Here is a 57,671-nt window from a genome sequence, read left to right on the forward strand (position 1 = left end):
GCGCGATTGCATCAATGACTTTCTGGCGGAGATCATAACTGTAAGGTTTAGCCATAGAGGAGAAAAGTTTAAGGGTCTTTCTCTATTCTATGTCCTAATCGCCCTGGCGATTGCTATATTACAGTTGAAACCAGATGATCATCTAGCTTGGGGTAATCGAGGGATAGCTTTACGTCAGTTAGGAAGGTTGGATGAAGCGATCGCATCCTATGACAAAGCTTTACAGTTGAAACCAGATGATCATCTAGCTTGGTATAACCGAGGGAATGCTTTAGGTAACTTAGGACGGTTCGATGAAGCGATCGCATCTTTTGACAAAGCTTTACAGTTGAAACCAGATGATCATCTAGCTTGGTATAACCGAGGGTGTGCTTTAGGTAACTTAGGAAGGTTCGATGAAGCGATCGCATCCTACGACAAAGCATTACAGTTGAAACCAGATGATCATCTAGCTTGGGGTAATCGAGGGATAGCTTTACGTCAGTTAGGAAGGTTGGATGAAGCGATCACATCCTATGACAAAGCATTACAGTTGAAACCAGATGATCATGAAGTTTGGAATAACCGAGGGATAGCTTTAGGTAACTTAGGAAGGTTGGATGAAGCGATCGCATCTTTTGACAAAGCATTACAGTTGAAACCAGATGATCATGAAGTTTGGAATAACCGAGGGATAGCTTTAGGTAACTTAGGAAGGTTCGATGAAGCGATCGCATCTTTTGACAAAGCATTACAGTTGAAACCAGATGATCATGAAGCTTGGGTTAACCGAGGGACAGCTTTAGGTAACTTAGGAAGGTTGGATGAAGCGATCGCATCTTTTGACAAAGCATTACAGTTGAAACCAGATGATCATCAAGCTTGGGTTAACCGAGGGGCAGCTTTAGCTAACTTAGAAAGGTTGGATGAAGCGATAGCATCTTTTGACAAAGCATTACAGTTGAAACCAGATGATCATGAAGCTTGGCATAACCGAGGGTTAGCAGCAAGTTCATCAACCGCAAGTGAAGGGGAAATATTACGGGTAGAAAGTCAATTTATAGATAGACTTCAATTTGAATTAACCGACGCTTCCAGACAGTTAATTAACTATTTTCAATCCCTAGAAATAGGAGATTTTCCTGATCTCATTGCCTTCTTAAAACAACCCAACTCAGACAAATTAATACAATTTCTCTATCAATCTCAACTACAATCAATTTCTCGGTTGAACCCTGAATTAAATATACGGGGATACGAAGGACAATTAATTAGTTATCGCTACCCCTTAAATAAACATATTTATCAAGACAGTCACCCGGAAGGATGGGGATATTTACATCATAAAATTGGGGTGGCGCAATATAAACACCAAGAATATGATAACGCTATTAATAGTTATAATTTTGCCTTAGAAACCTTAACCCTTGAACAGTTCCCGGAATTACGGTTAGAAGTGATTCAAGATTTAGTTAAAGTTTATTTAGCAGTGGGAGATAAAGACAAAGCCGATGATTATTTATTCCAAGGATTAAATTTACTCAATCAATTATTAGATAAGGTTCCCATTGAAGACGAAAACCAAAGATTAAGACTAGAAGCTAAATTTTTAACCTTTCGTCAACTCACCGTTAATGTTCTTTTAGAAAAAGGAGAAGTTATCGAAGCATTACGCAACGCAGAATTAGAGAAAAATCGGCGTTTAACTCATATTTTAGAAGGATATAAAACGGAAAATCAACTAGAAACAGAATCTAATATTTATCCCAGTTATGAACAAATACAAACGTTATTGAACCCTGAGAAAGCAATTATTTACTGGTTTAATAGTCCAATGGGAATAATTACTTTCATTATCAAACAAAACGAATTAATCCCATTAAACCCAACGCCAACATCAAACTCAAATCTTGAACAATGGATAAAAGAATGGGACAAAGATTATCAAGACTATAGAAGTAAAAAAGATAAAGAAATAGAAGATAAAAAAGAGCATCCTTGGCGAATTAATATAAGCGATAGTATAGAAAAATTAAAAGAAATATTAGGTATTTCTGAGATAGAAAAGGAATTAGAAGACATTGAAGAATTAATCTTAATTCCCCATCAAGACTTACATAGATTCCCCTTACATTATCTATTTAATAAAAAAAATTGGACAATATCTTATCTTCCCAGTTTACAAATAGCTTTAAATTTACAACAAAAACAACAACAATTAAACAATAATCAAAAAGAATCATTATTAAGCATAGAGAACCCCAGAAGAGATTTAGTATTTTCTGAAATAGAATCTGGCATAATTAACACATACTTTGCTACAATAAAATCATCCATAATCACTATTGAGGAATTTAAAAATGCTATTCCTAACCATAATCACCTTCATTTTACCGGTCACGGTTATTATCTTTTTGATGATCCCGAAAGATCAGCTTTAGAATTTGAAAATGAAAGTAAGCTAACTGCTTATGATATAAGTCATCTTAATTTTAATTCCTATGAATTAATAACCCTTTCTGCTTGCGAAACAGCCTTAAATGGAAAGCAAACCATTAACAGTGAATATGTAGGGTTAGTTAGTGCATTTCTCAAGAGTGGTGCAAACTGTGTTGTTAGTACCCTCTGGACTGTTGATGAAGCTTCTAGCGCATGGTTAATGATTTATTTTTATCAACAATATCGTGCAGGAATTGCCCCAAAAATTGCTCTAGAAAATGCACAAACTTGGTTGAAAAATGTGACTAATGAAGAATTAATTATCTGGCTAACTGAACTTTTAGAATATGGGAAAAGTAAACAAGTTAATAGAAATATTCTGGATTTAATTGAAGATGAAATTAACAGCAATAAAAAACAAAATCCCAATAGTCAACCTTATGAACAGCATTATTATTGGTTAGGATTTATTGCCCATCAATTATAAATTATGATAAAATAAAAATAGCTAATCCTACTTGTTAGGAGAAAACCATGAGTCAACCATCTAAACCACTAAAACCCAGTCAAAAAAGAAGCTTAGACGCTTTAAAAATTGCCATTCAGAATGTTGATGTTGAGCAACTTCCTGAAGATTTAAGAGAAAAAATCAAAAGAATTGAAATAGAATCATCAAGAAATAATTATCAATTTATTGATGAAATAATAGCATTAATACAAAATATTTCTGATTTTAATGCTGCTTACAAAAAAGCTAGACAGGAATTAGCAGACGAATATAACAGTCAAGAAAAAGATAAAATATCAAGTCCTTATCCTTCAAATTATTCAAGTTACAACACATCTAATTCTAGTGCAAAAACTAAGCAAAAAATTAATCCTAAAGAATTATTTATTTTGCAAGAATTAGAAAACTATCCATTGACACTAGAAGACCTAAAATATCGTTTAAATTTAAAGTCAGAGGAAGTTCATCAAGTTGTCAAAAAACTATGGAATGAAAGAAAAATAAATACCCTTTCTGGAAGCATTTGGTATAATCTTTTACCTATTACTAAAAGAGGAGAATTACCTGTTGAGAAGGATGACTCAGAAACCTATTTTACTGTAACATCCCTTGGTAGATTACAACTGAGTAAATCAATGAGAGATCGTTTATAAAACTAATGCAAGATAATTCTAATCATCTATCAACCCTGATTCCTTATATTATTTTAGGCATATTTCCAGGTATTATTAATGCTTATAATGCTTGGCAAAAATTCAAAAAAAAATCTCGCTTATACATTTTTTTTCAACCCTTAAGAACATTTCTATTTTGGGTTTGGTTATTTATTCATATTTTGGTTCCTGCGCTTATTTATTGGTGGCTATTTATCACAACTTGCGTCGAAAAACCTAATATTGATCTAAATTTTTTCTTTAAGGTACTAATTTATGGGATATGTTTTTCTTCATTATTTACCAACATAGAAAAAATGGCCTTAATACCTGTAAATCTAAGTATTTTAGTTGATTGGATCAATAACTTATTAGAAGATAATTTACGTTCAAAACAACGAGTAAAAACAGCAAATTTTTGGAGTGGTTTACAACAAGAACTAGAAAAGTTAAAACCAAGGAATTTATCAAAGGGACTTGATTACCTTGAAAATTATTATTTTGTACCACCTTTATACGAAAAAGAAGAATGTACAAAATTGCAAAATAGGTTATCAGAAATTCGACAAGAAAGAGATCGTAAAAGTAAATGTAAAAGATTAGTAAATCAATGTTTTAAAGGAATTATTCCTCGTCAAGATTTACCAGAAATTTTAAAAGAATTTAAACTTTCCCCTGAAGAAAATAAATATTTTTAACAGTCTTCATCTTGCAAATTAAGGTAAATATTTTTGAACAACACTCCAACAGCAAATGATCAGCATTATGTTAACCTGAGTTAGATATAAGGAAATTTATAGACAACCTTTCAAAATCAAGAGTCTTAAACCCTAATTATCTAATGGAAAACACTCCAACTCCGAACTCCGAACTCCGAACTCCGAACTCCGAACTCAGGTTGTTAAGTTTTGCTAAATTTGACAGTTAGGTGACGATATAACTGTATAGTAATAAATCGAAGTAGAGATCACAGCAGTCGTTTGATGGCTGAGGACAGAAGTAGTAATTTTTCTCTAAAGTCTAACGTCTGAGTATTAACAAGAGGTATTGATCATGAGTAATAACTTAGCCCAGAAGCTTCGAGAAGGAACAAGTCACTCCCACACCCTAGCAGAGAATACAGCGTTTACCAAGTGTTTTCTCAAGGGTATTGTAGAAAGAGAACCTTTCCGTAAACTTTTAGCTGACTTTTATTTCTTATATTCTGCTCTAGAAGAAGAATTAGAACGTCATAAAGATGATCCCATAATTAGTAAAATATATTTCCCCGAATTAAATCGCAAACAAAACTTAATACAAGACCTAGAATACTACTATGGAGAAAATTGGGCCGCCGATATTTTCCCTTCAGTTGCCGGTCAAACTTATGTAGCAAGAATTCGCGAAGTTTCTCAACTTGAACCTGCCTTATTAGTTGCCCATTCTTATGTACGTTATATGGGTGATTTATCCGGTGGTCAAAGCTTAAAAAATATTGCCCGTTCAGCCTTAAAATTACCTGAAAATCAAGGTACTCAATTCTATGAATTTGAGCAAATTTCTACCCCAGAAGCAAGACGAGAATTTAAAGGAAAATATCGTGATGGTTTAAACGCTTTACCCATCGATGAAACCATAGAACAAAAAATAATTGATGAAGCCAATAATGCCTTTACATTAAACCGTGATGTAGTCCACGAATTAGAAGCTGATGTTAAAGAAGCAATCGGCGATCATGTGTTTGAATTAATCACCCGTCAAGAAATTCCTGGGGCAACAGAACATCCTCATGGTCAGGGTCATCCCCAGAATTTAGTGATTGCAGAATAAAGCATCAAACCTATTTTATTCAAGGGAAAAAGTCAGCAAAATGAACAAAAAAGTTGCTGTTTTGATTAGACTGACTTTCCCCTTTTTTTGTGAGCTATCCTACATAATTTTTAAACCATTGAGAGGCTAATTAAGACCATGACCTTAGCAGCTAAAACTATTGAATTTGATCAAAATTTAATCAAAAAATACGACAAATCTTTACCAAGATATACCAGTTATCCTCCTGCAACAGAACTGAAAACAAAAGTAGGGGAACTAGAATTTCGGGCTGGAATTGCCGCAGGAAACCACAAAAAAACCCCTATTTCTCTCTATTGTCATATCCCTTTTTGTGAAAGTGCTTGTTACTTTTGCGGTTGTAATACTATTATTACAGGGAACAAAAAAGTTGCTCCTCCCTATTTAGAATATTTAATTAAAGATATAGAAAGAACCGCAGAACTTATTTCTGATAAACGTAGTGTTAATCAAATTCATTGGGGAGGAGGAACCCCAAACTACTTAAATCAATCCCAAATTGAGGAGTTATTTAATACCTTAGTTAAAAACTTTAATATTGACAAAAATGCCGAGATATCCATTGAAGTTAACCCCCGATATCTTGACCGCAATTTAGTATTTTTCTTGAGAAACTTAGGGTTTAATCGTATTAGTTTTGGTATTCAAGACTTTGACCCCAAAGTACAGAAAGTGATCAACCGTATTCAACCCGAAGAAATGTTATTTAATGTTATGGGTTGGATGAGAGAAGCTGAATTTGAAAGTGTCAACGTTGACCTTATTTATGGACTGCCTTATCAAAATAGACACACCTTTAAAAAGACAGTTGAAAAAACCATAGAATTAGATCCAGATCGCATTGCTGTGTTTAACTTTGCTTATATTCCTTGGATTAAACCAGCGCAAAAAAATCTCCCCGTTGATGAACTTCCCGATGCGTCAGAAAAATTAGCAATTTTGCAAATGACCATCGAAGAATTCAACAATAATGATTATGTATTCATCGGAATGGATCACTTTGCCAAAGCAAATGATGAATTAGCGATCGCCCAAGCAGCCGGTGATTTACACCGTAACTTCCAAGGATACACCACCAAACCAGAATCCGATCTTTTCGCCTTTGGCATGACATCAATTAGTATGTTACACGATGTTTATGTACAAAATCATAAGAAGATCAAAGACTATTACAAAATCTTAGATGAAGGACATTTACCCATCGAAAAAGGCGTAACCTTGAGTAAAGATGATATTATTCGTCGTGCCGTTATTATGGAATTAATGTGTCAATCTGAACTCTATAAAGATCGCATTGAAGAAAAATATAATCTTCATTTTGATCTTGATTTTGACGAATATTTTGCACAAGAATTAATCGATCTTAAGCCTTTAGAAGCTGATGGATTAATCCATTTACATAGCGATCGCCTAGAAGTTACCAACACCGGCCGCTGGTTAATCAGAAATATTGCTGCGGTATTCGATCCCTATCTAAAAGGACGCAAAGAACAGTCCTTTTCTAAAGCCATTTAATAGAGGTTTTGGGGGAAATCATCCCCCAATTTCTAACTTGAATAAATCAATCAGTAATCAGCAATCTAAATTTTTAAGATTATTTTACGACATAGACAAATGATCGAGATCCAGTTGATCACTCTCAATATATTCTTTTGCAGTCATATCTTCTAAACTTATGACTAAACCCTCAATAGACTGAAAACGTCCAGATTCAGGTAATAACTTTAACCATTTTTGTTGCCACTCATACCATTGAGTACCATTAAAATCATCTTGTTCTTCTTCACGAATAAAATAAAACATTAGTTCAAGATTATCATCATTCCAAGAAGGTCTTGCACTAATTCTAATTTCTCGCAAAGCGCGTAAAGCTTTTCCTTCATCACTCCTTTTTTTATGCTTATCTTTCATTCTTTCTTGAAACTTACGAGCAAGTTTAACAAAGTCATTTGGAAAAGCAACACGTATTCTTTTTCTTGCTATAGCTTGTCTCAATAGTCTTTTTTGTTCATCAGTTACACAACCTTGCTGCCGATCCCATTGTAAGATCAATGCTTTTTCCACTGTCATGACCCGATCCAGATCAGCTACTAAGTTTTGGTCAGCAACTCCTTCTATGTAAGCGTATTGAGGTATTTTTGCTTTTTTTACATCATTAATATTAATTTTTTCAGCTTTGGTTTCTACCAAAGGTGCAACTTCTAAAAAAGGACGATCATGACATCGGCGTACAATATCACAAGTTTGTGTAATGATCACTAGACCCCTCACTTCAGATTCTACCAGATCAATTTCTTCGTCTTCTTCTAAACTTTCTGGATCAGATAAATTTTTTGAATCAGATGTCAGGGGACATTGAGGATTAAATCGATGAACAAACAAGTGTTCTCCTAAGACAAAATCTCCTTGAGACCATTTTTCTAACTCATTGTTGATGAGATCAATCTGATTGTTTTCCACTGCGATTTTGACGACTCCTTAATACTTTAGCCGGTCTAGAACGCCCAACATCATTATGAATAGGATCTTGTAAAGCATCAATTAACACCTCTGGTGGCAAAGGTTTACGAGCTAACCGCTCCTCTTCAGACAAAGGTGTTAGTTGCGGTGTTTTGGGTGGATTACCAGGCCCAAGATGCCCCCTTACTTTATCATATTCTCCTGATATTAATTGGTCTAAAAGCACTTCTCCATCAGCATTAGGACTCAATAATAACTTACGATTAATACTTGCACTGCCTCGATTAATATATCTAATAACTCCAAGCAATCTATTTAATTTCTCTTCATTATTACTAGATAAAGGCTTCCCACTTGCCCAAAAATGAAGACTCCGACGTGAAACATTAAAGAGTTGAGCAAGTTGCTCCCATGTCAATCCACTGGTTTTTCTGAGTTCATTAATCGCTTTTTGACTATCTTCAAAAAGACGAGGAGCTTTCTCTGGAACAACGATTCCGTTATTAGTGCTTTCGGAAATAGCAAATAAGTTTTGAAGCACAAGGTTATCATATCCAAAACTACTAGACTCTGCTAAACCAGTAATCACTGTAAATGATTTCTGGGGATTTATTGAGCCAAAAGTAGATGTTCCAATGTCAGAAAACGGATATTTTGGACGGTCAAGCATAGAGTTACTCATTTTTCACCTCCAAAGTGACTTAGAAATTCATCGGTTACTGACCATCTAAAAAAAGTATAGATTCTTTCAGAAAATCGTTTTGTATAATCCAAAATCTTTTCAACTTTAAATTCCTGATTCTCTGAAATAGACATATCTAGGTCAAGAATCCAACTCGGTTCATCAATAGGCTCTATTGTATTAGGATCAAAAGTAGAATTACTTGGAATTAAACCCCACCGTGCTAAAAGTTTTTCGTTTGTATTAGGTAACTGAAACAGAGATTCATTATAAGTTTGAAGAATATGTTCTTTAAATATTGATGTTGAAATATTAGTTAATTCTGGTATGACTAAATTAGATATATTTTTTACATTATCACCTGTTAAGCGATCAATATATCTGATACCGATGCGCTCCACAAGATTGGGTTTAATATATTCACTAACTGCCGTTAAAATTTCTTTCATTCTTTCTAGAAAATCTTGGCGACTAATGTAACTTACCGTATCTAAGGCTATAAAATTGGATGATAATGACACTCGCCAGTCATTATTTATATCAGTAAACCACCAGATAACATCTGATTGTGATGGAATTAGTTCCTTTCTTTGATTGTCAAAAGTGAATTGATGATTTCGTTGCTGCTGTAGGTTGGGGTACTTTGCTCTAATAGCTTCCTGAAATTGAGCAACAAATTCCTTATTCTCCACGGAAAGGATTTGTGAGAACCTTACTTGTCCTAACACACGCACTAGAGGCGCATTAGTTAAATGAACCTCTGAAGGAGTTGGATCTATTAGTGGGTTATTCTTAATGTCAACCACTTCGGACATTTTAGGCTATTTCTCTCTGATTATTGGGTTTTATTAGTTAATAGAAGACAATCACTAATGACAGAACTGTTCTGTATCTTCATTGTATGGCAAGATTGTGAAATAGCAAGTGAAGTTTAAGAATTGTTCTATTTAATTTTTTTATTAATGCTCCCTCGACCCTTTACTCATCGACTTAAACAACATTGATGATTTAATCACCCATGTTATGCCCTTAGAAAAGATTAATGATGCTTTTGATTTGATGCACCAAAGAAAATCAATTCAGAGTGTGATCATATTTTGAAACAAAACTAAACCTGACAGGGCAAGAAATTTAAGAAAACTAAACCACTTACCGCGCCAGGCTTTTATCCAGTTATGATGAGTGTCAAAACAAACTGATAATAACTATCTATTTCTTGATATTACGAGCCATATCACGGAACATATCCATGCTAGTATCAGCTTGGCGACGTTCTGTGTTAACAGGAGTTGTGCTTTGAGAATTGTTGTTTGACTGAACTTGCTTAGGAGTAATATTGTTACTTCCTGCTTTTTTCTTCTCTAAAGAAGAAATCTCTTGAACTAATTCACCACCCTTAGCAAAAGTACGCTTAATTGTAATGGGTTTACGCATAAACTCGGTGTCACCAAGAGTTTTAGCTGCATCATTATCCAAGAAAAATGCTTCCTTTTTCCGGGGTTGAACTGGGGTAGTATCTTGTTGATCAACAAATTTTGCTTTACGACCGCTAAACAATCCTAAAAATCCTGCCATTGCTTTGTTTTCTCCTAACGCTTTTATGAGTAAAGTGTTTCTATATGTTACAGTCTATCAAAAAATATTAAAAAATTTCAGCAAAAAGAACAAATTTGTGATTTTTTTGATCAACTTATTCAGCGAACCTAGTGAGACGTTCAAAAGCATGATCAATTAACCCCGTCTCCCCTAGTAAGCGAGTATTAGCCCCGGGACAGATATAATGAAGAGTATCAGGGGAAAAGCGATGGCATAATTGAGCAACACTTTGCAGTTGACGACCCCAATGAAAGGTTTTATCCAACTTCAGAGGAACCGGATCGCCCTGGCGATCGGGCAGTAAATGTCGTCCCGTGAACAATACGCCCTTGTGTCGTTGCCAATATAGACAAGACGATCCCGTAGAATGGCCAGGAGTCCAAATAACCCTGATAGTTTCCGCGATCGCCATTTCTTTCTCAAAAGAAGTGACAGTCATAGTCGGTAAAAGATAAGCCTCTTGTTCTTGAATAATGATGCTACAATTCAAAGCTTGCTGCCAAGACTTGAGAGAGGGACTAATACCCCCACGATGGGTTAAAAACAGCCATTTAACCCCACCTTTTTGCCCCAGAAAATTTAGATAATCATCGTGATAAACAGGACAATCTATCAAGACGTTACCAGACTTTTCTACAATGAAATAGGAGGTTACTCCTAAAATCTCTCGATTAGGGGCAAAAGCAAATAAATCTTCCAGTAACAGGCGAGGAGGTTTAGGACTTTTAATAGTGTTTACATTCATTTCTGTCAACAACTTCCCTACAATAGAATATGGGGGCTATTTCTTTATTATTCCTCAATAGGTTAATTATCCCTAGAAAGAAGCATCCTTAACATCAAGTTCAACTGTCAATATGTGGTTACTTTTACTATTATTAGGCGCATTTACATACTATCTCGCCCAGAAAACCGTTGCCCCTATTACTCGCACCCCCCTGTGGATTATTTGGTTAGTAATGATTATGCCGGCGGTAGTCTGGACGATTTGGTATGAAATCAATGGGGAGAATCAACCCATGCCTGTTCTGTGGATCATCATCCCTTTGATGATTTGTTTTCCCCTCTATGTTTGGTTGATTCAACGAGGTAAAATTCCTGCTTCGGATCAACCCAAAGAAAAGATTCAAGACTCACAGCCAAAACTCCAACACTTAGAACAACCCTCTCAAGACACTGAGACAGTCCCCCCGATCACAGCTACCGAAGAAAAATCTTTACGAGATTGTTTTCCTTGGGGAGTCTATTACCTACAAAATCTAGATTATCGTCCCCAAGCAATTCTTTGTCGAGGAAAACTACGTACCGCCCCTGAAAAAGCCTATCAATCTATTAAGAAAAACATTGAACAAGTTTTTGGCGATCGCTTCTTAATTCTCTTTCAAGAAGGATTACAAGGAAAGCCATTTTTTGCTTTAGTTCCTAACCCTTGGGCAAAAAGCGAAAGCGAAAAAGATAATAATAAAGAAAAATTAAAACGTCCTTTATTTGCTTTAGGGTTATTATTATTCACCTTATTGACCACCACTTTTATTGGTGCAGTTGCCATTGTAGGAGTTGCCCAAGAAAACTTTAATACAGATCCTAGTCTCTTGTTAAAAGGACTTCCTTATAGTTTAGGCTTAATTGCCATTTTAGGGATTCACGAATTAAGCCATTATTTTACCGCCGTTCGCTATAAAATTGTCACAACTTTACCCTATTTTATTCCCATTCCTTTTTTCCTGGGAACTTTTGGAGCATTTATTCAAATGAAATCTCCAGTTCCCCATCGTAGAGCTTTATTTGATGTAGCCGTTGCTGGCCCATTAGGTGGTTTTATTGTTACTATTCCTATCTTATTATGGGGAATTTCTTTATCAGAAATAGTTCCTATACCTACTGGTGAAAATGCTTCTTTACTAAATGTTCAAGCCCTTGATCCAAGGTTTTCTTTCCTCTTTGCTGTTTTAGTTAAATTGGTATTAGGCAGTAGCTTTGTAGCAGAAAAAGCCCTTCACCTTCATCCATTAGCAGTGGCTGGGTATATCGGATTAATTGTAACAGCACTTAATTTAATGCCAGTGGGACAATTAGATGGGGGTCATATTGTTCATGCCATGTTTGGTCAAAAAACGGCCATTGTTGTCGGTCAATTAACTCGCATTTTTATGTTAGTTTTAGCGATGATGCGACCAGAATTTTTAATTTGGGCAATTCTCTTATTTTTAATGCCAATCATGGATCAACCAGCACTTAATGATGTTACAGAATTAGACGATATTAGGGATTTTGTTGGTTTATTTTCTTTAGCTTTATTAATAGTAATTTTATTGCCTGTACCTGGTGCAGTTAGTCAATGGTTACAATTTTAATTAACAATGAACAATTAATAATTGTCATTCTGAGGAACCGTAAATCTCTTTAAGCTTCTCAAAATCCCTATAGAATCTAAATTTAATTCTCAATTTTCCACTCTAAATTCTAAATTCCTATTACTTGTCCCTTAATTTCTTGATCTAACCAGGGAGTATTATAATTCAAAGATTTGAGAGTAGAGGGAGTAGGAGTCCAAGTTTTTTCAGAATCAAAAACAATCAAATCTGAAGGATGACCAGCTTTAACCGGATGGACAGTTTGACCTAAACATTTTCTGGGATTACTACTTAAAGCTTTCCATAATTGTAAGCCCGACCAAGTTCCCGTTTCCACTAAATTTTGCCACAATAAAGGTAATACTAATTCTAATCCTATAGCCCCTGGAGGAGCCTCAGCAAAAGGAACAGTTTTTTCCTCATAAGTATAACCCCGATGATCAACGGCGATCGCATCAATAATTCCCTGAGAAATGCCGTCAATTAAGGCTAAACGGTCTTCTGGGTTGCCCAAAGGAGGATCTAGGCGTAAATGAGGATTATAACTCCCAATATTCTCACTATCCAACAAAAGGTGCATCCAAGTTGTACTAGCAGTAATAGGAATACCTCTAGCTTTACCCCAAGCGATTAATTCCACCGCACGACGAGTAGAAATGCGCATTAAATGAACAGGAGTTTCCATAGCGGCCACCATTTCTAAAATAGTTGCCACTGCCGTTGCCTCTGTCATAGCAGGGTTTCCCGTAAGTCCATAAGTGGTGGAAAAATACCCTTCTCGCATCACTCCATTGCCCTTGAGAGAAGGAAACTCCGCCACCACAGCTAAAGGTTTTTTCAGGGGTTTAAGATATTCTAAGACTCGTCTGAGTAATGCTAAATTTTCAATCCCTTGATTATCTGTAAAACCAACCACTCCCCCTTGTACCAGTTCCCCCAATTCCGTCATTTGTTCCCCTGTAGCTTGATGGGTGAAGTTTCCCCAAAAATCAAATTTTACCCCTGTAATGGACGCTGTACGCTGTTGTAAGTGGCTAAGAGTGGCCAAATTATCAATAGGGGGTTGGGTTTGGGGCAGAATTGCTACACGGGTAAATCCTCCAGCAACAGCAGAAGCAGCTAAACTATCGAGGGTTTCTCTGTCTTCATGGCCAGGTTCTCCACTATAACTATATAAATCAACCAATCCAGGAGCAAGAATTAAGCCTTTTCCGTCAATAATATTAGTGTCTGGAGGAATATTATCAAGATGGGAGTCTATCGCTTGAATTAGACTTGAACCCAATAACACATCATTAGTCATGCTACTATTGGTCACAGGATCTAAGACTTGAATTTGTCGCAGTAGCGTAAGAGAAGAACTTGTCATAGAAAAATTACAAAAAGTAGGAGTTAATCTATTTTCAACGATTGTATATTGTCTTGTTGGCTAGTTTTACCATTTTGATATCTGGAAACATAAAAAAATTTTGTGATCTTTAAAAATATCTGTAAAATTTTGCTGTTTTTTGTGTGAGCAAGTTGCGGATTTCAAATCGTGTAATATAAAATATTACAGTACACTTTACTTTTAAGTAGTGAATCATGCCAAATTGTCCTAATTGTGATGCAGTTATTAATGAAGAAGATAATTTTTGTTTTAAATGTGGCACTCCTTTATCAGAGTCTTCGTCTCAGACTACTCCTCTGAATACGTTGTCCTTAGAAGAGAAGCAAACAAATAATAGTTATTCAAAAAACCTGAAGGTATCTTTCACTGATAATGCAGTTGATAAATTGGCTAGTTTTTTGGGTGATCATATTTCTGGTAGTTTATCTAATGGTTCTAATGGTTCGAGACAAATTACACAACCACAAAAAAAATCTTCCTTACTTGTATCAGACCATGAAAATATAGAGCAATCTGACAACATAGATAATGATACAGTAATAGAAACTAATGTTCAAGAAATTTCAGATAATGATTCAGCATCTAATTATTTTGAAAAAGACGGCAATGGAGTCTTGATGCAAAAACATTCTGATTACAAAGGAAAAAGTAAGAAAGCTCAGCAAGAAAGATTTATATTAGTTTATGTTTGGGCTTATAATATTTTATTTCAAGAACCAGTACCAAATAAAAAACATCTAACAGAGGCAGCCAAGAAAAATAATATATATGATTCAAATTTTACTACCCGTTTAAATAATATTTCACAACGTTACTTAGTCACTCCTGATGATACTTTTAAACTTAATCCTAGTGGAAGTGAAGAAGTTGAAAAAATTCAGACAGAAATGGCAGACAAAGAACTTAAGGGTAATTCATATTGGAATTCCACAAGAAAGAACTCTAATAAAGCTTCTCGTATAACTAATGAAGAAATCGAAAAAATAGATGAATGGATTGATAAAAATGATGAATTAATTGACAACTTTGATATAGGAAAATTAAATAAACACCTAGAATTCGCTATTTTTGCTTTATATGCTATTACAAAAAAATTGAATGTTGAAAATACTGTTAAGCCAGCATTGGCCTATGAATATCTCAAAAAGAAATATACAACTATTTCAGTAACTAAAAAGCGTTTTGGTGAGATTTTAGCTGGAAAAAATAATAAAAAATACTTTGAAAAGACTCCAGAAGGATTATATTATCTCACACAAGAAGGAGAAAATATTGCTCAAGAATTGATGACTGAAAATTAAGTAACATAAAATTGATCACAAATATGAGTATTCAAAGAAACCAAATCGAGACAGCTTTATCTGCACATATTCCTCCAGAAATACTTGAAAAACTACTTGATGAATATCAAGAAATAAAGGAGAAGTTTTTATTAAGGAAATTTCAACCAACCGAGTTAAATGCTGCACGGTTTAGTGAATGTGTTTTACGTTTAATCGAAAATTTAGATCAAGGCAATTACACCTCATTTGGGCAAAGTTTAAACAGTCCAAGAATCATCAATCGTGTTGCTAATAATCAGAACTTGCCTAAAGGAATTCGTTTTTTTATTCCTCAATTAACCAAGATTCTACTAGACATTAGAAATCAGAGAGATGTTGCTCATGTAGGTGGAGAAGTTAACCCTAATTATTCTGATTCTTTATTGGTATCTCATGCAGCAGACTGGATTTTAGTAGAAATTATTCGTAATTATCATACTAATAGTATTGATGAAGCCAGAAAAATTGTTGAGAGTATTAATGAAACTAAAATCCCTGTCATCGTAGAAGTTGATGATTTTATACGAGTTCAAAATACTAACTTAAAAGCAGAAGACAAAACATTACTTATTTTGTATCATAAACAACCGAATAGAGTAAGTGAAACAGACTTAATGAGATGGATTAAATATAGTAATTCAAGTCGATATAAAAAGACAATTCTCAAATCACTAGATGATGAAGCTTTTATTCATTATGACAATAGTTTCTGTACTATTCTTCCCAAAGGAATTATTCATGTTGAAAACAATATTGATTTTGAGTTGATTATCTAGGGAACTGATTGCCAGTTTTACTATTATTTGTTGCTTGTCCCCTTTGCTAAAGGGGTAGAGAGGATTTTTGTAGATTTAATTCTCACAACCGATGACCGATTATTATAGAATGATTGAGATCATTATAATAAATATTGTCTCTCAACCGTCCAAGTCTATAAATATTGAGTATGCAGGGTTTACTAAAACGCTTCTGGCAGTGGATACAACAATTTTTTTCTCAGGTATTTGCTTCGTCTTCCCCTTTAGGAAGAGACGACAAAAACGCCTTGCAACAACCCCTAAGCGACGCAGAATATGAATTTTTGTTTAGCCAACTCCTGGATGGAGTCGCCCACGGATGGCACGAAGGGCGTATTCTTAAATATTTTGAAGATTTGGGAGAGAGAGGCAAAGCCAAACTCTGGGTAGCTTGGTTAGAACGTTTTGGGGAAAAAGCGGTTTCTTCTTCCGCCCCTAACTTACAACTGGCAGCAAGAATGATGCGTTTGGGAGAGTTGGCCCAGTCTTTTCAAAAGATAGAACCCATCGGCAAAACAGCTTACGAAATTGGCAGAACACTTTACAGTAAAGAAGCAAGTAGCGCGGTGTGGGAATACGCTGGCCCAGATACTAAACCTACCGATGTGATCAAAAGGGAAATTAAGTCTCCTACCCTTGAAGAAAGTTTACAGGAAAATCTCCCCCCAGCACCTACCCAACCCCCTCAGACAGAAACCCTCACCATCGAAGAACTAACCGTCAGATTACAAGAAGATCCAGAACTCTCCCGGCAAGTCTCTCAACAATTAGGGGTTGATTCCATCGATCCTCAAACCCTCGTAGATGCTTTAATTAGTCATTTTGAATCACAACAACCGCAAGATACTACTGATACTACTACCCCTCAACCTTCCTCTGAGACATCGGAGACATCTGAAACAGTAGAAACCTATTTTAATCAAGGGGTTGAACAATCTAACTTAGGGGACTTAGAAGCTGCGATCGCTCTCTGGGATCAAGCTTTGGCTATCGATCCCACTTATGCCCCTGCCTGGCATAGGCGAGGTAGTGCTTTGGGAACTCTCGGACAACTAGACGAAGCCATCGCTAGTTTTGACCGAGTTTTAGCCCTCAATGGCCAGGATATAGAAGCTCTCAACGGTAAAGGACAAGTTCTCTATAATTTAGGAAAATGGCCAGAAGCCATCGCCTGTTGGGACAAAGTTCTCACCCTTCAACCCAACTATTACCAAGCTTGGTACAGTCGGGGCAGTGCTTTAGAACTAATGGGACGGCCATCGGATGCCATCGAAAGTTATCAAAAAGCGGTTGAAATTGAGCCTAGCTTTGAATTAGCCCAAAATCGTATCCAAGCATTATCCGAAGAATAATGGACAATGGACAATAGACAATGGACAATAGATCAGTGGTAACTTTTCACTGTTAACTGTTCACTGAAAAATCATGCCTCCTCAACTTCGAGTTTATGTTCCCGATCATCCTTTAATTAAACATTGGTTAGGTGTTGCCCGTGATGTCAACACCCCTGGAGTGTTGTTTAAAACCGCTATGAGCGAGTTAGGACGGTGGTTAACCTACGAGGCAACCCGTTACTGGTTTCCTACCCTAGAAACCACAGTTAACAGCCCTCTGGCCCCTTGTAATGCGACTCTGATCAATCCTGAAGTCCCCATCGCTATAATTCCTATTTTACGGGCGGGACTTTCCCTATTAGATGGGGCGCAAACATTACTTCCCGTGGCTTCTGTTTATCATCTGGGTTTAGTTCGAGATGAGGAAACTTTGGAAAATAGTTGTTATCTCAACAAATTACCGCAAAAATTTGCCCCTAAGACCCAAATTATCATCTTAGAACCCATGTTAGCCACTGGGGGATCAATTATGACCGCTATGAAGGAGATTAGTCAACGGGAGGCTGATATTAGTTTAGTCCGTATTATTTCCGTGGTAGCTGCCCCTCCGGCACTGCAACAATTAAATACACATTATCCTGGTTTGAACATCTATACCGCTATTATTGATGAAGGGATTAATGACAAAGGTTACATTGTTCCTGGTTTGGGAGATGCCGGCGATCGCGCTTTTGGAACTTAGCCTTTAATTAACATTAATCTTCAGAAAAATAGCTATAATTACTTAATATTGAGGTCAATTCTTATGAGTCAACGAGATGGATTTACAGGCGGATTTTTAACCGGAACAATTATCGGTGGAGTTGTTGGGGGAATCATCGGAGCAGTGGTTGCGTCTCGTCTTGATAATAATGAAGAAGAAAACGAATCCTCATTATTTCAATCCGATAAACGAGAAAAATTGAGTTCTGAAGAAAGTATTGAAATGGCTCGCAATCGTTTGGAAGATAAAATCGCTCAACTCAATCATGCTATTGATGATGTTCGTCAACAACTCGGTCCCATAGAAAAACATTCCCTGGAATCAGAAACTTCTTTAGATTAGTTCTTCCCTCCTGGGAGTGTGGGGAGTGTGGGAGACTGGGAGACTGGGAGACTGGGAGACTGGGAGAATTAAGCTTGACAGATGCTTTTGTCTCCTTTGCTTCGTAATATAATTGCTAATCTCAAGCAAAACTTAATTGGGGTAATCGCCTTGTCAAAACTTGGTGACTTAAACCTTGTTATGTTTTAATTTCTTACAAAAACGGATAAAACGCTTATTATCGGCATTTTTTCCGATTCAGAATACAACCCTGAACAAAAATTTTCCCTGTAATTATTACTAATAATTTGCAATAGTGCTAGAATATGTCAGGCAAATAACAATAATTAATTCTAGTCATCGTGAGTAAATTATCAAGACGTATATTTTTAAGTGTTACTACCGCCATAACCGTTATGGGAGTCAGTCAACTTATCACCAGTTGCGGCAACAATAACAATAATAATGCCTCGGATGATACTTCCACTCCCACTCCAACCGAAATAACAGGAGAAGTTAACCTCTATTCCTCTCGTCACTACAACACAGACACGGAGTTATATAACGGGTTTACCGAAGAAACTGGCATTAAAGTGAATTTGGTAGAAGGTAAACCAGATGAACTAATCGAACGGATTAAAAGCGAAGGGGAAAACACCCAAGCAGACGTATTTATGACAGTGGATGTAGCGAGACTGTGGCGCGCCGAAGATGTAGACATTTTTGCCCCCACCAGTTCAGCTATATTGGAGGAGAGAATTCCTGCATCCTTGCGTGATCCTAACGGTCTTTGGTTTGGCTTCACCAGACGGGCAAGGGTAATCATGTACAATCCAGATAAGGTTAGTCCCGAAGAGTTATCAACTTATGAAGACTTAGCCGATCCCAAATGGAAAGGAAGGGTTATTATTCGCTCCTCTAGTAACATTTATAATCAATCTTTAGTCGCTGCTTTAGTCGAAACCCACGGCGAAGAAAAAACAGAAGAATGGGTGAAAGGGTTTGTAGCTAACTTTGCCAGGGAACCCCAAGGTAACGACACTGCACAGATCAAAGATGTAGCAGCCGGCATCGGCGATCTTACTTTAGCTAATACTTATTATCTAGCGCGCCTAGCTAAAGATGAAGATCCGGCCTCCCAAGAGGTAGTAAAAAAAGTAAAAATATTTTTCCCTAACCAAGATGATAGGGGAACCCATGTCAATATTAGTGGTGCGGGCGTGGTTAAAAATGCTCCTAATGCTGAAAATGCGGTTAAATTTTTAGAGTATTTAAGCAGCGATAAAGCACAAGAATTTTTTGCTAAGGGTAACAACGAATATCCCGTTGTAGAAGGGGTAACAGTTGATCCTGTATTAGAAAGTTTTGGCACCTTTAAAGAAGACGATGTCACTATCGATGCTTTTGGTCCAAATTTAGCTACTGCTGTCCAGGTGATGAACCGAGGCGGATGGAAGTAGTTGAGTTGGGGAGTGTGGGAAGAATTTAATAAAGCTAAACACCTTTTGACCTCCCCTCCTGGGAGGGGTTAGGGGTGGGTTAACTTCTGAGTTCTGACTTCTGAGTTCTGACTTCTACTATATCTACCCCATCAAAAATAACTAAGTATAATGATAATCATTATCATTTTTTACCAGTGTGAGGAGTTTAATGATGAACCGCTTTTTTTCCTTTAATAATGTAATCCTAGTTTTAGGAATGATTCTGTTTTCTACGTCTACCAGTCAGGCTTTCCCTACTCAAGACTCGTCTTTGAGAGAGTCTCGTAGTCAGTTTATGGGTCGTCAAGGGACTATCTCTTTAGAAGATGAAGAGACATCACCCCTGCCTGAGTTACCCAAAATTGATCGGGATCTTCATTTAAGAAAGTCTCGGGACGGATTTTTAAACTCGGGTAGTCGTCGTCAGCAACGTTCCCTGAATCAAGTCACCAGTGTTTCCGAGTTACAAGACATTTCCCCCACAGAATGGGCTTACGAAGCCTTACGAGGACTGGTGGAACGCTATGGGTGTATTGTAGGCTATCCCGATCGCACTTTCCGAGGCAACCGCGCTTTATCTCGTTACGAGTTCGCCGCCGGTTTAAATGCCTGTATGAACACTATAGAACGGTTAATCCAGGAAAATGTTGCCGTTTTACGGGAAGACATCGAAAAATTGAAACGCTTGGCCCAAGAATTTGAACAAGAGTTAATCGCGTTGAAAGCGAGGGTGGATAATTTAGAGTCAAGAGTTGCTTTCCTCGAAGATCATCAGTTTTCTACCACTACCGTCCTCACTGGTGAGTTTGTGGTTGGTTTAACTGGGATCGCTAGTGGGGATAGAAACGGCGGAACCGAAGAGATCAACAATGTGAATAACTTTGGTTACAGGGGACGACTAGAACTCAATACCACTTTTGACGGTAACGACTTACTCTATGTACGTCTCGCCACAGGTACTGTACCCGCCTATTCTGACATTACAGGAACCTTTGAAGGGGAATTGGGCTTTTCTCAACCGGATGATAGCGATCTAGCCGTGGAACTGATTATTTATGAGTTTGATTTGGCTGAAAACGTGAGAATGTTCGTTGAACCGGTTGGGGGTGCGTTTGATGACTTTGTTCCTACTGTCAACTTCCTCGACGGTGACGGTGCAGCCGGGGCTATTACTGCCTTTGGTAGTCGTAATCCTCTCTATTATATGGGTGAAGGGCCTGGTATTGGTTTCCAAGGTCGTCTTTTTGAGGTATTTGAGTGGAGTGGGGGTTATTTAGCTACCGATGCTCAAAACCCAGGTTTAGGTGCAGGTTTGTTTAATGGTCCCTATGGGTTAATTGGACAGTTTGCCTACGAACCCAGTGATAATTTTAAAGTAGCGTTTACCTATGTTCATGGTTACAATAATCTTGACTCGGGAACAGGTACTCGTCGCTCTAATTTTCAAACTTTTATCGAAGAAGAATTTGAAGACTTTGAAGCTGCTGTTAATACGGTCAATAATTCTTATGGTGGAGAATTTACTTGGCGTGTTTGGGATAGGTTTGTCTTAGGCGGTTGGGCAGGTTTTACAACTACTAGAACCCTCGGTGCGATCGATATCGGTCCCGATGATGATGTTATCCAAAGAGGTCAATTAGATATTTGGAATTGGGCGGTTACTTTAGCTTTTCCTGATGCTTTTAAAGAAGGAGATACGGGGGCTATTATTGTTGGGATGGAACCTTGGGTTTCTAATGCGAATATTAATTTACCGGATGATTTGACAAGAACGGATCAAGATAGTTCTTTTCATATTGAGGCGATTTACGAATATCCTCTTAACGATAATATTGCTATTACTCCTGGCATTATCATCATTACTGAACCCGATTTTGATGACAGAAATGATGCTTTAGTTATCGGGACTATTCGGACAACATTTACCTTTTAAACCTTTACGAGGAGAGTTAATTATGGATTCTACTTAATACAATAAGACAGCTTCAATAATGGATAAAACTCTCCTCGGTAGGGATAATTGAGTAAATTATCCCTACACAGAAAAACATTGTCTCAGGTCAAACAATGGAACACATTGTCAACACTTATTTAAGAGAACTATCAGTTGGTGCTATTGGTTATATCGTAGGGTATGACAAGGTTTTTAAAGGTTATCAAGGTAAATTATTGTCCATGGGATTAACACCAGGGACACAATTTATGATCATTCGTCAAGCTTCACAAAATTGTCCAATTATTTTAGAAATTCAAGGAAATTTAATAGGATTAAATCAACCAGAAGCGGATGCTTTGTGTGTAGAAGAAGTTGACTAAGTTGTGAAAAAATATCTTAATTATATTTTTTTTATTTTATAATATAAGAATTTATATTCCCTAGTATAAGACCTATTATCAAACTCCAATGAAAACTATTGAAACTTTCTTTACATTTAGAGAAATTGCACCTACTCCTACTCCTTATAGTTTGGTTGATGCGCAACAAACAGGGGGGACCGTAGAAACAGGCTACAATTATAGTGATGCTGTACTTAAGGAAAAAGAAGCTTTAGCAATGTCTTATCCTGCATAACACATTAAACCAGTAATAAGACGCGGTTTTCGTCCTATTTTTAGCTAAAAAGAAATTTGCTACGGTAGATTGTAGTGATAGTTTACCCCTACAACATAAAAATCTATAGTCTAGGTTGATGAAAATGCTGTAAAAACACCACAGAAAAGAGTTTTCTTGTATAATCTAATTTGACAACTCGTCATACCCATATAGTCGGTCATTAGTCAAGGTTTCTCTGTTAAAAATATGAGAAAGAACACCTTTGAAAATCCCCCATACTTTTATTTAGTAGTTAAATGCTGATGTTTCCTACTTCTTTAAGGAGGTAATAAAATGATGAATACCTTGACAAATCAAGATTTACAGATTTTCCAACAAGAGGGAAAAATGCCTAAAAGTATATACCAGCAAAATTGGTCAAAAAACTTAATTCGGCAAATTTATTGTCTTTTAAACTCTGATATTAATCCTCAAGAAAAAATTGCTGAAATTTTAGCGTTAATAGGGGAAATTTACCAAGTTGATGATGTAGTTTTAGTAAGGAAAGAATCATCCACTGGTAAAATTCACAGCACTTGGGGTGTTAATGATAAAAATTGGCTGGAGAATTTTATTAGTAAGCGATGGTCGAACCTAGTTAACTGTAATCAAAAATATCAAGTTTATCAATTTTCTCAAGAAGACCTTATTTTTAACGACTATCAGAAACTTACCTACTGCAAGGAAACAAGAAATAATGATAATGAAAAGCTGTGCTTCTGTATTTTGAATATACCTTTATATGTACATCAGAATTTGTTTGGTTATTTAATATTACAAACTAAGCAATATGAGAGAACTTTTAACTGTGAGGAAATAGATAATTTAGAACTTGTTAATAATCAAATTGCTATTGCTATTCAGCAAATTCAGTGGCAAGAAAAGATAAACAAAATTGAATCAGAAAATCAAGAACTAAAATCTTGTAGTGATAACAAAAGCGATTACTTTTCTCATGTTAGTCATGAATTAAGAACTCCTCTGGCTGGAATTTTAGGCTTGTCGAAGATGTTAAAGCAAGAAATATACGGACCTTTGAATGAAAAACAAAGAGAATATGTAAATGGAATTAGGGTATCAGGAGAGCATTTATTAGCCTTGGTTAATGACTTTTTGGATATTTCAAAAATAGAAGCTAATAAAGAAGAATTATTTTTAGAAACCGTTGCAGTTGAAGATATTTGTTTAGCAACAATATCTATTGTTCAACCAAAAGCAGATGAGCAAAATATAGAACTTATTTTTAAGTTAAGTGAACAAGTTGATTTTTGTACAGTTGATCAACGAAAAATTAAACAAATCCTGATAAATTTGATGTCTAATGCTATTAAATTTACAGAAGAAGGTTCAGTTACTTTGCAAGTAGAAAAAGTGGATAACTGGCTTAATTTCTGTATTATTGATACAGGAATTGGCATTAAAGAAGAAGATCAAAAGAAACTATTTCAACCCTTCCAACAAATTCATAGTAAACTGAGTCGTAAACATAAAGGAACAGGTTTAGGGTTAGCTTTATCGCGCAAACTTGCCCAACTTCATCAAGGCGATCTTACCTTAAAATCGGAATATGGTAAAGGCAGTTGTTTTACTCTAGAATTACCCTTTTAAAGTTTCATGAGGAGATGGGGAGATGGGAGAAATCATTAGATAAACTATTATCAATCAAAGAAAATTTGCAACTTTGGGAAATTTCCATCAATCCCTTTGTATCTAGAAATATTAATGGCTACTATTAAGTTGCTCATAATAGTTTACGCTGCTATTTGGTACAATAGGGGAAATAGTTTAAAACATTGTCTTAATATAAAATGCTGACCGATAAATTAACCCAATTACAAACAATATTTAAGCAAATGGAAAGGGCATTAATTGCCTATTCCGGGGGAATTGATAGTACATTAGTTGCTAAAGTCGCTTATGATGTCTTAGGCGATCGCGCTTTAGCTGTCACTGCGGTTTCCCCTTCCTTACTCCCCGAAGAATTAGAAGATGCAAAAATCCAAGCAGCTACCATTGGGATCACCCATGAGTTGGTCAATACTCATGAAATGGATAACCCTAACTACACTTCCAACCCCATCAACCGTTGTTATTTCTGCAAAAGCGAACTCCATGATACCCTCAAACCCTTAGCCTTAAAACGGGGTTATCCCTACGTTGTGGATGGGGTTAACGCCGATGACTTACGAGACTATCGGCCCGGTATCCAAGCAGCCAAAGAAAGAGGCGCGCGATCGCCCTTAGCAGAGGTGGGAATAAGCAAATTAGAAGTACGTCAACTCTCTCAAGGGTTAGGGTTGCCTTGGTGGGATAAACCGGCACAACCCTGTTTAAGTTCACGTTTTCCCTACGGTGAAGAGATTACCATCGAAAAATTGCAACGGGTGGGACGTGCAGAAATTTACCTACGCAATCTAGGTTATCACAACTTAAGAGTGCGATCGCAAGGAGACACAGCGAGAATTGAGTTAACACCTGAAAAAATTAAAGAATTTGTGGCTACCACAGATTTAGACAAATTAGTGGCTAAATTGCAAGAATTAGGCTTTATATATGTCACCCTTGATTTAGAAGGGTATCGTAGTGGTAAATTAAATCAGGAAATTGTAGGAAAAAATCTGGCGAACACGCTAAGCTAACGAATAATTATTAGTCATAAATGAATCCTAAATTATGACAAAACGGGCCCTCCTTCTAGTTAACCGTCACTCTCGCAAAGGACAAAGAAATTTTGCCCAAGCGGTGGATGTTCTCAACAATCTTGGTTTTGAGTTGATTGTCGTCCCCATAAAATCTTCTCAACATTTACCCGAACTCATACAAAAACATGGACGGAAAGTGGATTTAGTGATTGTGGGAGGGGGGGACGGAACCCTTAACGGGGTGGTTGATAGTTTGATGGATATGAACCTCCCGTTAGGGATTTTACCCTTAGGAACAGCTAATGATCTCGCCCGTACCCTGAAAATTCCTTTGAGTATTCCTCAAGCATGTCAAGTCATTGCAGAGGGACAATTAAAATATATTGATCTGGGTTGGGTGAATGGTAAACACTTTTTTAATGTGGCCAGTTTGGGGTTAAGTGTCAATATCACTGAAAAATTATCCAAAGGGGCCAAGCGTCGTTGGGGTGTTTTAGCTTATGCTTTCACTGCTCTGCAAGTGATTAGTCAAACCCGTTCTTTTCACGCCCATATTATGATCAATGGGGAGAGTATTAAGGTAAAAACTATTCAAATAGCTGTGGGAAATGGACGGTTTTATGGAGGAGGAATGGCTGTGGCCGAAGATGCTACTATTGATGATCAAAGATTGGATTTATATAGTTTAGAATTGCAATCTTGGTGGCAACTGTTTCCCCTTTTATGGCGACTTCCTCAAGGACAACATGGGAATTTACCTTGGGTGAGAACTTTAGACGGTGAACATATAGAGGTTCGTACTCGTAAGACGCAAGAGATTAACACAGATGGGGAGATTATTACAGCAACCCCTGCTATTTTTCGGGTGATTCCCCAAAGTTTAGGGGTTTTTGTGCCAAGAAATTCTTTAATTGAGTTAGAACAGAAAAAACGCCCTAATTAGGGCGATAACTAAATAATTGAGGATAATTGAGTCATTTCATTTATCATTTAACATTTATCATTCGTTTGGAAGTAGGTTTGAAACCAAAATGTTCAATGTTCAATGTTCAATGTTCAATGTTTGGTCAAGAATTACACATCATAAATTCTGCATTCGTCTGCTTCGGGGTGTTCTTGACAATATTTTTGAAAGTTTGTGCGGTTTTGTTGATGAGACACTTCTGCAAACAGTTCTTCTACTTCGTCCCATGCTTCGGCAGCTTGTGTCGTGTTACCTTCAGAAGAGAGTTTACGGGCTTCTTTGAGTGCTTCGTCGATACGTTCTTGGAATCCAGCGTTGATAGTAGTCATAATCTTTCTTGTTCACACCAATTTGATTAACTTACTTTTAAGTTAACCTGGACAACTTTGATGTTACCTCGCTTAACTGGTTCACCCAGTTGGGTGAATGTTTGTGGGGAGTATGGGAAGTTTGGCAAGTTTGGGGAGTTTGGGGGGTGTGGGGAGTGTGGGGAGTATGGGAAGTTTGGGGAGTTTGGGGAGTTTGGAGAGTGTGGGGAGTGTGGGGAGTATGGGAAGTTTGGCAAGTTTGGGGAGTGTGGGGAGTATGGGAAGTTTGGCAAGTTTGGGGAGTGTGGGAAGGGTGGGGAGATTAATTTACAACATTATTTTTTCTTTCATGTTATTTTGAATTTTAGTTTGTATAAAAATGAAGAAGATGAAATACAAAAATATAACTTTTCTGAAATTGTTTGTCTTATCTCTTAGTTTATTTTTATTATTAGATATTCATCTTTTTAGTTATTCTCAACAACTGTCTCCTGAATGTCAAAAGTTAACTAATGATATTGAGAATCGGGCAAGAAGTGATGCAAAAGCCGATAGATTTAATATACAAAATTTAGAAGCGATTCGTAGAAATATTGGAGACTTAAAAAATTTGTTTGGAGAGGAAAATAAAGAACATGATTGTTATACTACTAATGAAATTTTGAACTTTTATGAATCAGCTTATGAAGCTCATAAATATCCTGGATTTGTACCTTTTATTGTCATTTTTTTACTAGGGGGTATTCTCTGGGAATTTATTAGACAAAATTTAATTGAAAGTGCCAGTAAAAAATTAGGAGAACTTTGGGAATCGATTTATCAAAAATTTGCTGGAAATTCTTTATTTTTAGGAATTGCTCTCAAACGTTATAACGAAAAACTGATTGAAGATTATCAATTATTACCAATTATTTTTACAGGAAATCAGTTAAAGCTACCGATGAAGGATATTTATGTTCCTTTAAAAATAGCTGATTCATCCGATAGAGAATTACTGAATATTAAAAGTATGATTCAATCTCATCGTCGTTTGATGATTACAGGAGAACCTGGATCAGGGAAAAGTTTATTATGTAAATATTTGAGTTTGAATTATGCTCAAGAAGGATTTGATTATTTAACAGATAAACCTATTCCCATTATTTTAGAATTGTATCGAGTTAGTGATAGTGAATTAACAGTTGACAAATTACAAGATGCTATTATTGAAGCATTTGATAGTAGAGACTTTCCTAAAGCAGATCATTTTGTTGAACAACAGTTAAACAATGGAAAATTGATGTTATTGTTAGATGGATTGGATGAAGTAGCAAGTCAAGATCGTTCTCATGTTGTACAAATAATTCAAGATTTTTTAAAAAAATATGATCAGTGTCGAGTAATTCTTACTTGTCGCGTTGCCGTTTATCAATCACAGTTTAATCAATATGTTGATCAAACTTTAACCTTAGTTGACTTTGATGATGAGCAAATTAGACGCTTTTTACGAGCATGGAAAGAATTATTTCCCCCTGATCATTCCAGGGAACAATTAATTGCTTCTTTGCGAGAACGTCCCCAAATTTTACAAATGGCCAGAAACCCATTAATTTTAACATTAATTGCTTCCCTTTATACCGATCCAACTTTTGTATTACCCCATTCTCGTCTAGAATTTTACAATAAAGTAACGGATCGATTATTAGAGTTAAGAGATCAGGAACGTCCTTACTTAGAACAGCATAATAAATATCGATTATCTGAGAAAAAAAGTATCTTACAAAGTTTAGCGTTATATGCTCAAAATCACCCTGATAAATTTGGAGGTAACCGCAAAAGTTTATCTTTTAAAACGGTTCGCGAAGAAGTGAAAAAAGAACTATCTAGCCTCAGTCGTACAGACAATGATATTATTCCTATTATTGATGAAATTGTAGAAAGAAGTGGAATGTTACAGAAACTAGATGGAGGAGAAAATTATATTTTTTCCCATTTAACTTTACAAGAATATTTTACCGCTTTAGCTATGCGAGAAGAAGGAGAAACTCTCATAAGTCGCTTTCAAAGTGATCCCGATAGTTGGCGAGAAATTGTTAAATTATGGTGCGGTTTAGTTAATGATAGCACTGATGTAATTAAAGCCATTTATGACAAAGATAAATTAACAGGATTTGAATGTTTAGCAGATGCTGCCAAAATCCAATCAGAGGTAGAAAAAGAGATTCTTGAAAATTTAAAGTCAAATTTAGAAAACGAAGCTTTTCATAAAGCATTTGCTGTAGTTGCAGCCGATGTTCGGCCAAGGGGTGAAGCCTTATTTTTGTTTCTAACTAACATTTTAAACCATGAAAATGAACCTTTATCAAAGCGAGAAGCAGCAGCAAAAATACTCTCAAAAACTAATTTACCAAAATCTGCAAGAGCATTAGGAAAACACTATAATAAACTTACTTTTATTCGTAATTTATTAGTAGATATGGGAGATGTGGCACTACCGGAGTTAGAAGAATGGACAAACAAATAAAATCAACAAGAAAATTAGCGATCGATGATATTTACCGCATTGGAACCCCTGATGCTGCTGTTAAATTAGTTCCTTTTTTATGGGATGAAGATGAAGATTTTGCCATTTATGTTGCTTGGCATTTAGGTGTATTATTAAAAAAACCAGAAGTAGAAGAAAAATTATCTAAGTATCCATTAAAATCAGAACAAACTCTCACAGATGAATTAACTTATATTTGGCGACCTTTTGAAAACAATTATGATTCTGCTTTATTTACAATTACCAGTCGTTTAGCTTATTTAATCAAAGTCTCATCAATTGAAAATATCCCTCAACCTATTTTACCTGTTGACCCCAGAATTATTATTCCTATCTCTGCTGTTGAAACTATTAATTCGGTTAAACTGCCTACAAAAACTGATTCTAAAGTAGATAAACTTTTAGCACAATCAAAAATTACCCCTGAGTTAGAAAATACTTTTAAAGATAAGGTTGATACACTTTTAGGATATCAACAATTAGATAATAATTGGAAAATTAAATTATCAAGTATCAGTCCTCGTTTACAACTTGATCTATTACATCGTCTTATTAATTCTCGTTCTTCTAGTCGTAGTGATTGGGGAAATCTTTATAAAAATATTAAATACAAATATAGATTTCAAAGCGGATGGCATTATTATATAGTCTTAGGAGTTAGTTTTATTTTATGTCTAATAGCAGTAATTCAATTATTGACTAATGTGAATGATAAGCTAAGTTGGTTATTTATATTTAGTTCTCCTTTTTTGTTTTTACTGGTTTTTTACTTTTGGCCTATTATCTGGCAAGGAATTGAAGAAAAATTAGAAGCACAACTCTTTCTTTCTTTTGGTTTGTTTGGAATACTAACATTTTATCAAAAATTAAAACTTCTATGGTTCAATAAATCTGTTTGGAATGGAATTACTCCTTTATATAATATAGTTATCAAGGTTCGGATGGGGGTATTGGCTTGGGTAGCATGGACAGTAGTAATAGAAGTTATGACGGAAGACTTGACAGTCGAATTAGGACTATTAGTAACACTGATAGTCTTTTTAACATTATTGGGAGTATGGGAGTCAGAAGGAACCATCATAATAGCATTGGCTCTAATGATAGTCTTTTTAACTCTAATGATATTCATAGTGTTGACAGGTGAAATGATGTTGCAAATATCAGATCCAGCAATAGCATTATTGAATGTGCTATCGGGGTCTTTAATAAGTGTTTTTCTAGTGCAGTGGGTCTTCCATCTAACTGAAAGAGCTGGAATAGATTTTTGGCTTGTAATAGTAGCAGTGGCTTGGGTAATACTGATGACATTGATAGTGTTAGGGCCAATCATAGGGCCGGGGGCAAGGGTATTAGGTTGTGGAGCAGTAATAGTGATGGTGGTGTTAAGCGCAGGTTCTGGTTTAGGCGTTTGGCATCGAGCAAAGGATAAAATAGATTCGACTCGCTATCTGGCAATTTTTGCGTTTCCTTTCTTCTCTACTTTTCCCATTGTTTTCGGTTATTGTTCTTATGCTTTTTATGATTGGTTTGGGTTAACTTGGCAACAAATTACTATTATTTGGATGCTTATTTTAGGAGTTTGTACTGTTTTATGGCAATGGGGACAAAAACTTGATTATGAAGCAAGAAACCCCTTTAAAGGTATTTTAGATACTGTTAAAAATGATAGTGATTTTTTCTAAATAAGTAGGTAATAGATTACATAATGAAAATGGTGGGTTAAGACGCGAATAAATACTTATAATGTTTTCATCAAAATAAACCTTGCGCCTAACCCACCCTACGAAATATAAATTAATTTAACTAACTACCTGATTACGAGGATTCCAACGGGAACGACTTTCCTCAATGTGCATATTTTTTTCATCTTTTTTAAGATGACGAGGACTACTTTCAAAAGATAGAGAAGATGGCAACGCATCTGCACCATATTCCTCACGAATAAACGCTTCTACTGCTTCATAAGAAGGAGAGAAATTATCTGTTGAAGATGACTCATCTATTCCTTGATAACGTCTTAAGGCAGCAGAAAATAAACCCGTTCCATCATCAAAAAATCGTTCCGTGGTTTTTCCATAAGTATCATAAGTATGAAAAGCTAAATCATCATTAGCTTTAGCTGCAACCCAGGAAAGATAAGACCAATATTCACTAAATGTACCGAAATCATTGGCAGAACGCATCATTAATAATAACCAGTGTTCATCGGATTGATAATAGTTATTAACTTGATGTTTAAAAGTATCAATATGTTCTTGTTTAAACCATCCGTGATGAGGAATAAATGTTCCTTCTCCATCGGTTATTGCTTCAACTTCTAATACAGAATTAATCCATTTCTCCCAAGTAGAAACAATTTGAGGATTTCCCCATTCATTATGTTGTAATAAAGCAAAAGTATGTTGAACCTTTCCTTGATTTTCTCGAAAAAGTGGCCAGGTATCAACAGGAAGTAAGTCACTATCCCATACCATATACCATTCACTTAAATTTTCAATTCCCTCAGATGCACCTAGTTTTAATAATTGTTGATAAAACCAACCAGGGTTATAAAGAGATTTTTCCAAGTTCAACTTAGCACAGATAGCATCTTTAGTTAAACCTGTTTTAGCTTTAAAAAATTCGTCTTCAGGATGAACATAAAGTGGTGCAGTTGACCATTTTTTTGATAATTCTTTGAGGGATGCAACCTCACAGTTTGGGGTAATAATATGAATAGCGCGAGGTTTATAGTGAACGGTTAGACCTTCCATGACAGCTTGTGTATTCCAACGAACTCGATAAAGCGGAATCACAAAGTCAAAGATTTTTGATGACATAGTTAGTTTCTGATTTTTCTATAGATTCAATTCAATTGTGTCTATGTTAAGTATTTGAACATGAACACAGTTTATGATGCCTGTTATCATATCAGAACTCAATTCATTGAACAAGTTATATTATTTTCATCAAATGAGACTACATACGTTTATATTGTACAGATCAACGGCAGTTTGTCTCTACGGAAATGTGCAGTAAGGGTTAACGGCCGTTAAACCCTACTTTTTGAAATTGGTATTATTCAATTTTATTATTTAATACAAAAGCAAAAATTATCTATCAATTAGGGAAACATCTCCAAATTCCTCAATTGTTTTTTCAACAGATAGAAACAATTATTAGTTGAAAACTATAGCACTACAAAAATTAGTTACCATAGATAGACTTTGGTGAAAGGAAACAGGGAACTTCGGAATAGGAAAAAACAAAAATTCCTAACAAAAATTCGTAGTGTTATATTAAAATACCTATTATAATTAAATTAACTACTTTTATCAGTTAATCTCAATGACATTAACACGAGAAACTTTATTAGGAAAATCTGTAGACGAACTAACTACCTGGATGAAACAACAAGGACAACCAGCTTATAGAGGTAAACAACTTCATCAATGGTTGTATCAAAAAGGAGTGCGATCGCTAACAGAAATTTCTGTCTTTCCTAAAGCATTCAGAGAAGACTTGAAAGATTATCCTATCGGTCGTTCTAACATTAACCATTGTACTATTGCACCCGATAAAACCAGAAAATACTTATTAGGTTTAGGGGATGGATTAATTATTGAAACTGTTGGTATTCCCACCACAAAACGCTTAACCGTTTGTGTTTCTTCTCAAGTAGGATGTCCCATGAATTGTGATTTTTGTGCCACTGGAAAAGGAGGATATGACCGTAATTTAAGCAGTGCAGAAATTGTCGATCAAGTCTTAACAGTACAGGAAGACTTTCAACAAAGAGTTAGTCATGTTGTATTTATGGGAATGGGAGAACCCTTATTAAATATAAAAGAAGTCGTCAAAGCTGTTAAAATATTAAACCAAGACATAGGAATAGGACAGCGATCGCTAACTATTTCTACTGTAGGAATTCCCAAAAAAATCTTAGAATTAGCTCATCATGAACTACAAGTAACCTTCGCTGTTAGTCTTCATGCAGCTAACCAAACCTTAAGAGAACAATTAATCCCCAGTGCCAAAGTTTATCCCCTTCCCAAACTTTTAGCCGACTGTCGAAAATATGTAGAAATAACAGGAAGAAGAGTCAGTTTTGAATATATTTTATTAGGGGGTGTTAACGATTTACCGGAACAAGCGATCGAGTTAGCAAAATGTTTAAAAGGCTTTCAAAGTCATGTTAACTTAATCCCTTACAACCCCATAGAAGAAGTCGATTATCAACGCTCTACTTCTGAAAATATCAACCTATTTAAAAACATTTTAGAAGAAAAAAATATTGCTGTCAGTGTCCGTTATTCCAGAGGACTCGAAGCTAATGCAGCTTGTGGACAGTTGAGAGCCATGTCATCGGTAAAAGAGTGAGCAGTTACTAAAAATTTGGAATAACTGCTCACTGTTAACTGTTAACTCCTTAAGCTTCAGAAGCAACCGGTTCCGTTTCTGCCACTGCTTCCACTGCTTCTTCCTCTTCCGTTTCTGAGGAGGGTTCCACTATATCCAGTCGAATGGTGAGGTAACGCATAACTTCTTCCCCTAAGCGCATCATCCGTTCTAAGGGTGCGATTTGTGTTCCGTCTGCTTGATAATTAAACTCAACATAAATACCATCCACCTTTTTTTGAATAGGATAGGCCAGACGGCGTTTACCCCAAATTTTCACTTCTAGGTTAGTAGCGTTATTTGTGGTCAGAAACTCCTTATAGGTGGTCAAAGCTTGGTTTACTTGGTCTTCTGAAAGATCAGGACGCAAGATAAAAATCATTTCGTATTGTTGACTCATGGTTTAAACTCCTTATGGACAAGTTGGCTTCATGATTCACTTAGAATCTGAATATCAAGAAGCAAGGATTAATCGAAACTAATCAATTGAAACAATGTCTTCTTTTTTTAGACACATTCCCCCATCCTAACACAATATTGAGGTTACAATGTTCAAATTAACGAGGGAATTGTTCTCGATATTCCCTTAAAATCAAACATCAAACTACAGACTGGATGACGAATGGCTAAGTAATGGCTAAGATATTCAAAGGCCACTTAGTCTGGTTCTGAACCATCTCACTGCTGAAGTTTATGCCGCAACGCTACGTTCGAGTAAAAACCAATCAAGGAAACGTCCACTATGGCTCACTTAATCTTAACCGTAGTGTGGCAGTGTTTGATGCTGCCCCTTGGGACGGAGGCCAACCCAGTGGGGTTGTCCTCAAGGCTGATACTTATGAATTTTTAGCCCCTTGTTTTCCTTCCAAAATTGTTGCAGTGGGTAGAAACTATAAGGCCCATGCAGAAGAACTTGGTAACACTGTACCCCAAGAACCTTTACTTTTTCTTAAACCCCCTTCAACCCTGATTGGGGAAGGTCAATCTATTCATTATCCCCCACAGTCTCAACAAGTTGACTATGAAGGAGAGTTGGCTTTAGTGATTGGGGAAGTAACTAAAAATTGTTCTGAGAAAGAAGCACGTAGCAAAATTTGGGGGTATACTATAGCTAACGATGTTACAGCCCGTGATTTTCAACGCAAGGATAATCAGTGGGTGCGCGCTAAAGGGTTTGATACATTTTGTCCTCTCGGCCCTTGGGTAATCCGTGAATTGAGTGCGGCCGCCAGTATTCAGACTTTTGTTAATGATGAAAGCGAACCAAGACAGTCTGGTTTGGTCCAGGATATGATCTTTTGTCCTCAAGTCATTGTCTCTTATATTTCTCAAATCCTGACATTGTTTCCAGGGGATGTTATTTTGACAGGAACCCCCGAAGGGGTTGGCCCTGTAAATGTCGGCGATCGCATTCGGGTAGAAATTGAGGGTATTGGTAGCATCGAAAACCCTATTATCAGTATGCCAACCGCTAACATTCCTACCAGCGAACCTGAGAATAAGCAGCCTCAGAAATCGTAGGAATTTCTGCATAGCGGCCTAAAGCTGATTGGGCAATAGAAAAATAGGAGGCTGCTAAACCACCTAAAAATAGTACATTGAATAAGGTTTCAATGAGAATGCCACCTTTTAAAGCAGGTAACAAGACAAATTGCATGATGATACCGCCTAAAGCCAATAAAATGCCGATGAGGATCGATTGCATGGCGTTATAGCGAATAAAATGGCTAATCTTATCATTACGAACCACGGCCGCAAATAAAAGAATAAATACCAGAAAACTGCCAAAACGTCCTAAAGGTCCGAGTAAGGCACTCACTAAACGATAAGTGATCTCAACAGGTATAGCAGGAAGCACCAAAAAGTTAAGAACTGGAAACTGTTCTAATAAGAACTCGCCAAAAAATACGGTGTCATAAACGGCAAAGCAATAAACTAAAGTGCCAAAAATACGATCGGTTATACTAACTGAACCACGCCACGTCATTCGGGGTTACTCCTTAATTATTAAACTGAGTTCATCTTTATCTTAAGATTTTTCGGTTTTAATGACCATGATATGGGGAGTCTGGGAAGTATGGGGGGTGATTGAAGAAGCAAGATTAGAACTAATATTAAAATAGAAATTCTGCCATACCCATCGGTGGAACTAAACGATCTACATCTAAAATAAATACAGTTAATAACTGCTCATTGTCTTCAATTCTAGTCACATGACTAGCTATTTCTAAAGTATCTCCACGACGATAGGAATCAGGTAACATCCGAATCTGACTAATAGGTAAATCAAGCATAGAAGGAGTTTGAGGGACTAAAATTCCAAACAATTCGTCAATACTATTTTTCGCTAAAATAAGAAATTGTCGTCCTTCTTTTTCGGGTTGAGGGACTCTAAAAAGACGTTGATGAAGATCAATCGCTGTCATTTCTTTTTCATCCACATAAATCAGTCCTAATGCTGTTGTCCCACTCCCTTCCATCGGAGTGTAGTGAGTGATCTTTTTCACCGACTCTACAGGCAAAGCTAAGTGAAGCGTCCCTATCTGAAAGATTAATAATTTACGGAGATGGGATTTTTCTTGTCCTAAAGAGGATTCAAAACTGTTTGTATAAGAGTAATTTGTTTTAGTATTCATTGTTAATTATTAATTGTTAATTGTTAATCATATTTTTAACGGTTTCCAGGAATTGTTGTTCAACGTAGGGTTTAGTAAAGTAGGCACTTGCTCCTAAATGGGTGGCTAACTGACGATGTTTTTCGCTGCTACGAGAGGTTAACATAGCAACGGGAATCTTCATCATTTGCGGATCACGACGACGCTTGCCTAAAAATTCAAACCCATTCATATTAGGCATTTCTACATCACAAATCACCAGATTTATCCCCGAAGTTTGTTGTAGTTGTTCTAAAGCTTCTCGGCCATCTTTAGCTTGTAGAACTCGATACCCTGATTTTTGTAAAGTTAAGGCCAAGGTTCGTCGTAAGGCCGCTGAGTCATCCACCACTAAAACCGTGGGATTTTGTGAGATTGTGATGGGGGTAGAACCTTGATTATCAGAACTTTCTACCCTAATACCAGCAGCTTTTCCTGAAGACTGATAAGAGTCTAAATGTTCCTCTAATAAGATAGTGCCATTGACCACAGGAATTAAGGTCCCATCCCCTAAAATGGTGCAACCATAAGTATAAGCAGGGGCAGCGATCGCTTTTCCAAAAGGTTTAATCACTAATTCTTGTTCCGTGAGCAAACGAGTCACTTCTAGGGCGTGTAAATGCTCTCCCCGTCGTAAAATGAGCAGGGGTAAACCCCAATGATCCGGGGTAGAGATTCCTTGAAGAGACTGAGAAACAAACCCATCAATAGAAGAACTGCGATACTCCAACAGATGTTGCATTGCATAAATAGGGATAATTTTTCCTTGCCAAGCCAAAAATCTTTGTTCTCCAGACACTTTAATCTGTTCAGGTTCGGGCATAATAATTTCTTCAATGCTATCAGAAGGCAAAGCAATAGCCGATCCTTGATGATAGTTATCATAATGAATTAAACAGACTAATAATTTAGCAATGGTTAGGGTTAAGGGTAGACGGAGGGTAAAAGTGGTTCCTTGGCCTGCTAGAGAACTCACCGAAACCTTACCTTTTAAAGCTGTTAACTGTTCTCTAACCACATCTAAACCCACCCCACGGCCCGACAGTTCACTAACTTTATTAGCTGTAGAAAATCCAGGTTCAAAAATAAGATTCTCTAGAGCTTCTTTTGTCATCAAAGCCACCTGTTCTGGGGTCACTAATCCTGCTTGAACAGCTTTTTTGGCAATTTTATCCAAATCCAGTCCCCCACCGTCATCGTGCATTTCAATGATAGTTTGGTTGCCTTGGTGATAAGCAACGATTTCGATTTTTCCCTGTTCTGGTTTGCCCAACTTGCGACGAATTTCTGGGGGTTCAATGCCATGATCAAAACCATTTCTGAGGAGATGTTGGAGGGGATCGTATAATTTTTCTAAGGCTGCTTTATCCACTAAAACAGAACTACCAGTTAACTCTAATTTAACGGGTTTATGATACTGATTAGATAAATCCCGTAAGACTCGAGGAAAGCGGTTTAAAACTTCCCCTAAAGGTAACATCCTCGCCCACATTAATTCATCTCTAAGTGAGTTAAGCATTTGTCTTTGTTCTTCTAAAGTTTGATTAGAAGAACGGGCAAAAAGAACAATATCATCCACTGATTCTTCTAACTGCATCATTTCTTCTAATAAATTCTGCACAATAGAATAAACCGTGCCATAAGAATCCATTTCTAATGAGTCAAAATCAGTGGCTTCTGAAAGAGTATATAAGGAAGAAAAGTCCACAGTATTTTCTCCATTGCCAGAGTTTTCCAGACCTTTTTTCTTTCCATAACGTTCAGGTCTAACTACCATTTGATCCGATAATTTTTTGAGGTTTTCTGTAATTTTTTGAAAATAAGAAAAGCGTTCAACTAAGTCTTTTACTTTGTTTTGTAATTGTTCATTTTGTAGGGATAAACTATTACGGTTAATTACCAATTCCCCCACTAAATTATTCATTTTTTCCAACCTGTTAAAATCAACCCTAACCGAAAGCAGACCCGCCTTTTTTTCTTTCGAGGATCTTTCTGTTTGAGATGAACGTCGTTGTCCTTTCGTCGCTTTAGAAGAACGAGTTGCACCACTGGAACGGGTGGGACGATTGGAACGAGTAGTATCAGAAGAATGTCTAAAGGTTTCACGGGAGACGGGTTTTCCTGTAATTGATGGATTACTTTGTTCTTCAACGGTTGGTAAGGTCTCAAAAATATTTTCTACCGACTCAATAAAAGTATCGATATTTTCTTGAATTTTTGTCTCATTAACTTCAACTTCTAAGGATAAAGTTTCTTCTTTGGGGGTTTCTACCTTGCCAAATAAATTATCTAAAGAAGCAGCAAAAGGAACCTCCTCCACCGGTTCAGATAGCTCCCCAACAGGTTCTCCAAAGACATCATCCAAAGCAGGAACCCCTTCCCAGTCCGGTTCTTCTTTTTCGGCGATCGTTGAACCAAAAATATCATCTAATGGAGGCGAATCACTAAACTCTAAGGACTTAACCGGAGTTTCTTGTTCAACCTCCACCCTATCTACAACAGCATCATCAGAGGATAATAATGACTGGGCCGCTTCCTCATCTTTCTCTGAAAAGAGATTATCCAAAGAAAATACAGAATTTTTGTTAACAGAAGGTTCTGAAGGTATTTCGACCACAGGAGCAGACATTGGCGTTTCCAGGATATTCCCTTGTGCCAAACTTAACAACGCCTCAGAAGGTTGACCCCCCGAAGTGCGATCGCCTTCCACTAAAACTAAATGTTGACTCTGTTTTAAGTCCCCTAAAGCCACCTGAGCAATAGATAACGCCTCTGAGGGTAACTGTTCGAGAGCCTGTACCATATTCTGAACAATCTTCCCAAACCCTGGTAGGCCAAGGATTTCAGAAAATCCACTGAAAACTTCCCCCTGAGTGCGTAAGGTTTGAGTTATTTGTTCATTGTCTCCAGAGGCCAAAGCTGTTTCAATTTCTTGTAAACCTTGAGCCACATCTACTTCAAACAGAGAAGAAACAATATCAATTCCCAAATCTGCTGAAGATGGGAGATACTGTTCCCCTTGAGCCATACTATCCCCTAAAATAGCCTCAATGGCTTCAAATATAGGCAAAGCAGTGTCGATGGCCCCCTCTTCATCAAAACTCCCTGTGATGATTTGGTCTTCTAAGGGATCACGCAAGTGATCGAAACCCTCTAATAATAGGTTTTCTAGCTCATCATCGATTATCACTGTCTCATCATAGAGAGCCTTAAAAATGTCTTCGAGACGATGGGCGATGATTTTGATGGTATCCAGTTCAACACTGGCCGCCCCACCTTTAATAGAATGAGCCGCCCGCATAATTTCGTGAATGGTTGAGGTATCACGCTCTTCTTTGAGGGTAAGTAATCCAGTTTCAATAATGTAGAGAAGTTCGGGGGCTTCTTCAATGAAAAATTGATAGGCTTGATCGCGGATGTCAGGGTTCATCATGGTTTTTGGGAGACGGGGAGATGGGGTGACGGGGTGACTGGGAGATGGGGTGATGGGGTGACTGGGAGATGGGGTGACTGGGTAACGGGGTGACTGGGTGACTGGGAGATGGGGTGACGGGGGGAGCGAAATATTAATATTGTTTCTAGTCTTCCCACACTCCCCACACTTCCCACACTCCCCACACTTCCCACACTCCCCACACTCCCCACCCTTTCTATTTCCTATTCAACTTTAAACCGTTCAACATTGGCTTGTAATTGTTGGGCCAGGAGTAGTATGTCTTGGAAAGATTTTGCTAAATCAAGGACAGAAACCGAAGTATTTTCGGCAATAGTAGAAACGTCTCCCATGACTTCATTCATAGACTTAGAGGTCAGAGATTGGTCTTTAGCAGCCTCGAAAATGGCAGTTACTAAGCCATCAATCTGTTGAGAAGTGACTGTTATCTGTTGCAGACTATTACGGGTTTGTTCAACTAATTCGGTTCCTCGCAATACTTGTTCAGTCCCCGTTTTCATAGTTTGGGTGACTTCTTTAGTTTCGCTTTGAATACTGTTAACTAAGGTTTCAATTTCTGCGGTAGCTTCTGCTGAACTGGTGGCTAAACCCCGTACTTCATCGGCAATGACGGCAAAGCCTCGTCCTTGTTCTCCGGCGCGGGCTGCTTCAATAGAAGCTTTGAGCGCGAGTAAATGGGTTTGTGCTGCGAAACGACTAATTAAATTAACTACCTTAGAAATCTTTTGGGACGATTCTCCTAAATGTTGAATTTTCTTAGTGCTTTCTGTCACGGTGTCTTGAAGAGAGATGATACCGTCCATGGTTTGATTAATGGCCTGTTCTCCAGCAACGACATTTTCGGAGGCTTTTTGAAAGGCTGTTAATGTTTGTTCCGCGTTTTCGGTGACAAAATTAATCGATTTACTCATGGCCGTTAAGCCATCGCCTGCTACTGTAATTTTTTCGAGTTGTTTGAGAGATTCTTCGGCTAAATTTTCGATTAAATGCTCATTATTGTTGGTGGTCTCAGAAAACTGTTGCGCAACAGTTGTAACTTGAGTGACTAAGGAACGAAGGTTTTCCACCGTTGCGTTATAAGAGTCAGCAATAGTACCAATTTCATCTTCAGTGACTTCAGCGCGAATGGTGAGATCCCCTCTACTAATGGGTTCTACTGCCATCAACAATTTTAAGGCTCTCTGTTGTAATTTTTCTTTGGCCATGCGTTGTTGTTCAGAAACAACGGTTTGCTCATGCAACAGTTTAGCCCGTTCTAAGGCGACCCCAACTTGTACGGCGACTTGGGTTAAAAAGTCAATTTCGGGTTGTTGCCAATGACGAGGACTTTGACAATTATGAGCAATCAGTAATCCTAATAATTCTCCTCCGGCTACAATAGGAACAACTAAATTGGCCTGAATTTCTAAGCTTTGCAGTTGTTGCAGATCACAAGAGTCTAAACCAGCTTTATGAATATTAGTTAGGGCTTTAACCCGTCCTTGACGATATTTATCCACAAAAGATTTCGCAAAACAAGGATCAGGAATATTCTGCCCTAAGGTGGCCGGATAGGCTGGATTAACCGATTCCGCGATTACGGTTCCTTTCCAATTTTCATCAAAACTATAGACAATAACTCGGTCCGTTTTCAGTGCATCACGACTACTTTGAACCACTAAATCAAAGAGATTTTCGGTAATTATTTCTGTGGAAATTTTTAAGGTAATTTCTTTAAGAACACGGGCTAACCCTGATTCTAAAGCCTTCGTTTGGGCTAGAGTTATACGGTTGATAGTAACTTGTATCTGGCTGACAAATTGTTTGAGGAAATTAATTTCTGTTTCTTGCCATTGCTCGTTATGGGTGCAACGTTGAGCAAATAAACAACCATAAAGGGTTTTTTGATTATAGATAGGGATAATCAATTGTTCTTTGACTTGCAACCTTTCTAAACTCTCTCGGTATCCAGAATTTTCGCTGATAGCGTCTAGTTGTTCGAGGGTCCACTCTTCTGTTGATAGGGTTGCTTGCAACTCTTGTAATAAACTTGTAGGAATCATCTCACTGTCATCCTCTTGTTCTAAAACAGAGGTAAAACCAGGACTAACTACTTCATACTTGACCTGGTCTTGATCATCTTCAGCAAAATAATAGATAAAGAGACGATCCAACTTAACTAAGCTTTTTGCTCCCTCTAACCCTCGATAAAACCAACTTTCCAAAGCCAAAGGATCAAGGGTTTGAGTAGAAGAAAGTTCTGCTAAAAAGCGGAACATTTTCGTTTTTTCCTGTAACCCTTCTTGATGAGTGGCAATATTGTTGGCCATCTCATTAAAATAGGTTCCTAACTCTCCCACTTCATCTTGAGAGAGACCCTCAACCCGAGCATGATAGTCACCACTGGCAAATCGTTGAGTCACTTTTTGTAAGCGTTTAATGGGTTTGGTAATAGCTGAGGCAATAATTCCGGCAACTACGACCACAACCCCCAAAACCGCCACCGATAAACCCAGTTGTAACACTAAACTATCTTTCAGGATTCGATTTAATCCCAGTTCGCGATCACCGTAAACCAAAATAGCAACTTCATTCCCGTTATGGTTAGGCAGTGCTTTGGCTGCCAGAGTATAGTTATGATTATTAACATATCCTCTTTCTCCAACGGTTTTGCCTTGAGCTTGTACTGCTTTTTTTAAGATAGATGTATTGGCAGGAAGGGCTGTGTTAAGGTTAGAATTCCTCAGTTCGGTTTTTTCAAAGGCAGTAGCTAAGGAAAATTGTTTATTTTCAGGATTATAAAGATAGACAGCACTATAACCAATATCTTGAAAAGTCTGTACGTTTTTCTTAACAATATCCGAATTCCCGTTAACAATATCCCCAGAAATAAGAGTCCCGATTACAGTTTGTGTACCGGGTAGTTTAACAGGGGTAATGGTATAACGGATCAAGGCATCTTGGCCCCTCAGTCCGGCCGGTAGAGGTACTTTTTCTTGGATTAGTTCTTGTAAACTAACTAATTCACTGGTACGGATTTGTTTTTTTTGTGCCATGACCCGGGTAACTAACCCTTGAGGGTTAAATATTTCCCCCTGACGTGGACTATTAGCATTGGCAATAATACGTGAAGTTTTATCGACTAAAGTAACATATTCAAGACCATAAAGTTTTTGTTCATTTTTTAAAATAGATTCTAATTGAGTGCGAATTTCTGGAGATAAAGATTCTCCTTGATTAAAAATTTTTGTAGCTTCAATAATTGTAGGATGTTCTGACTTAGCGGTAGCACCTAAACCCATTTTGTCTAAATCGGTATTGTAATTGAGTTCACTAACAGCTAATTGAGATTTTGTTTGATAAAGTAAATGAGAGCGTAAACTACCAACTAAAGAGCTTGAACTTAACCCAATTAATCCCCCTAATGCAAGAAAAATTAGAGCAGTAATCATTTGAGTCTTGCGACTAATAGGCAAGTTATAAAATTGCTCAATCAGTGGCAATCCAGAAGAGCTTTTAGGGTTATATTTGACTACTTTTTTAGAAATAAAAGGCGAAGAAAGAGAGGTTTTTCCCCTTGTAGAAGAAGGTTTGGGAACTGGTTTAACAGGGTTTTGCATAGATAGTACTTAACAATTAATATTAACAACTCAAATAGGAAACAGCTTAATCTTTTGACTGCAAAAAATGGATTAATCTTCTACTGGTAAATTAATCAAAATTCCTCCCATCACATCTCCCACCTTAAAAATTTTGCTAGGATAACGTTGTTTATGGATAGGATGTTGATTATGACAGTCAATACAAGCAGCAGAAACAGCTTTATCAGGATAAAGAGCAGAGAAATATTTTTTCCCATCTTTAACCTGATATTCTTTATAAGGTAAGCCCGTATCTAATACTTCTCTCATTGCTTTTTTCTCAAAATTAGTGTTGGGAATATTATTCTCATTGAGACTCCAATCGGAAATAGCCCCATAACTAAACGCACTATTTTCTGAGGCTAATTCTGAAGTCATGCGAAACATTTGTGCTGGTAGGGGCAAAGCTTTCTCCTGTTGCCAATGTTCAGAAGCCCTAACAACGTTTTCATCTTTGAGCCGTTGCACAACATGTTTACCGTAAATGATGCGTTCAGACTTGATAATGCGGTGAATATAATCAGTTACCATATCCGCGGGGACTTTGGCTCCCAGTTGCCGGGCATCAAGGGTGGCACAAGAAACAACGACAAACCAACTGGCCACCCCGAGTATGATGAGGGTGATCAACCGCAGAAGGAATTTTATTGCTCGTAACTTTTGAATTAATGTCTGTATCATGGTTCTGTAGGCAGTATGCGAGTGGATAGGGTGCTAAGTGTGAGTAGTTTGGGGAGAATTTAGAATTTCTTTATTCTCTATTTCTCATGTTGCTACTTAACTTTGAACTGTCGGACACTTTCTTGTAAGGACTGAGCAATGGCTAAGAGTTCTCGGAATGAGTTGGAAACTTGGGCTGCTTCGCTGGAGGTTTTATCGGAGATGGCTGCCACTTGACTCATGGTTTGGGTCACCGTTTGACTGGTTTGGGACTGTTCAATGGCAGAACGGGTAATAGCTTCGACCAGTTCACTAATTTGAATACTCGCTACAGTGATCTGATTGAGACTTTTACGGGTTTCATCTACTAATTTTGTCCCGGTTACTACCTGTTCTGTCCCTGCTTCCATTGCTGCTACTACATCATTGGTTTCTGCTTGAATATCGGCAACTAGGGTTTCAATTTCGGCTGTCGCTTCAGCAGACTGACGGGCAAGCGATCGCACTTCATCGGCAACTACAGCAAAACCTCGTCCTTCTTCCCCTGCGTGTGCTGCCTCAATGGAAGCATTCAGGGCGAGTAGGTTGGTTTGATCGGCAAAACTACTAATTAAGTTGACCACTTTAGAAATTTTCTGGGAGGACTCTCCTAACCGTTTCACTTTCTTGGCGGTTTCGGCTACTGTCTGACGAATGGCCATAATTCCGTCTACTGTACGATTCATGGCTTCTTCTCCCTGTTCTACGGTTTCAGTGGCTTTTTGAACGGTGGCTTCGGCTAATTCTGCGTTGGCTGCAACCGCACTAATGGAGGCGTTCATGACTTGCAGTTTATCTAAGGTCGCAGAAATATCCTGTGCCTGTTCAAAGGCTTCCTGGGATAAGGTACGAATAGCTGAGTCGTTCTGTTCGGTTGTCTCAGAGAGTTGTCCGGTGGCGTTTTGTACCTGGTTAACGATTTTTCTCAGGTTTTCGATGGTGGCGTTATAGGAGTCGGCAATAGTACCAATTTCATCTTCTGTCACCTTAGCCCGAATGGTGAGATCCCCTTGAGAAACCGGATCTACTTCCATCAGCAATTCTAATGCCCGTCTTTGCAGTTGTTCTTTAGCTATTCTTTGTTCTTCCTCAGATTTTTTCTGTTCTTCGAGGAGATCAGCCCTTTCTAGGGCAAACCCGATGTGAGTAGCAACCTGCGAGAAGAGGCTAATTTCTGGACTATTCCAGTTTCTAGGGCCGGAACATTGGTGGGTAATGTATAAGCCCAATAATTTCCCTTTACGAATCACAGGTGCGACTAAATTAGCACGGACTTTAAAGGGTTCGAGTTCCTTAAGGTGACATTCGGTTAATCCGGCGTTATAAATGTCTGGAGTAGCTTGAATCCTACCATCGAGGTATTTATCGACAAATTTAGTGGCAAAACAAGGGTCCATAATTTTCCCATCTAAAGCATGGGGATAACCCTCGGCCACATCTTCGGCCACAATGGTTCCTAACCATTTTTCGTCAAAGGTATACAAAAGAACTCGATCGCTTTTGAGAATACGACGCATCTGTTGAACCGCCACTTCCATAATTTCTTCTGTATTGATGGCTGTGGCGATGCTCACGGTGATACTCCGTAACTCTTGAGCGAGTCTGGCATCCAGTTTTTGTTGTTCCTCTAGGGTAACGCGGTCGATAGTAACGTTTAACTGTTCGGCTACACGCTGGATAAAGTTGATTTCTTGCTCTTGCCATTGATGGGGTTCTTGGCAATGATGGGCGATCAACAGGCCAAAAATATCCCCTTGCTTGATCACAGGAACCACTAAATTAGCTTGAATCTGCAACTTTTCCATCAGTTTATAGTGTTTGGGATGAAAACCGGCTTCATGGACATTATCCGTGGCAAGCACTCGCCCTTGACGGTATTTTTCCATAATTTCTCGGGGAATACAGCGATCGCTAATTTCCAGTTCTTTGGCACTGGGATAACCGGAAGCAACGGACTCATGAGCAATAAAAGAACTACCATCGAGATTAAATTGATAAATCACCACTCGATCAACTTTCAAAACCTCTCGTAACTGTTCCAAAGTGCGATCTAAAATTTCTTCTAATTCCTGACCATCGTTAATCACAGTACCGGCAATTTCTGCTAAGAGGTTGGCCTGTTGTGCGAAGAAGGTTTGTTTTTCCACTAAGCCATAAATTCGTTGGCTCATGGTGTTGACGTTTTTGGCTAAAATACCGAATTCATCATCTCCGGAGGCTTCTATTTCCACAGTTAAGTCCCCTTCACCAATTTTCTTGACCGCACGAGTAACACGGCGTAGAGGACTGATAATTTGTTCAGAAAGGAGAACAGCGGCAGTTCCAGCCAACCCGGCAGTGATTAAGGTTCCTAAAAAGATGGCGGAGAGGAGTTTTCTCTGGGGACCAAAAACCTCGGCATTATCTAGAGCAATCACTCCATTCCATCCTAAGTGGCCAAAACCATCGATTTTGGGAAGGGGTGCTAAAGCTAAAAATTGCTCCCTATCCATGGCTACTCCGGGTTTTTTTTGATTGGCAAGAGAAGGATAAATGGAGAATAAAGAGGGGGCTTGGACAGCTTTTAGTTCAGACTCCTGGCTTCTTTTATCTACTTGCCAGACACTATTGATGTAAGTGACTTTTACTCCTTGAGGGGCTAGAAATACCTCTTCATTGTCATTGACTAAATAAATATCTTTTTTGTGTTGATGGGATGCTTGATCAGTGCCTTTTTGAATCACTGTTTTTAGGTTTTCAACGGGCATCCGCGAACGAATGACCCCAATTATTTTCCCTGTTTGACTATCCTTGATGGGAGCGGAAAAATAAATATTAAACGTTTCCTCGGTGGTAGAAATGAGGGGTTGGCTAATGATAGCGGATTTAGTTTTAAGAACTTCTTGAAAGTAACTACGATCGCCATGATTTTTTAAAGGTGTGCCTTGAGATTGGGCAATGACATCCCCTTGTAAATCAAAGACGGCGATACTGTCATAAAATTGATAAATATCTGTATAACGATCTAAAATTTTTTGTTTATCTTGAGCAGAAAGACTATCTCTTAATTCTGCTTGGGTAAAGATGTTGAGGGTGGCCAAAGCTTGAATATCAAGATAGCGATCGCTCATAAAGCGAGATACTTGATTACTCAATGCCTCAACATGGGTAATTTCTGATTCTTCAATTTGATGATAAAGAATGTCACTAGAAATTTTATAGGCTAAAGAACCGACCACAACAACTGGCATAATACCAATGACCGTGGCTGCTAGAATACTTTTGGAACGTAGGGTTAAACGTTGGCACCATTGCATGACAGGCCAATGGTGCCAAGGGGGTGAGATGGTTGGAAATGGTTCTCTAGGGGGTTCAGGGGAGGGTTCAACCTGGCTTTCAATAGTCAACAGGGAAGACTTGGGGGTTTCGGTTTTAGAGGTATCTGGGGATTGATTTTCTACTAAAGAAAATGCCTGATCAACAGAACCATTATAGTTATTATTATCTTCAGTATTGTGGTTAGGAGAAATCTGAGTCATGGGATTAACTAAAAAATGAATATCAATAAACGGGTAGAATACTGCTAAGCTGAGTTAAGAGTTGGAGTTTTTCCCATGAGATAATCAGGGTTTAAGACTCTTGATTTTGACCAGTTGTCTATAAATTTTCTTATATTGAACTAAGGTCGCTAAGCTGCTAAATCACTCCGTAGTGACTGACTGGGAGACGGAGAGAGAGTTTTACTAATTTGTCAATAGGTTGTTTTCACAAGTCAAAAGTCAAAATTTTTAACTTAAGTAATAAGATTCAAAAAATGATTCTCTTCTTATTTTTATTCTTCATAAATGAAGAGGCTTTTAGGCTAAGTTTTTAATAAAAGCTTTTTCCTTCGTAAGCCCTAAACGATGTGTAGAATTTATAAAATAAGTGCTATATACAATAGAAGAGGATGGATATTTAACTTGTCGGTTCAATCATTAAGAGGGTTGGGGCATAGCTGCCAGAATTGCTTCTGGTTCGAGTACCACCCACATTTCTTGACCTTCTGGTAACCAATAACCTCGCAGAAAAGGGGCTAAACTGGAGCTAATAGCTGAGTCGAAAGAGGATTGAATTTCATTGGGGTTACACCATTCAATATCATCAACGCCAGTAACCACGGCTCCTAAATGCTGACGCTGAGCTTTAGGCACTCTTTGAGCGGGTGTTCCTGCATGGAGGATAATACTACGATAAATAGGGGTTACTTGTGGTTGTTGGTGCCAAGGGGTTAATCCCAGTAACGCCCCTAAATCGATTATCCAGAGAATTTCTCCTCGCCAGTTATAGACTCCCATAACCCAAGAGGGCATTTCGGGGATGGGAACGATTTGACCCAGGGGAATGGTGATCACTTCGGTGAGTTGGGTGACGGGCAACAGTAAAGTTGTGTCTGGAACTAAGCGAAATCGCAAAAATTGCTCTAGTTGCTCGGCGTTTTGATGGCTTAGGGTGGTTGTTGAAACGTTGGTTTGAGAAAATTGAGGTTGAACCACAATGGCTAACTCCTGATAACTTTAGGGGATGAGTTCTTGAATGGTGTTCAAAAATGTATCTTGATCTATGGGTTTGGGAATATAAGCGTCGGCCCCTTGCCGTTTACCCCAAAATTTGTCCACGTCTGTGTCTTTTGTGGAACACATAATGATGGGAATTTTACTGGTACGTTCTTCGGCTTTGATCTCCCGACAAATCTCAAAGCCACTCAGTCCGGGTAAAATCACATCGAGAACTATCAAATCAGGGAGTTCCCCATTCAATTTTTCTAGTCCTTCTTCGCCACTGGTGGCGATTTGGGGGATAATTCCTGCTAGTTTTAAATATCCGCTAATGATTGCTCTTTCTGTCACAGAATCGTCGATAACAAGGGCAGTTCCCATGATTATTTTTACCTCGTTTAATGATTGATTAATGTGTTTGATCAGAATTCCCTAGTCTTAGACTTCCCTTAAACTTAAGGAAAATAACATTGTTAACCCATAAAATTCCGAAAATTGACAATTACAAAAAAATTGGTACGAATGCTTAGACAACACTTTCTTGTTTGAGATTTTTGCGAATGGCACTTAAAACTAAGTCGGGATTAACTGGTTTACTCATAAAGTCTGTTGAACCCACCATTTTGGCCCGTACTCGATCCACAATCCCGTCATTTCCTGTGAGAATAATAATGGGAGTATGACGGAAAAAGGAGAGTTTTCTCAGTTGTCCACAAATTTCGTAACCGTTGGCGTTGGGCATCACCAAATCTAAGAAAATAACGTCTGGTTTACGGGCTAACAGAATAGCGATCGCTCTAAGAGGATCGTTAATGCCTAAAAATTGGTAGTTAGCCCCCACTAAGATTTTTTCTAGGGTTTGACACATCAAGGGACTATCATCCACACAGGCGATCAACGGACCGTCGGAAACCTCTGGAGTGGTTGCGGTGGGGTTTGTTGGGGGAAGGGAGACTGGGGGGGATAAGTCTTGGATGGTTATTAGTTCTATTAATCCCATCTGTATGTATGGCAGGAGAGAACTGGTGAGAGTCACTACATCTCGTTTCATGCGGATGGAGAGATCCCGTAGGGTTTGATTACCGTCTAGGAGTTGTTTGAGGGTTTGATAAACTTGGGGAGAGGTGCGTTTTTGTAATTCGTCTGCCTGGCGAATAATAGGGGACGAGTTGGGAGAGCGATCGGCGACTTTTGCTCCTTGCCAAGCTTGCCACTGTTTTTGAGCCTTGTTAATTAGTTGATCCGCGTCGATCAAAACTAATCGCGTAGAGAGCAAGTTGTCTTGTCTGAGTTGACAAGTGACTTCCATGCTTTGGGTAATATCAAATAGCACTTCGATAATTACTGAGCGAATCATTCTAGCAGCTTGTTCGCGACTAATTTTTTGTTGTTCTACCCACAAACACAGCAGTTCATATTCCCAACATAAACGAAAGTCTTGATTCCCTAACCTGGCTAAGTCTACTTGTAAAGAGGACAATTTACTGGCAATTTCGGGGAGATAACGGGCAATATGTCTTCTCCACCGTCTCACGGGATGGTTTCCCCCAGTGGCATACATAATTCGTCCTAAATACAAATAAAAGAACCATGTTTCTTGTTTGCTATTGGTTAAAACCAGTTGACCACTAAATCTAGGTTGTTTGAGGCTATCAAAAAACCCTGCTTGTCTTGATGGTGTAAATTCTGATATGGAAGTTGGGGTTTGATGAGGATAGGCAGTTGTCATCATTACATTTTGCATAAGGTGAGTCATCACACTGTTACAATTCTAGAGTTCCCTTAATTGCCCAAAAAATAACATTCCGAAGTGAGTAGGAGTGACGCATTGACAGATGATTGACCCTAATGTCGGGCAGAATACCCCATCCTTCCCTTCTGGGAGGAAACAGGAAAAGTATTTAAAGCGTTTAAATTCTCAATACCTCATATCCTAAAGGGGAAAAAGATTCATGAGTTTAGGATTATTCCTAAATATAACGGTCGTTATTTTGTCGCTCAATTTGTCTATGAAATTAAGGAGGAAATAGTAGAAAATCGAGATAAAGATCCATGTTTAAGCTTAGACTTAGGACTGAACAATTTAGTAGCAGCGATTGATACAAAAGGGTCGTTATTCCTAGTGGATGGACGAAAACTAAAATCAATAAACCAATGGTACAATAAGCAGCTAAGTAAATTACAATCTCTTAAAGACTTACCAAACATTGAACATTGAACATTGAACATCTTTCATTTTGGTTTCAAGCCTCTCCCTTTAGGGAGAAAGAAGTTTGGGAGAGGTTTCAAGCCTACTTCCAAACTAATGATAAATGATAAATGTTAAATGATAAATGAAATGACCAGAATATAATGCAGATAATCCAGAAACCTATGAATTTTCAGGAAAGAGAATAAAGAGAGGTTTGTATCGGACTAAGAATGAAAAATTAGTTAACTCAAATATTAATGGTTTTGCTAACATTGGAAGTAAAAGTAAAGCCAATCTTTTTTAAAAGAGAGAGGTATTAGAGGGGCTTTTGGTTGATCTAAAGCTATATTTATTGTGGCTAAAAAAGCTTAAAATTAAATTAATATTTAATCAACCAAAATGCTTCATTTCTAATATATAAGGGGTTACTATTAGCAGGAGGAGCAATCATTTTGACTTCTTTCATTAAAACATTATGTTCAACTTTCCAGTTAGTATAATCAGCAGATTCATCTTTTTCTTGTTCGGGACAACTATAAGTTACTTTTTGAATTTTATGATCATCAATTTCAAAAAAACGTCCACATTTTTGTGGTAAAATCATGATAACTAGCAAACGATTTTCTTGCTTAGGATATAAAGTAATGGTACTCGGTTGTTTAACACCAGTTGCTACTCTCCCCCAAAATTGAGCCGTTGCTGCATAGCTTTTTTGTCTAGGTTGAGGATTAACAATTGCTATTTCATTTAAAGGTTGAAAATCAGTTTTAACTTTTGATAATTCAGAAGGATTCAATAATAGTAATAAACTCATTGATAAACTTAAATTAATATTCATATTGCTGATGAATTTAGTATCTGTATTGTGTTAAAGTTTAACTAAAATTAGGTGATTTTTATTAATCACCGATGAGAGATATTTACGCTCACAAATTTTATAATCTTGTTGATTGTTAAATTAATCATGAAAAAAAACGAAATACTGATTATTGGTTATGGTAATACCCTAAGAGGAGATGACGGAGTTGGTTATAAAATAGCAGAAATCATTGAACAATGGAACCTTGATAATATAACATCTTTTGCCGTTCATCAACTCACCCCAGACTTAGCGAAAAATATTGCTAAAGTGGATACGGTAATTTTTATAGATGCAGTTCCCATTACTGATATCAATACTGCAAAACTTGAAACTAAAACCATTTCTATTGAGCAAAAAATTAATAATTTAGCCCACCATAATAACCCCGAACAATTATTATCTTTAACCCAAGCTATATATCAAAAAGTACCTCAAGCTTATTGGATCTTAGTTCCTGCTATAAACTTTAATTTTAGTGAAGAATTATCACCAATTAGCCAAAAATATGTTAATCTCACCTTAGAAAAAATCAAAGATATTTTATCAACCAAATAATTTATTATTCATGATTATCGAAAGTGCAGAACTTTTTTTATTTGAATTACCTTTCATCAAAAGTTATCAAACTAGCTACGGTGAAATGAATCAAAAAAGAAGTATTATAGTTAAACTATCTACTTATAATTTATCTGGTTATGGTGAAGCATCAACTTTACCTTTTCCTTTTTATTTACCCGAATATACTGACACTTCCTATATTGTCTTAAAAGATTTAATTCTTCCTCAAATTCTTGGTAAAACTATCAATTCTCCTAGTGAATTTCATCAATTTTTATCTCATATAAAAGGTTATAATTTTGCAAAAACAGCCGTAGAAACCGCCTTATGGGATCTGTATTCACAACAACTTAAAACACCTTTATGGAAACTATTAGGAGGAAAAATTAAAGAGATTCAAATAGGTGGCGCAGTTGGTATTACAAAAGATAAAAATAAACTCTTAGAAGAAATTAGTTTAAGAATCGAACAAGGTTATAAGAGAATTAAACTCAAAATCAAACCAGATTGGGACATTCAACCCCTAGAAATTATTAGAAATAAGTTTCCCGATATTCCTTTGCTTGCTGATGCAAACTGCGCTTACACTTTACAAGATATAGACTTATTAAAAACCCTAGATAACTTTAACTTAATGATGATAGAACAGCCTTTAGGTTGGGATGATATTATTGATCATGCAGAACTACAAAAACAGATTGAAACCCCTATTTGCCTCGATGAAAGTATTTTATCCTTAGAAGATACTCGCAAAGCTATTAAACTAAATGCTTGTCAAATTATTAATCTTAAACCTGGAAGAGTTGGGGGACTAACAGAAGCAAAAAAAATACACGATTTATGTCAAAAAAATAATATTGGAGTTTGGTCTGGGGGAATGTTAGAGTCATCTATAGGAGCATTTTTTACCCTTTCTCTTGCCACTTTAGACAACTTTATTTATCCTGCTGCATTAAATACTAATGACTATATTGATGACATTGTTACTCATAAATGTCTGCCAGAAAATGGAACAATAAAAGTTCCTCATTTTTTAAGTGACTTTGAGGTAAATGAAGATAAATTGAGACATTATACAGTTTCCTCAAAGACAATTATATAGTCTCAGTCGAACACCAATTTAATTTTAAAAAAGCGAAAAATTAGGTAGTGTATCATAAGTAGTGAAAATTAAATTTTTGCCCAAGTTTCTGTTAGGATGATAATAAAAAACCTAATTCCGCAAACTTATAGCGATGGGAATCAAAACCGTCCCGATCGCATAATTCAACCAATCTTTGGCGTAATCGCCAACCAACAGATGTATAGCTGCTAATATAACCGTGGCGAGTCGAGGTTCAACTTGAGCCTTTAGACGACTTCAGAAGGATGTCTTTAACGAAATCTGATTGCGTCAAAATTCCCTGAGATGGGCTAAAGAGGAAAGCCAGCAGAAACAGCCCAAAGGCCACCAAAACAATGGCCGAACCCGAAGGAATGTCCAGATAGAAGCTCAAATACATTCCGGCAATGCTGGCAAATGCCCCCAGACAGCCGCCCAAAATCATCATCTGGTGTAGCTCTTTCACCAGTAGATAAGCCGTCATTCCAGGGGACACAAGCATGGCAATCACCAGTAACACCCCCACAGTTTGCAGACTAGCAACTATGGTCAGACTAATGGCGGTGACGATGCCGAGGTAATACCAGCGCACCTGTAGACCACCCGCTTGCGCCCCAATGGGGTCAAAGGTGTAAAACAAAAGCTCTTTGTAAAACAGGCATACACAGATCAAAATGATTAACGTCACGCCAAAAGTCAGCATCAGATCGCCCCGGTTGACCCCCAGGATATCGCCAAACAACACATGAATCACATCGATGCGGTTGGCTCCTGGCAGCACCGTTACCAGGGTTGTACCGATCGCCAGAAATGATGCCAAGATCAACGCCATCACGGAATCCATCTTGAGCCGGGATTGGGACTCAATGCCAGCCAGCACGACGGCACTGACCACCCCTGCTACCAGCGCCCCCAACGATAGGGGCAACCCCAGAACCAGAGCCACCGGCAACCCGGCCAGGACAGAGTGAGCAATCATATCACCCATCATGCTCATCTGTTGCACGATCATATAGCTGCCCACTACGGCGCACAAAACCCCCAGCATTACTCCCATTGTCAGGGCATTACGCATGAATTCAAAGCCCAACGGCTCAATTAACCAGTTCAAACCAATACACTCCCTTTTATCTACTAAATTAAACACGCGAGACCTTATGCAGTAATAGACCACACCGGGGCATCGTAGGCTGCCAGCAAGTTGTCTTTCGTCATTACTTCTTGGCGCGGTCCCTGGGCGATGACCCGCTTATTCAGCAATAGTAGCTGATCGTAGTGATCCAGAGTTTCGCTGAGGTCATGGCTGATGACGAACAAAATTTTCGACTGGGCCTTAAGCTCGCTAAAAATGTCAAACATGATGGACTCTGTTTTCTGGTCCACTCCGTTGAAGGGTTCATCCAAAATTAGGAGTTCGGCTTCTTGCGCCAGGGCCCGGGCCAAAAATACTCGCTGCTGCTGCCCACCGGACAGGTTGCTAAGGCTGCGATCGCGGTATTCATACATACCAACCCGTTGTAGTGCCGCCTTAACCAGTTCGCGCGACTGGCGACTAGGACGACGGAACAGCCCGGTTTTCTGGGTGCAGCCCATCATGGCCACATTCCAAACAGTAATTGGATAGTCCCAATCAATTTGCGATCGCTGGGGTACATAGGCAACCTGGGAAAGCTGCTCTGTCAGAGGCTTCCCTTTTAATAGGGCGGTCCCCGTGGCCGACTTAATCAAGCCCAGCATAGCCTTCACCAAGGTGCTTTTACCCCCCCCGTTTGGGCCAAAGATGCCCACCAATTGGCCCGCATCGAAAGTACAACTGACATTGTTGAGTGCTGTAAAACTGCGGTAACTCACGGACAAGTTTTGAACGAGCAGCATAGTCTGCCTCCGAGAAAAGTGAATAGAAAATGAACAGAAAATGATGCAAGCATGAAATAAGTATATTGCAAATCTTTCTTAAAAAGCAACGGCTTTCTCGTCAGCAATATAAATGAAACACTCACTATTTTCAGGTAGTGTTTCATAATCTGTGCTGCTTAATTTCTTTATCTTTTTTTTAGAAACAATTTATTAAAATATCCATAATCATGATTTAAACTATAGTGAGATTATTTCTCAATTAGATACCCAAATATATTTGCAAAATCCTATGAGTTTTTTCTTTCAGTCAAGGCCCCGTTTTGCCAGCACTTTCGCCGCTTTAGCTCTTGTAGCTGGTTTAGCCGCCTGTGGTAGCACTCCCGAAACGACCACCTCCACAGAAGCAACGGAAGGTGATGGTGAAACCATAAAAGTCGTCGCCTCCTACAGCGTCATTTGCGACATGGTGGAGCAAGTTGCAAAGGGGGTGTTTGAACCCGACTGCCTGATAAGTTATGACCAAGATCCACACACCTATGAAGCCAAGTCATCTGACCGACAGGCCATCGAGCAGGCGGATGCTGTGTTCTATGGGGGGATGAATTTTGAACCGTCGATTATTGAGATGGCAGAAGCGACTACCACCCCTGCTCCCAAAGTTGCCGTACACGATGAAGCCGTTCAGGACGTGATTGAAATTGAGGAAGAAGGGGAAGTGGAACCCGACCCCCATGTTTGGCATGACGTGGAAAACGGCACCCGCATGGTAGAGCTAATCGAGCAAACCCTGGTTGAAATTGACCCCGACAATGCCGAAACCTACGCCAGCAATGCAGATGCCCTCACCAATAAGTTAGAACAGTTGAACGCCTGGATTCCGGAACAGATTGCCACTATTCCAGAAAATAAACGCCGCCTGATTACCACCCACGACGCTATGAGCTATTACGCCAGAGCCTATGGTCTGAAGGTGGAAGGTACCCTGTTGGGAGTCTCAACGGATGAACAACCCACAGCCGCCCAGGTTAAGTCACTATCCGAAGGGATTAAGACCATTGGCGTTCCCGTGCTGTTTGCAGAACTAACCGCCAACGACAAGGTACTGCAAACTGTTGCCAATGAGGCAGGGGTGACTATTTCAGAAGATGTGCTGATTGCTGACGGTATTGGGGAAAAGGACACTCCCTCTGGAACCTATCAAGGCATGCTGGTTTACAACACCTGTACCATCGTGAACGGACTGGGGGGTACCTGTTCGGAGTTCGAGTGATATATGATATATTCCCTCGTTAACCCCTACACAGTTTAACGGGGGATTCTTTCCACATAGCTGTTAGTAATTTCTTGCTGCTTACTCAAATAAAATACTCCCATTTATTCGTCAGTTTCTAGGACATAAATAACCTGTTTAAACAAAAACAAAAATGAATAATTTTCTGTATAAATTAACTTAAGTTTTAGACGTTTAAAAAGGTTTTGCCATTCTTCATCAGTTCGATTATTATGAGGATGTTCTAAGAATTCAAAATTGACTAAACTATCAACAGCATAAGTTAAATATTGTTGGAGCTTATTGTCATAAATATCCTCGATAATTATAATTTTTTGACCGACTCGTTTAGCTTCGGAGAGAACAGAAACTACATCTATGGTATGATGTAGGACGGTAAGAAGTAAAACACTAGAGAAAGTTTTATTTTCAAAGGGAATTTTTTGACCCTCATAAATAATGGGATTGACCTGAGAAAAGAGACTAAAATTTTGGATATCGAGGGGAACAATTTTAAATCCTTGTAACTGGAAATAATGAGCAATTGTGCCTAAGCCACTCCCTAACTCTAAGATTAAATCTTGACGGTTTAACCACGGTTCTAATCGCTTAAATTTCTGACGAGCATCCCACTGCCAAAGGGGAAGCATTAAGCGAGCTAACCAAGGCCATTGTTTGATAATTTCTAGTCCCATTTTTCCTCAAACGTTAACAATTTTACCTGGGTTTATTTTGAATTTAACAGACATTTGGTGACAAAATCTAAAGTTTTGCGAACAACCATAGACAAAATTACCTCAGCATTGGAAAATATAACTATCCAGTTATATAGCAATGGTTATGGTTAAAACTCCTGTTAAACCCGATCAACCGAAACCAGGAACAAAAGCACCTGCGAAAGAAACTCTCCTCACTCCTCGCTTTTATATCACAGACTTTGAAACTGCGGCTAACCTATCTCTAACAGAACAGGAAACCGAGTTAAACGCCATGTTGACGGAAATGCGCAACGACTACAACCGTCATCATTTTATGCGAGATGAAGAGTTTAAAACCGGTAACTGGGATCATTTAGATGAAACCACAAAAGAAGGATTTATTGAGTATTTAGAACGGTCTTGTATTTCTGAATTTTCTGGCTTTTTACTCTTCAAAGAATTGTCTAGAAAACTCAAAGGCCGCAATCCTATTTTATCGGAAATGTTCCAGTTAATGGCCAGAGACGAAGCTCGTCATGCAGGTTTTTTAAACAAAGCCATGTCTGACTTTAACCTATCCTTAGATTTAGGAAAGGTTACAAAAACCCGTACCTATACTTTCTTCCCTTTAGAATGGGTTATTTATACGGTTTATCTTTCTGAAAAAATTGGTTACTGGCGTTATATTATCATCTTCCATCACTTAGAAAAACATCCAGAAAAGCAGTTTTATCCAATTTTCAAAAAATTTGAAAATTGGTGTCAAGATGAGAACCGTCATGGTGATATTTTTACGGCTTTATTGCGTTCTCAACCCAAACTTTGGAAAACCTGGAAAGCTCGTTTATGGAGTCGCTTTTTCCTCTTATCTG

Annotated in this window: 51 protein-coding genes (1 of these 51 running past the window's edge); 28 read left to right on the forward strand and 23 right to left on the reverse strand. The window is 37.8% G+C overall.

Translation table 11 applies throughout. The features are described from left to right. The 5 genes from QNJ66_RS05880 to hemN form a co-directional block, all read left to right on the forward strand. Positions 1-2,905, forward strand: a 2,905-nt coding sequence (locus tag QNJ66_RS05880; RefSeq protein WP_300503942.1) for a CHAT domain-containing protein, incomplete at its 5' end; no start/stop codon positions are given. Between the two features lie 47 nt (positions 2,906-2,952). Further along, entirely contained in the window at positions 2,953-3,579 is a 627-nt protein-coding gene (locus QNJ66_RS05885) for a hypothetical protein (protein ID WP_300503943.1), read from the forward strand. Between the two features lie 5 nt (positions 3,580-3,584). Next, positions 3,585-4,277 carry a hypothetical protein gene (locus QNJ66_RS05890; protein ID WP_300503945.1) on the forward strand — a complete coding sequence of 231 codons (693 nt, stop codon included), beginning with the start codon at positions 3,585-3,587 and terminating at the stop codon, positions 4,275-4,277. Positions 4,278-4,632: 355 nt separating this feature from the next. Continuing rightward, complete coding sequence (locus QNJ66_RS05895; RefSeq protein WP_300503947.1) at positions 4,633-5,388, forward strand: heme oxygenase (biliverdin-producing); 756 nt, start codon at positions 4,633-4,635, stop codon at positions 5,386-5,388. Positions 5,389-5,526: 138 nt separating this feature from the next. Continuing rightward, positions 5,527-6,924: an oxygen-independent coproporphyrinogen III oxidase gene (gene hemN / locus QNJ66_RS05900; protein WP_300503948.1), complete on the forward strand. Its 1,398-nt coding sequence runs from the start codon at positions 5,527-5,529 to the stop codon at positions 6,922-6,924. Between the two features lie 84 nt (positions 6,925-7,008). Here hemN and QNJ66_RS05905 read toward each other — a convergent pair whose 3' ends face one another. The 5 genes from QNJ66_RS05905 to QNJ66_RS05925 all read right to left on the reverse strand — a co-directional run bounded on the left by QNJ66_RS05905 (position 7,009) and on the right by QNJ66_RS05925 (position 10,892). Then, positions 7,009-7,869 (reverse strand): hypothetical protein, encoded by an 861-nt coding sequence (locus QNJ66_RS05905; RefSeq protein ID WP_300503950.1) that lies wholly within the window; start codon positions 7,867-7,869, stop codon positions 7,009-7,011. Beyond that, a complete protein-coding gene (locus QNJ66_RS05910; protein ID WP_300503952.1) occupies positions 7,850-8,551 on the reverse strand; it encodes a helix-turn-helix transcriptional regulator in 702 nt (233 codons plus the stop codon). The genes QNJ66_RS05905 and QNJ66_RS05910 overlap by 20 nt, the downstream gene beginning before the upstream one ends. Next, the gene (locus QNJ66_RS05915; RefSeq protein WP_300503954.1) at positions 8,548-9,366 is read right to left on the reverse strand and encodes a TIGR04255 family protein; all 819 of its coding nucleotides are present in this window, start codon (positions 9,364-9,366) and stop codon (positions 8,548-8,550) included. Before QNJ66_RS05915 ends, QNJ66_RS05910 begins: the two co-directional genes overlap by 4 nt. A gap of 394 nt (positions 9,367-9,760) precedes the next feature. Further along, entirely contained in the window at positions 9,761-10,126 is a 366-nt protein-coding gene (locus QNJ66_RS05920) for a hypothetical protein (protein ID WP_300503955.1), read from the reverse strand. Between the two features lie 115 nt (positions 10,127-10,241). Next, a complete protein-coding gene (locus QNJ66_RS05925; RefSeq protein WP_300503956.1) occupies positions 10,242-10,892 on the reverse strand; it encodes an MBL fold metallo-hydrolase in 651 nt (216 codons plus the stop codon). A gap of 112 nt (positions 10,893-11,004) precedes the next feature. On the opposite strand from QNJ66_RS05925, the gene QNJ66_RS05930 reads away from it, so the two are divergent. Further along, a complete protein-coding gene (locus tag QNJ66_RS05930; RefSeq protein ID WP_300503958.1) occupies positions 11,005-12,501 on the forward strand; it encodes a site-2 protease family protein in 1,497 nt (498 codons plus the stop codon). A gap of 109 nt (positions 12,502-12,610) precedes the next feature. Here the strand turns inward: QNJ66_RS05930 and QNJ66_RS05935 are convergent, their stop codons facing one another. Further along, positions 12,611-13,870, reverse strand: coding sequence for a dihydroorotase (locus QNJ66_RS05935; RefSeq protein WP_300503960.1), 1,260 nt, complete (start codon positions 13,868-13,870; stop codon positions 12,611-12,613). Positions 13,871-14,085: 215 nt separating this feature from the next. Between QNJ66_RS05935 and QNJ66_RS05940 the strand changes: the two genes are divergently transcribed. From QNJ66_RS05940 to QNJ66_RS05995, 12 genes are all read left to right on the forward strand, one after another. Beyond that, positions 14,086-15,192: a zinc ribbon domain-containing protein gene (locus tag QNJ66_RS05940; protein WP_300503962.1), complete on the forward strand. Its 1,107-nt coding sequence runs from the start codon at positions 14,086-14,088 to the stop codon at positions 15,190-15,192. A 23-nt stretch (positions 15,193-15,215) separates the two neighbouring features. After that, on the forward strand, positions 15,216-15,989 hold the full coding sequence (locus tag QNJ66_RS05945) for a hypothetical protein (RefSeq protein WP_300503964.1): 774 nt from the start codon (positions 15,216-15,218) through the stop codon (positions 15,987-15,989). A gap of 170 nt (positions 15,990-16,159) precedes the next feature. Continuing rightward, positions 16,160-17,362 carry a tetratricopeptide repeat protein gene (locus QNJ66_RS05950; protein ID WP_300503965.1) on the forward strand — a complete coding sequence of 401 codons (1,203 nt, stop codon included), beginning with the start codon at positions 16,160-16,162 and terminating at the stop codon, positions 17,360-17,362. Between the two features lie 73 nt (positions 17,363-17,435). Beyond that, positions 17,436-18,086, forward strand: a complete 651-nt coding sequence (upp, locus tag QNJ66_RS05955) for a uracil phosphoribosyltransferase (protein ID WP_300503967.1) — start codon at positions 17,436-17,438, stop codon at positions 18,084-18,086. A 63-nt stretch (positions 18,087-18,149) separates the two neighbouring features. Continuing rightward, complete coding sequence (locus QNJ66_RS05960) at positions 18,150-18,449, forward strand: hypothetical protein (protein ID WP_300503969.1); 300 nt, start codon at positions 18,150-18,152, stop codon at positions 18,447-18,449. 341 nt (positions 18,450-18,790) lie between these two features. Then, a complete protein-coding gene (locus tag QNJ66_RS05965; protein ID WP_300503971.1) occupies positions 18,791-19,888 on the forward strand; it encodes a Fe(3+) ABC transporter substrate-binding protein in 1,098 nt (365 codons plus the stop codon). Between the two features lie 190 nt (positions 19,889-20,078). Further along, positions 20,079-21,842: an iron uptake porin gene (locus tag QNJ66_RS05970; RefSeq protein ID WP_300503973.1), complete on the forward strand. Its 1,764-nt coding sequence runs from the start codon at positions 20,079-20,081 to the stop codon at positions 21,840-21,842. A 134-nt stretch (positions 21,843-21,976) separates the two neighbouring features. Continuing rightward, positions 21,977-22,225, forward strand: coding sequence for a FeoA family protein (locus QNJ66_RS05975; protein ID WP_300503975.1), 249 nt, complete (start codon positions 21,977-21,979; stop codon positions 22,223-22,225). Between the two features lie 88 nt (positions 22,226-22,313). Beyond that, entirely contained in the window at positions 22,314-22,481 is a 168-nt protein-coding gene (locus QNJ66_RS05980) for a hypothetical protein (RefSeq protein WP_300503977.1), read from the forward strand. Positions 22,482-22,796: 315 nt separating this feature from the next. Next, positions 22,797-24,110 carry a GAF domain-containing sensor histidine kinase gene (locus tag QNJ66_RS05985; RefSeq protein WP_300503979.1) on the forward strand — a complete coding sequence of 438 codons (1,314 nt, stop codon included), beginning with the start codon at positions 22,797-22,799 and terminating at the stop codon, positions 24,108-24,110. A gap of 200 nt (positions 24,111-24,310) precedes the next feature. Continuing rightward, the gene (gene larE / locus QNJ66_RS05990) at positions 24,311-25,141 is read left to right on the forward strand and encodes an ATP-dependent sacrificial sulfur transferase LarE (protein ID WP_300503980.1); all 831 of its coding nucleotides are present in this window, start codon (positions 24,311-24,313) and stop codon (positions 25,139-25,141) included. Between the two features lie 34 nt (positions 25,142-25,175). After that, on the forward strand, positions 25,176-26,087 hold the full coding sequence (locus QNJ66_RS05995; protein ID WP_300503982.1) for a lipid kinase: 912 nt from the start codon (positions 25,176-25,178) through the stop codon (positions 26,085-26,087). Between the two features lie 131 nt (positions 26,088-26,218). Here the strand turns inward: QNJ66_RS05995 and QNJ66_RS06000 are convergent, their stop codons facing one another. After that, entirely contained in the window at positions 26,219-26,437 is a 219-nt protein-coding gene (locus tag QNJ66_RS06000; RefSeq protein ID WP_300503984.1) for a Calvin cycle protein CP12, read from the reverse strand. A 101-nt stretch (positions 26,438-26,538) separates the two neighbouring features. Here QNJ66_RS06000 and QNJ66_RS06005 point away from each other — a divergent pair, with 101 nt between their 5' ends. The 3 genes from QNJ66_RS06005 (at position 26,539) to QNJ66_RS06015 (ending at position 30,622) form a co-directional block, all read left to right on the forward strand. Continuing rightward, on the forward strand, positions 26,539-26,742 hold the full coding sequence (locus tag QNJ66_RS06005; protein ID WP_300503986.1) for a hypothetical protein: 204 nt from the start codon (positions 26,539-26,541) through the stop codon (positions 26,740-26,742). A gap of 62 nt (positions 26,743-26,804) precedes the next feature. Continuing rightward, positions 26,805-28,919: an NACHT domain-containing protein gene (locus QNJ66_RS06010; RefSeq protein ID WP_300503988.1), complete on the forward strand. Its 2,115-nt coding sequence runs from the start codon at positions 26,805-26,807 to the stop codon at positions 28,917-28,919. Continuing rightward, positions 28,904-30,622 carry a hypothetical protein gene (locus tag QNJ66_RS06015; RefSeq protein WP_300503990.1) on the forward strand — a complete coding sequence of 573 codons (1,719 nt, stop codon included), beginning with the start codon at positions 28,904-28,906 and terminating at the stop codon, positions 30,620-30,622. The genes QNJ66_RS06010 and QNJ66_RS06015 overlap by 16 nt, the downstream gene beginning before the upstream one ends. A 117-nt stretch (positions 30,623-30,739) precedes the next feature. Here QNJ66_RS06015 and QNJ66_RS06020 read toward each other — a convergent pair whose 3' ends face one another. Further along, positions 30,740-31,759, reverse strand: a complete 1,020-nt coding sequence (locus QNJ66_RS06020) for a DUF6492 family protein (RefSeq protein WP_300503992.1) — start codon at positions 31,757-31,759, stop codon at positions 30,740-30,742. Positions 31,760-32,267: 508 nt separating this feature from the next. Here QNJ66_RS06020 and rlmN point away from each other — a divergent pair. After that, positions 32,268-33,299 carry a 23S rRNA (adenine(2503)-C(2))-methyltransferase RlmN gene (gene rlmN / locus QNJ66_RS06025; RefSeq protein WP_300503993.1) on the forward strand — a complete coding sequence of 344 codons (1,032 nt, stop codon included), beginning with the start codon at positions 32,268-32,270 and terminating at the stop codon, positions 33,297-33,299. Between the two features lie 49 nt (positions 33,300-33,348). Here the strand turns inward: rlmN and rpsF are convergent, their stop codons facing one another. Continuing rightward, the gene (rpsF, locus tag QNJ66_RS06030) at positions 33,349-33,717 is read right to left on the reverse strand and encodes a 30S ribosomal protein S6 (protein ID WP_300503995.1); all 369 of its coding nucleotides are present in this window, start codon (positions 33,715-33,717) and stop codon (positions 33,349-33,351) included. Between the two features lie 293 nt (positions 33,718-34,010). Between rpsF and QNJ66_RS06035 the strand changes: the two genes are divergently transcribed. Then, complete coding sequence (locus tag QNJ66_RS06035) at positions 34,011-34,838, forward strand: fumarylacetoacetate hydrolase family protein (RefSeq protein ID WP_300503997.1); 828 nt, start codon at positions 34,011-34,013, stop codon at positions 34,836-34,838. Here the strand turns inward: QNJ66_RS06035 and QNJ66_RS06040 are convergent. The 10 genes from QNJ66_RS06040 to QNJ66_RS06085 all read right to left on the reverse strand — a co-directional run bounded on the left by QNJ66_RS06040 (position 34,798) and on the right by QNJ66_RS06085 (position 49,993). Next, positions 34,798-35,304 carry a Tic20 family protein gene (locus tag QNJ66_RS06040; protein ID WP_300503999.1) on the reverse strand — a complete coding sequence of 169 codons (507 nt, stop codon included), beginning with the start codon at positions 35,302-35,304 and terminating at the stop codon, positions 34,798-34,800. The genes QNJ66_RS06035 and QNJ66_RS06040 overlap by 41 nt on opposite strands. A 127-nt stretch (positions 35,305-35,431) precedes the next feature. After that, positions 35,432-35,953, reverse strand: a complete 522-nt coding sequence (locus QNJ66_RS06045; protein WP_300504001.1) for a chemotaxis protein CheW — start codon at positions 35,951-35,953, stop codon at positions 35,432-35,434. Positions 35,954-35,969: 16 nt separating this feature from the next. Next, positions 35,970-39,404 carry a hybrid sensor histidine kinase/response regulator gene (locus QNJ66_RS06050; RefSeq protein WP_300504003.1) on the reverse strand — a complete coding sequence of 1,145 codons (3,435 nt, stop codon included), beginning with the start codon at positions 39,402-39,404 and terminating at the stop codon, positions 35,970-35,972. Next, complete coding sequence (locus QNJ66_RS06055) at positions 39,401-39,598, reverse strand: hypothetical protein (protein ID WP_300504005.1); 198 nt, start codon at positions 39,596-39,598, stop codon at positions 39,401-39,403. Before QNJ66_RS06055 ends, QNJ66_RS06050 begins: the two co-directional genes overlap by 4 nt. Positions 39,599-39,628: 30 nt before the next feature. Next, positions 39,629-43,024 carry a methyl-accepting chemotaxis protein gene (locus QNJ66_RS06060; RefSeq protein WP_300504006.1) on the reverse strand — a complete coding sequence of 1,132 codons (3,396 nt, stop codon included), beginning with the start codon at positions 43,022-43,024 and terminating at the stop codon, positions 39,629-39,631. Positions 43,025-43,096: 72 nt separating this feature from the next. Continuing rightward, positions 43,097-43,726, reverse strand: a complete 630-nt coding sequence (locus QNJ66_RS06065) for a DUF3365 domain-containing protein (RefSeq protein WP_300504008.1) — start codon at positions 43,724-43,726, stop codon at positions 43,097-43,099. Between the two features lie 92 nt (positions 43,727-43,818). Next, positions 43,819-47,262, reverse strand: a complete 3,444-nt coding sequence (locus tag QNJ66_RS06070) for a methyl-accepting chemotaxis protein (protein ID WP_300504010.1) — start codon at positions 47,260-47,262, stop codon at positions 43,819-43,821. A gap of 438 nt (positions 47,263-47,700) precedes the next feature. After that, the gene (locus QNJ66_RS06075) at positions 47,701-48,258 is read right to left on the reverse strand and encodes a chemotaxis protein CheW (RefSeq protein WP_300504012.1); all 558 of its coding nucleotides are present in this window, start codon (positions 48,256-48,258) and stop codon (positions 47,701-47,703) included. A gap of 21 nt (positions 48,259-48,279) precedes the next feature. Then, positions 48,280-48,642 (reverse strand): response regulator, encoded by a 363-nt coding sequence (locus QNJ66_RS06080; RefSeq protein ID WP_300504014.1) that lies wholly within the window; start codon positions 48,640-48,642, stop codon positions 48,280-48,282. 145 nt (positions 48,643-48,787) lie between these two features. Further along, positions 48,788-49,993, reverse strand: coding sequence for a response regulator (locus QNJ66_RS06085; protein ID WP_300504016.1), 1,206 nt, complete (start codon positions 49,991-49,993; stop codon positions 48,788-48,790). A gap of 282 nt (positions 49,994-50,275) precedes the next feature. Here QNJ66_RS06085 and QNJ66_RS06090 point away from each other — a divergent pair, with 282 nt between their 5' ends. Then, positions 50,276-50,479 carry a transposase gene (locus QNJ66_RS06090; RefSeq protein ID WP_300504055.1) on the forward strand — a complete coding sequence of 68 codons (204 nt, stop codon included), beginning with the start codon at positions 50,276-50,278 and terminating at the stop codon, positions 50,477-50,479. Between the two features lie 352 nt (positions 50,480-50,831). On the opposite strand, the gene QNJ66_RS06095 is transcribed toward QNJ66_RS06090, so the two are convergent. After that, the gene (locus tag QNJ66_RS06095; protein ID WP_300504017.1) at positions 50,832-51,290 is read right to left on the reverse strand and encodes a hypothetical protein; all 459 of its coding nucleotides are present in this window, start codon (positions 51,288-51,290) and stop codon (positions 50,832-50,834) included. 126 nt (positions 51,291-51,416) lie between these two features. Here QNJ66_RS06095 and QNJ66_RS06100 point away from each other — a divergent pair, with 126 nt between their 5' ends. Then, complete coding sequence (locus QNJ66_RS06100; RefSeq protein ID WP_300504019.1) at positions 51,417-51,869, forward strand: hydrogenase maturation protease; 453 nt, start codon at positions 51,417-51,419, stop codon at positions 51,867-51,869. Between the two features lie 10 nt (positions 51,870-51,879). Further along, positions 51,880-52,974, forward strand: a complete 1,095-nt coding sequence (menC, locus tag QNJ66_RS06105; protein WP_300504021.1) for an o-succinylbenzoate synthase — start codon at positions 51,880-51,882, stop codon at positions 52,972-52,974. Positions 52,975-53,209: 235 nt separating this feature from the next. Here menC and QNJ66_RS06110 read toward each other — a convergent pair whose 3' ends face one another. After that, positions 53,210-54,085: a metal ABC transporter permease gene (locus QNJ66_RS06110; protein WP_300504022.1), complete on the reverse strand. Its 876-nt coding sequence runs from the start codon at positions 54,083-54,085 to the stop codon at positions 53,210-53,212. A 44-nt stretch (positions 54,086-54,129) separates the two neighbouring features. Further along, positions 54,130-54,849 (reverse strand): metal ABC transporter ATP-binding protein, encoded by a 720-nt coding sequence (locus QNJ66_RS06115; RefSeq protein ID WP_300504024.1) that lies wholly within the window; start codon positions 54,847-54,849, stop codon positions 54,130-54,132. A 259-nt stretch (positions 54,850-55,108) separates the two neighbouring features. On the opposite strand from QNJ66_RS06115, the gene QNJ66_RS06120 reads away from it, so the two are divergent. Continuing rightward, the gene (locus tag QNJ66_RS06120) at positions 55,109-56,101 is read left to right on the forward strand and encodes a zinc ABC transporter substrate-binding protein (RefSeq protein WP_300504026.1); all 993 of its coding nucleotides are present in this window, start codon (positions 55,109-55,111) and stop codon (positions 56,099-56,101) included. 104 nt (positions 56,102-56,205) lie between these two features. Here the strand turns inward: QNJ66_RS06120 and QNJ66_RS06125 are convergent, their stop codons facing one another. Next, positions 56,206-56,796: a methyltransferase domain-containing protein gene (locus QNJ66_RS06125; protein WP_300504028.1), complete on the reverse strand. Its 591-nt coding sequence runs from the start codon at positions 56,794-56,796 to the stop codon at positions 56,206-56,208. 145 nt (positions 56,797-56,941) lie between these two features. On the opposite strand from QNJ66_RS06125, the gene acsF reads away from it, so the two are divergent. Then, positions 56,942-57,671: the 5' portion of a magnesium-protoporphyrin IX monomethyl ester (oxidative) cyclase gene (gene acsF, locus QNJ66_RS06130; protein WP_300504030.1), read on the forward strand. 344 nt of this gene lie beyond the right edge of the window; 730 of the gene's 1,074 nt are visible here — the first part of the coding sequence; the start codon lies at positions 56,942-56,944; the stop codon falls past the right edge of the window.

The organism is Crocosphaera sp., from assembly GCF_030064895.1.
Classification (GTDB): Bacteria; Cyanobacteriota; Cyanobacteriia; order Cyanobacteriales; family Microcystaceae; genus Crocosphaera.

Excerpts from the sequence above, each read along its gene's own strand:
- QNJ66_RS05885 (WP_300503943.1), top strand. The coding sequence starts at position 2,953 with ATGAGTCAACCATCTAAACCACTAAAACCCAGTCAAAAAAGAAGCTTA.
- QNJ66_RS05890 (WP_300503945.1), top strand. The coding sequence starts at position 3,585 with ATGCAAGATAATTCTAATCATCTATCAACCCTGATTCCTTATATTATT.
- QNJ66_RS05895 (WP_300503947.1), top strand. The coding sequence starts at position 4,633 with ATGAGTAATAACTTAGCCCAGAAGCTTCGAGAAGGAACAAGTCACTCC.
- hemN (WP_300503948.1), top strand. The coding sequence starts at position 5,527 with ATGACCTTAGCAGCTAAAACTATTGAATTTGATCAAAATTTAATCAAA.
- QNJ66_RS05910 (WP_300503952.1), bottom strand. The coding sequence starts at position 8,551 with ATGAGTAACTCTATGCTTGACCGTCCAAAATATCCGTTTTCTGACATT.
- QNJ66_RS05915 (WP_300503954.1), bottom strand. The coding sequence starts at position 9,366 with ATGTCCGAAGTGGTTGACATTAAGAATAACCCACTAATAGATCCAACT.
- QNJ66_RS05920 (WP_300503955.1), bottom strand. The coding sequence starts at position 10,126 with ATGGCAGGATTTTTAGGATTGTTTAGCGGTCGTAAAGCAAAATTTGTT.
- QNJ66_RS05925 (WP_300503956.1), bottom strand. The coding sequence starts at position 10,892 with ATGAATGTAAACACTATTAAAAGTCCTAAACCTCCTCGCCTGTTACTG.
- QNJ66_RS05930 (WP_300503958.1), top strand. The coding sequence starts at position 11,005 with ATGTGGTTACTTTTACTATTATTAGGCGCATTTACATACTATCTCGCC.
- QNJ66_RS05935 (WP_300503960.1), bottom strand. The coding sequence starts at position 13,870 with ATGACAAGTTCTTCTCTTACGCTACTGCGACAAATTCAAGTCTTAGAT.
- QNJ66_RS05940 (WP_300503962.1), top strand. The coding sequence starts at position 14,086 with ATGCCAAATTGTCCTAATTGTGATGCAGTTATTAATGAAGAAGATAAT.
- QNJ66_RS05945 (WP_300503964.1), top strand. The coding sequence starts at position 15,216 with ATGAGTATTCAAAGAAACCAAATCGAGACAGCTTTATCTGCACATATT.
- QNJ66_RS05950 (WP_300503965.1), top strand. The coding sequence starts at position 16,160 with ATGCAGGGTTTACTAAAACGCTTCTGGCAGTGGATACAACAATTTTTT.
- upp (WP_300503967.1), top strand. The coding sequence starts at position 17,436 with ATGCCTCCTCAACTTCGAGTTTATGTTCCCGATCATCCTTTAATTAAA.
- QNJ66_RS05960 (WP_300503969.1), top strand. The coding sequence starts at position 18,150 with ATGAGTCAACGAGATGGATTTACAGGCGGATTTTTAACCGGAACAATT.
- QNJ66_RS05970 (WP_300503973.1), top strand. The coding sequence starts at position 20,079 with ATGATGAACCGCTTTTTTTCCTTTAATAATGTAATCCTAGTTTTAGGA.
- QNJ66_RS05975 (WP_300503975.1), top strand. The coding sequence starts at position 21,977 with ATGGAACACATTGTCAACACTTATTTAAGAGAACTATCAGTTGGTGCT.
- QNJ66_RS05980 (WP_300503977.1), top strand. The coding sequence starts at position 22,314 with ATGAAAACTATTGAAACTTTCTTTACATTTAGAGAAATTGCACCTACT.
- QNJ66_RS05985 (WP_300503979.1), top strand. The coding sequence starts at position 22,797 with ATGATGAATACCTTGACAAATCAAGATTTACAGATTTTCCAACAAGAG.
- larE (WP_300503980.1), top strand. The coding sequence starts at position 24,311 with ATGCTGACCGATAAATTAACCCAATTACAAACAATATTTAAGCAAATG.
- QNJ66_RS05995 (WP_300503982.1), top strand. The coding sequence starts at position 25,176 with ATGACAAAACGGGCCCTCCTTCTAGTTAACCGTCACTCTCGCAAAGGA.
- QNJ66_RS06000 (WP_300503984.1), bottom strand. The coding sequence starts at position 26,437 with ATGACTACTATCAACGCTGGATTCCAAGAACGTATCGACGAAGCACTC.
- QNJ66_RS06010 (WP_300503988.1), top strand. The coding sequence starts at position 26,805 with ATGAAATACAAAAATATAACTTTTCTGAAATTGTTTGTCTTATCTCTT.
- QNJ66_RS06015 (WP_300503990.1), top strand. The coding sequence starts at position 28,904 with ATGGACAAACAAATAAAATCAACAAGAAAATTAGCGATCGATGATATT.
- QNJ66_RS06020 (WP_300503992.1), bottom strand. The coding sequence starts at position 31,759 with ATGTCATCAAAAATCTTTGACTTTGTGATTCCGCTTTATCGAGTTCGT.
- rlmN (WP_300503993.1), top strand. The coding sequence starts at position 32,268 with ATGACATTAACACGAGAAACTTTATTAGGAAAATCTGTAGACGAACTA.
- rpsF (WP_300503995.1), bottom strand. The coding sequence starts at position 33,717 with ATGAGTCAACAATACGAAATGATTTTTATCTTGCGTCCTGATCTTTCA.
- QNJ66_RS06035 (WP_300503997.1), top strand. The coding sequence starts at position 34,011 with ATGCCGCAACGCTACGTTCGAGTAAAAACCAATCAAGGAAACGTCCAC.
- QNJ66_RS06040 (WP_300503999.1), bottom strand. The coding sequence starts at position 35,304 with ATGACGTGGCGTGGTTCAGTTAGTATAACCGATCGTATTTTTGGCACT.
- QNJ66_RS06045 (WP_300504001.1), bottom strand. The coding sequence starts at position 35,953 with ATGAATACTAAAACAAATTACTCTTATACAAACAGTTTTGAATCCTCT.
- QNJ66_RS06050 (WP_300504003.1), bottom strand. The coding sequence starts at position 39,404 with ATGATGAACCCTGACATCCGCGATCAAGCCTATCAATTTTTCATTGAA.
- QNJ66_RS06060 (WP_300504006.1), bottom strand. The coding sequence starts at position 43,024 with ATGCAAAACCCTGTTAAACCAGTTCCCAAACCTTCTTCTACAAGGGGA.
- QNJ66_RS06065 (WP_300504008.1), bottom strand. The coding sequence starts at position 43,726 with ATGATACAGACATTAATTCAAAAGTTACGAGCAATAAAATTCCTTCTG.
- QNJ66_RS06070 (WP_300504010.1), bottom strand. The coding sequence starts at position 47,262 with ATGACTCAGATTTCTCCTAACCACAATACTGAAGATAATAATAACTAT.
- QNJ66_RS06080 (WP_300504014.1), bottom strand. The coding sequence starts at position 48,642 with ATGGGAACTGCCCTTGTTATCGACGATTCTGTGACAGAAAGAGCAATC.
- QNJ66_RS06085 (WP_300504016.1), bottom strand. The coding sequence starts at position 49,993 with ATGATGACAACTGCCTATCCTCATCAAACCCCAACTTCCATATCAGAA.
- QNJ66_RS06095 (WP_300504017.1), bottom strand. The coding sequence starts at position 51,290 with ATGAATATTAATTTAAGTTTATCAATGAGTTTATTACTATTATTGAAT.
- QNJ66_RS06100 (WP_300504019.1), top strand. The coding sequence starts at position 51,417 with ATGAAAAAAAACGAAATACTGATTATTGGTTATGGTAATACCCTAAGA.
- menC (WP_300504021.1), top strand. The coding sequence starts at position 51,880 with ATGATTATCGAAAGTGCAGAACTTTTTTTATTTGAATTACCTTTCATC.
- QNJ66_RS06115 (WP_300504024.1), bottom strand. The coding sequence starts at position 54,849 with ATGCTGCTCGTTCAAAACTTGTCCGTGAGTTACCGCAGTTTTACAGCA.
- QNJ66_RS06125 (WP_300504028.1), bottom strand. The coding sequence starts at position 56,796 with ATGGGACTAGAAATTATCAAACAATGGCCTTGGTTAGCTCGCTTAATG.